Source organism: Mycobacterium shinjukuense, from assembly GCF_010730055.1.
Lineage (GTDB): Bacteria > Actinomycetota > Actinomycetes > Mycobacteriales > Mycobacteriaceae > Mycobacterium > Mycobacterium shinjukuense.
In genome coordinates this window covers 4140402-4197239 of sequence record NZ_AP022575.1, presented here as the reverse complement: position 1 = coordinate 4197239, position 56838 = coordinate 4140402, and the positions used below count along the sequence as shown (strand labels likewise).

Here is a 56838-nt window from a genome sequence, read left to right as displayed (position 1 = left end):
CGGCCAGAACCTCGTCCAGGATGGTCTCGGCCTTGGCGTCGTCGGTGCTCTCGGCCAGCGCCAGCTCACCGACCAGAATCTGGCGAGCCTTGGCCAGCATGCGCTTCTCACCGGCGGACAGGCCGCGCTCCTGGTCGCGACGCCACAGATCGCGCACCACCTCGGCGACCTTGTTCACATCCCCGGAAGCGAGCTTCTCGAGGTTGGCCTTGTAGCGGCGCGACCAGTTGGTCGGCTCCTCGGTGTGCGGCGCCCGCAGCACCTGGAATACCTTGTCTAGGCCTTCCTGGCCGACGACATCGCGGACTCCGACGTATTCGGCGTTCTCGGCGGGCACTCGAACGGTGAGGTCGCCCTGCGCCACTTTCAAGACGAGATACTCTTTTTGCTCCCCTTTGATGGTCCGGGTTTCGATCGCCTCGACGAGCGCTGCACCGTGGTGTGGGTAGACAACGGTGTCACCGACCTTGAAAATCATCTGATTCGAGCCCCTTTCGTTGCTTCATGCTAACACGGGGCCTCCCCGGCATGCGAACAACGGTGCAGGTCAGGGGCACAGCCGGGGAACATTGGGGGTTGACATCCGGGCCAAGACGTGCATCGGGTCGGCCGCGACCACGGCACCCTGGGCCGCCGCCGCCGCTCGGCCGGATCGCACGCGTCCTGCCGCTACCGTCGACTCGCCGTTGCTACTACTGTGCATAGTTGACTGTGCACGGTTGAACCCGCTGTGATCGTGTCGTCGCGATTTCCCGTGTCGAGGCCCAGCAGGAGGCTTTGAGTGAACCGCTTCAAGACCCGCCTTCGCGCGCGGGCCAGTCACGCCGCGGTCGGCGCACTGGCCGCCGCCACCGCCACCGTGCTCGCCGGTTGCGGCACCGGCCAAATCTCACAGACCGCCAATCAGGAACCGGCCGTCAACGGCAACAAGCTCACGATCAACAACGTGGCGCTGCGCGACATCCGCATCCAGGCCACCCAGACCGGTGATTTCCTGCGGCCCGGCAAGGCGGTGGACCTGGTGCTGGTCGCCGTCAACCAATCGTCGGATGTGACCGACCGATTGACCGGCATCAGCACCGACATCGGCACCGTGACGGTGACCGGTGATGCTCGGCTGCCCGCGGGCGGGATGCTGTTCGTCGGCACACCGGACGGCCAGGTCGTCGCGCCGGGTCCGCTGCCGGCCAACGAAGCGGCCCGGGCCAGCGTCCTGCTGACCAAGCCCATCACCAACGGCCTGCTGTACAACTTCACGTTCACCTTCGACAAGGCCGGGCAGGGCAGCGTCATGGTGCCGATCTCGGCCGGGCTGGCCCAACCGCGGGAAGCATCGCCGGCCAAGCACTAAAGCCTCGCGACCGGGTCCGCCCGTCGGTTGTCGCACCCCCGCGATACGGTCGCGGCGTGGCCAACACCCGTGTGCAGTACCGTTGCTCGGAATGTCGACATCTGACCGCGAAGTGGGTGGGACGCTGCCTGGAGTGCGATAGCTGGGGCACCGTCGAAGAGGTGCCCGTGCTCAGCGCGGTCGGGGGCCGCGGCCGTCGCGCCACGGCCGCGGCTCGGCAACCGGCGGCGCGGGCCGTTCCGATCAGCTCCGTGCAGCCCAACCTCAGCCGGCACCGCCCGACCGGCATGGCCGAACTGGACCGGGTGCTCGGTGGCGGCGTGGTCCCCGGTTCGGTGACGCTGCTGGCCGGCGATCCCGGGGTGGGCAAATCGACGTTGCTGCTCGAGGTCGCCCACCGCTGGGCGCGGTCGGGCCAACGCGCGCTGTATGTCTCCGGCGAGGAATCCGCCGGGCAGATCCGGCTGCGCGCCGATCGGATCGGCTGTGGCACCGGAGAGTTTTACCTGGCCGCCGAATCCGATCTGCGGGCGGTGCTGGGCCACATCGAGATGCTGCGGCCAGCGTTGGTGATCGTGGACTCGGTGCAGACGATGTCCACCGGCGAGGCCGACGGCGTGGCCGGCGGGGTGACGCAGGTGCGCGCGGTGACGGCCGCGCTGACCGCCGCCGCCAAGGCCAATGGGATCGCGCTGCTCTTGGTCGGCCACGTCACCAAGGACGGGGCGATTGCCGGACCCCGCTCGCTGGAACACCTCGTCGACGTGGTGCTGCACTTCGAAGGCGACCGCAACGGCATGCTGCGGATGGTCCGCGGCGTTAAGAACAGGTTCGGCGCGGCCGACGAGGTCGGGTGTTTCCTCCTGCACGACAACGGGATTGACGGCGTCGCTGACCCGTCGCAGCTGTTCTTGGAGCAGCGGCCGGTACCGGTGGCCGGCACCGCGATCACCGTGACATTGGATGGCCGCCGGCCGCTGATCGGTGAGGTGCAGGCATTGCTGGCGGCGCCGCCGGGCGGCTCACCACGACGGGCGGTCAGCGGGATCGACCATGCCCGGGCCGCCATGATCACCGCCGTGCTGGAAAAGCACGCCCGGCTGACCATCGCCGTCAACGACATCTACCTGTCCACCGTGGGCGGCATGCGGTTGACCGACCCGTCATCGGATCTGGCCGTCGCGATCGCGCTGGCGTCCGCGTATGCGAATCTGCCGCTGCCCACCACCGCGGTAATGATCGGCGAGGTGGGGCTGGCCGGTGACCTCCGGCAAGTCAACGGCATGCAGCGGCGGCTGGCCGAAGCGGCCCGGCAGGGGTGCACCATCGCGCTGATCCCGCCCGGTTGCGACGCCACGCCGCCGGGTCTGCGCGCGCTGCCCGCCCCCACCATCGTCGCCGCGCTGGAGCACATGATCGACATCGCCGATCACCGCGGCGGCGCTCCCGCGCCACCCCATCGGCTGGATGCTTCCCACTGACCGTCCCGCACATAGCAGAATGCACGCTGTGACACGTCCGACCCTGCGGGAGGCCATCGCCCGCCTGGCACCCGGCACCGGGCTGCGGGACGGCCTGGAGCGGATCCTGCGCGGCCGCACCGGCGCCCTGATCGTGCTCGGCCACGACGAGAACGTCGAGGCCATCTGCGACGGCGGCTTCGCCCTCGATGTCCGCTATGCGCCGACCCGGCTGCGCGAGCTGTGCAAGATGGATGGCGCCGTGGTGTTGTCCACCGACGGCAGCCGCATCGTGCGAGCCAACGTGCAACTGGTCCCGGATCCGTCGATACCCACCGACGAATCGGGGACCCGGCACCGCTCCGCCGAGCGGGCCGCGATCCAGACCGGCTACCCGGTGATCTCGGTGAGCCACTCGATGAACATCGTGACGGTCTACGTTGGCGGGGAGCGACACGTGCTGGCCGACTCCGCGACCATCCTGTCGCGGGCAAACCAGGCCATCGCCACCCTGGAGCGGTACAAAACCAGGCTCGACGAGGTCACCCGGCAACTGTCCAGGGCCGAAATCGAGGACTTCGTGACGCTGCGCGACGTGATGACGGTGATGCAACGACTCGAGTTGGTGCGCCGCATCGGGCTGGTGATCGACTACGACGTCGTCGAGCTCGGCACCGACGGGCGTCAGCTGCGGCTGCAGCTCGACGAGCTGCTGCGGGGCAACGACACCGCACGGGAATTGATCGTGCGTGATTACCACGCCAGCCCCGAACCCCCCTCAGGAGCGCAAATCGCCGCCACCCTGGACGAGCTGGACTCGCTGTCGGACACCGACCTGCTGGAGCTGACCGCGCTGGCCAAGGTGTTCGGCTATCCGACGACGGCAGAGGCCCAGGACTCGGCGCTGAGCCCGCGTGGCTACCGTGCGATGGCCGGCATCCCCCGGCTGCAGTTCGCCCACGTCGACCTGCTGGTCCGGTCGTTCGGAACATTGCAGGGCCTGCTGGCGGCCAGCGCCCACGACCTGCAATCCGTGGACGGTATCGGCGCCATGTGGGCGCGCCACGTGCGTGAGGGGCTATCGCAGCTGGCGGAGTCGACCATTGCCGATCACTGAGGCGCCGGTCGGCTCGTCGGGCATATGGCTGGCCGGTTTCGCCGAAGCTGTAGTTAGCGTGGGAAAGTGCGAGAGGCTAGACCGCTAACTACAGGCTCGGTGCTGATCCGGGCCAAAAGGGGAACTTCGGAGTAGCTATCCGCCGGCCGCGGGCGACTCCGGCGGCGGCGCGACCGCCGGGCCCGGGGCGGGTACCGGCCCGGGCGGCGGGGGCGGGGGATTCAGAATGAACGGGACCGGAAGCGATCTCAGATTGCCCAGCTGGACGACCAGGTTGTAGGTTCCCGGCCCGATAGCCGGACGCGGCAACGGGCAATGCGGCGCCGATCCCATCCCGGTCCAGGTCACCGCGGTGGTCACCTGCTCGCCCGGGGTAAACGTCTTGACCAGCGTCTCGTTGGACGGAGCGCAGTCCAGGTTGGACCACAACCGCTTGTTGTCCAGCGAGTAAACGTAGGCCGCGAGCACGGCGGCACCCACGTCGCGCTTGCAGGACACCAGCCCGATGTTGGTCACGACCATGGTGAATTTCGGCTGGTCACCGAGGTAGTACTGGGGCGCGTTGGTCAAACCCTTGACGGCCAGCGTGGAATCGGGACAGTCGTCGCCGTCCTTGAGGACCGGCGGCGGCTGCACCGCGGCGGTGGGTGTGGGCGTCTCCGGGTTTTGCCCCTGGGGCGGCGCCCCCGGGGTGTTTCCTTGGCTTTGCGCCGCCGGCTGCGGCGCCTGCGGCGGCTGCGGCGCCGGTGATTGCCCCTGAGCGGTGCTCGGCTTTTCGGCGTTGGCGGGTTTGGCCCCGGCGTTGCCGCCAACGAAGGCGATGATCGTGGCGACCGCGATACCGATCACGACCACCGCGATGCCCAGGGCTAGCCCCCTGCGCCGCCAGTAGATCTCGCTAGGTAGCGGGCCACGCGGTTCCAGATCCAGCACATTCACACCGTAGGCCCAGGTCACGCGGACTTGTTTGACCCGCCTCGGCGTGTCGCCGGGTTAACCGGCCGGCCGCCGTGTTAGTGGCGCCCGATGGGCGCCGGACATCAGACTTCCTCACCGATGTCGCCGATGTGATCGAGCAGCACCGCGCGCCCGTCGGCCAGCTGGTAGGACAGGCCCACGATCGCCAGGGTGCCCACCGCCACCCGGTCCGCGATCGCCCTCGACCGCGACATGAGGTTCGCCATCGTCTCGTGGACATGTCGGTCCTCGAACTCGTCGACGCGCTGCAAGCCGTCGCGCCGGCCCAGCAGGATGGACGGCGCCACCCGCTCCACCACGTCCCGCACGTAACCGCCCGGCAGGCTGCCGTCGTTGATCGCGGCCAACGCGGCGTTTACGGCGCCACAGCTATCATGGCCGAGCACGACGATCAGCGGCACGTTGAGCACCGTCACCGCGTACTCGATGGAGCCCAGCACCGCCGAGTCGATCACATGCCCGGCCGTGCGGACCACGAACATGTCGCCCAGGCCTTGGTCGAAGATGATCTCGGCGGCCACCCGGCTGTCGGCGCAGCCGAAGATCACCGCCGTCGGCTTCTGCCCGGCGGCCAGGCTGGCTCGATGGTCGACGCTTTGACTGGGATGCTCGGGCTTACCGGCGACGAATCGCTCGTTACCCTCTTTGAGTGCTTTCCAGGCGGCTACCGGATTGGTGGTGGGCATGTCAGGCATTCTGCCGGAGGCGCCGGTGACCGGCCCGGTACGCATACCAGACACCAATCTTCTGGATTGGTATGAACGATCGCGCCGCGATCTGCCGTGGCGCGCGCCCGGTGTCAGCCCATGGCAGATCCTGGTCAGCGAATTCATGCTGCAGCAGACCCCGGTGAGCCGGGTGCTTTCGATCTGGCCGGCCTGGGTGCGGCGGTGGCCCACCCCGTCGGCCACCGCGGCGGCCAGCGCCGCCGACGTGCTGCGCGCCTGGGGAAAGCTGGGCTATCCGCGACGGGCGCTGCGCTTGCACGAATGCGCCGCCGTGATCGCCCGTGACCACGGCGATGCGGTGCCCGACGATGTCGACACGCTGCTGAGGTTGCCCGGCGTCGGGGGCTACACCGCGCGGGCGGTCGCATGCTTCGCCTTCGGCCAGCGGGTGCCGGTGGTAGACACCAATGTGCGCCGGGTGATGGCCCGCGCCGTGCACGGCCGCGCCGACGGCGGTGCACCGTCGGCCGCTCGCGACCACGCCGACGTTTTGGCGTTGCTGCCGAATAGCCAAGCGGCGCAGGTGTTTTCGGTTGCGCTGATGGAGCTGGGTGCGACGGTGTGCACCGCGCGGGCGCCGCGGTGCGGGTTGTGCCCGGTTGACCGGTGCGCCTGGCGGGACGCCGGTTATCCCCCGTCGGACGGTCCGCCGCGCCGGGTGCAGAGCTACGCCGGAACCGACCGCCAAGTCCGCGGACGGTTGCTGGATGTGTTGCGCGCCGCGGAGTTTCCCGTCACCCGGGCCGAGTTGGACGTGGCGTGGCTGACCGATACCGCACAACGTGACCGGGCGCTGGAGTCGCTGCTGGCCGACGGGCTGGTGACCCGGACGGTCGGCGGCCGGTTCGCGTTGGCCGGCGAAGGGTTTTAGCCGGGTAGGCCGTCCGCACCGGCGGCGCCGAAACCGCCGGGATCACCGGGGTTGCCCGCGACGACTGTCCCAGCTCCCGCGGCGCCACCCGCGCCGCCAGCGCCGCCGGCACCTCCCTGGCCCCCGGTACCGCCCGCACCGTGGACACCTGGCTGGCTGAACATTCCGGCACCTCCGCCGGCACCTCCGGCACCGCCCTTGCCGCCGTTGCCGCCGGCGCCGCCGGCACCACCGTTGCCGCCGTCACCGCCGACCAGGCCAGAGCCGCCCTTGCCTCCGGCGCCGCCCGAGGCACCCGTGCCGCCGATGCCGCCGGCACCGCCGGCGCCCCCGTTACCGCCGTCGCCGAACAGCAGCCCGCCCTGACCGCCCGCACCCCCGACACCGCCGACACCCCCGGTGCCGGCGGTGTTGGCGCCAGCCCCGCCGGGGCCGCCGTCGCCTCCGCTACCAAAAAAGGTCAGCGTGCCGGTGGCGCCGCCGCCAATGCCACCATTGCCGCCCGCAGCCCCGGTGCCGCCCCGGCCCCCGGCGCCACCGTTGCCGCCGATCCCGTTGCCACCGTTTAGCGCTAGGCCGTTGCCCCCGTTGCCCCCGTCGCCGCCCCGGGCGCCGGCGCCACCGTCACCGCCATTGCCCCCGTTTCCCCCGTAGGCCCAGCCAGTACCGGTATTGACACCGATGCCGCCGGGTGCGCCGTTGCCGCCGGGCGCGCCGGGACCGCCGTCGCCGCCATTGCCTCCGTTGCCCCCCGTCACAGGGCCTTCACTCGTATCGCTGCCGCTGCCGCCTAAACCGCCAGCGCCGCCAGCCCGCCCTGGTACGGCACCCGGGTTGCCGGGCAGCCCTGCGCCGCCGCTACCGGCGCCGTTGTTGGCGCCGGGGCTTCCGTTTGCCGCCTGGCTGGTCTGGTTCGGCGGCGGGTTCATCCCGTTGGTTCCGGGGGCACCCACCCCGCCGACGCCGCCGTCGCCGCCGGCGCCGATCAGCCCCGCGTTGCCGCCGGCACCCCCATTGCCGGGCAACCGCCGATGACCGCGGCCCCGCCCGCCCCGCCCACACCGCCATTGCCGAACGCGCCGGCGGCGCCGCCGGCTCCTCCGTTGCCACTGACGGTCGTTCCCACCCCGCCGAACCCGCCGGCACCGCCGTTGCCGACCAGCCAGCCCGCCCCACCGGCTCCGCCCACACCGCCGGCGCCGGCGGCGTTGCTCCCGCCGGCCCCGCCATTGCCGCCGTGCCCGAACAGCCCGGCGGCGCCGCCGCTACCACCGGGCCCGCCCACACCGGCCACACCCGACCCGCCGTTGCCGCCATTACCCCACAGCAGCCCGCCGGGCCCGCCCGGCTGCCCGGTTCCCGGCGCCCCGTCGGCACCGTTGCCGATCAACGGGCGCCCCAGTAGCGTCTGCGCGGGCCCGTTGATCAAGCCGAGCACCTGCTGCTCCACGGCTTGCAGCGGCGACGCGTTGGCGGCCTCGGCGCTGGCATAGGAGTTCACTCCCGCGTTTAACGCCTGCACGAACTGGGCATGAAACCCCGCCGCCTGGGCGCTGAGCCTCTGGTACTCCTGGGCGTGCGCGCCGAACAGCGCCGCCATCGCCGCCGACACCTCGTCCGCGGCGGCCGCTAGCACACCCGTGGTCCGGGCGGCCGCGGCGGCGTTGGCGGCATTGAGCGCCGAACCGATACCGGCCACCTCTGAAGCCACCGACATCAGCGCTTCCGGCGCCACGATCACAAACGACATCTGACACCCCTTTCCGCGGCGCGGCCTGACGGCCCGATCGTAGCGCGATCACGGGCCGACAAAACCCGTTATGGCCAGGCTTTTCGCCACATTGCCCGCGCCGCGTGGGCTCACGGGGTAAGCCCCGCCAGGAACGACTCCACCGCCCGCCGGTAAACCTGCGGAGCTTCGTCATGAGCCAGATGACCGGCATCGGGCACACGCAAATACGCTGTCGGATAATCTCTTTCAGCCATCGCGCGCATCTGGCCCGGGGGAGTTACCCCATCGCCGGCCTCGATGAGCAGCGCCGGCGACCGTACGGCCCGCCACTGCGCCCAGTAGTCACGGGTGCCCCACTCGGCGGCGATCTCGATCCACCGTGCGGTCTGGCCATGCAACCGCCAGCCGGTGGCCGTGCGGTCGAAGGCGTCCAGGAAGTAGCGGCCCGCCGTCGGCCCGAACTCGGCGAATACTTGGTCGGCAGAATCGAATTCGACCGGAAGCGCATGCAACCACGGCTCCCACGGACCGGTGGTCCGGCCAACGAAATCCGGCGCCATGTCCTCGACCACCAGCGCCGAAACCAGCTCCGGCCGCTCCGCGGCCAGACACCACGAGTGCAACGCCCCCATCGAATGTCCGACCAGCCTGGCCGGAGCCCGCAGCCCGGAAACCGCGTCACCCAGGTCGGCCACGAAGCGTTCGGTGCTGATCGGGTAGGGATCCTCGACGTCACGGCCCCGGTGCCAGGGCGCGTCGTAGGTGTACACGGTGCCCAACCGGGTCAGCCACGGCAGCTGACGGCCCCAGGTGGTGCCCCGGCCCATCAGCCCGTGTACCAGAACCAACGGTTGGCCCTGTCCGCCCCGACGGGTCAGCAGATCGGTGGGCATGGCGCGCACGGTAGCCTAGCGACATGCCAGTGGTGAAGATCAACGCGATAGAGGTGCCACCCGGCGCCGGCCCCGAACTGGAGAAGCGGTTCGCCCACCGGGCGCACGCGGTCGAAAACTCTCCCGGTTTTCTCGGCTTTCAGCTGCTGCGTCCCGTCAAGGGTGAGGACCGCTATTTCGTGGTGACACACTGGGAGTCCGACGAAGCATTCCAGGCCTGGGCGAGCGGGCCCGCCATCGCAGCCCATGCCGGACACCAGGCCAACCCCGTGGCCACCGGAGCTTCGCTGCTGGAATTCGAGGTCGTGCTCGACGTTGCCGGGACCGCCGAGTCTGGGTAACCGGCGCGTGCGCGCACGCCGTGGGCTGGCGCTCGGTGCCGCGGCCGCATTGATAGTCACCCTGGCACCGGGTTGCGCGTCCTCCCCGACGTCGTCGGCGAACGCGGAAAATCCGGGGCACCGGATCGACACCAGAACGCCGCCGGGTTTGCGGGCCCAGCAGACCATGGACATGCTCAACTCGGACTGGCCGATCGGCGCGGTCGGAGTGCGCACACTGGCCACGCCGGAGAAGGTCGACTCGGTGACGACGACCATGGGGGCATTGTGGTGGGATCGGCCATTCACGCTCGACGGTGTGGATATTGGCGCCAGTGTGGCCACGCTGCACCTGGTTTCGTCCTTCGGCGCGCGACAAGACATCCGGATTCACACCGACGACGACGGCTGGGTTGACCGGTTCGACCTGGAAACTCAGGCGCCGTCGATCACGTCGTGGCGCGACGTAGACGCCGTGCTGAGCAAGACCGGCGCCCGCTACTCGTATCAGGTCGCCAAGGTGGACCATGGTCACTGCGACCCGGTGGCGGGCACCAACACCGGCGAATCCCTGCCGCTGGCATCGATTTTCAAGTTGTACGTGCTGCATGCGCTGGCCGGTGCGGTCAAGGACGACACGGTGTCCTGGGACGAACTGCTGACCGTCACCGCCAAAAGCAAGGCCGTGGGCTCTTCCGGCCTGGAACTGCCTGTGGGGGCACGTGTTTCGGTTCGCACGGCCGCCGAGAAGATGATCGCCACCAGTGACAACATGGCCACCGACTTGCTGATCGACAGGTTGGGCACACACGCGATCGAACAGGCGCTGGTCAGCGCCGGCCATCACGATCCGGCCAGCATGACACCGTTTCCGACGATGTACGAGCTGTTTTCCGTTGGCTGGGGCGTTCCGGATCTGCGTGACCAATGGCGGCACGCGTCGCAGGAAGACCGGGCCCGGTTGCTACAGCAGGCGAATTCCACTCCTTACCAGCCTGATCCAAGCCGCGCCCACACGCCGGCCTCCAGTTACGGAGCGGAGTGGTATGGCAGCGCCGAGGACATCTGCCGCGTCCACGCGGTGTTGCAGGCCGATGCCGTCGGCCGGGCCGGACCCGTCAAACAGATCCTGTCCGCGGTGGCGGGTATCCAGCTGGACCGCGACGAATGGCCATACATCGGCGCCAAGGCCGGCGGTCTGCCGGGGGACCTGACGTTCAGCTGGTACGCCGTCGACAAGACCGGCCAACCATGGGTGGTGAGCTTTCAGCTGAACTGGCCGCGTGATCACGGGCCGACGGTGACGGGTTGGATGCTGCAGGTGGCCAGGCAGGTCTTTGCGCTGATTGCGCCGCGATAGATCAGCGCAGCCGCAGCGTCCAGCACCGTCGGCGGTAATGCAATGCGGTGCGGCTGAGCGGTCTCGCTCTTTGAGTTCGTCGAGGGTTGGAACCCGGGTGACCCCGCGTGCGCGGCTCCCGGCTATCCGGTGCGCAAGGTGCACGTTCCCACTTGTCTCACCCGCCTCACTCGTTCCGGCACGGTAGGGATATGCGATGTGCCTGCCTACGAGCGACATCGGTGGCTGTCGCTCGTAGGCGGGCACTTTGCATGTCGGCAGTACCGGGTACACGTGGGGCAGATGAGCAAGGTGCGACGCCTGGAGCAGCCGGTCAGAACGGGGCCGCAAAGTTGGCGAAAGGCACCGGCCGCCGACAGCCCAGCAGTCCAACTGCCCAGCCGGGATACCAGCCTGCTGGCCGGCCATAGCGCGGCAATCGCCGCCACCACCGACACCAGGTAGCCCAGGGTTCGCGACTCGATCGTGTCCGCCTGGCCGATGGCCCGCGGATTGGCCGGACATTTCCCGAACGGCACCAGATACACCGCTGCGAAGGCTACGGCTGCAAGACTCATTGAAAGCGCTTGTGGTCCAATGCGTTCCGCACCGCCATAAGTGACGCAGAACAGGACGGCAACAGCGCACCCATCGCGATGCCGAAGATCAGCACACCAAAACCCAACCCGGCATTCGCCTGCACGGCAAGGGTGAACAGGTCGGCGCCGTGCTCGTGCACGCCCAGGGCATGCAAAACCCCGATGTGGCCGTCCTCAAAGGCGATCGCGCGGCCTATCACGGGCTCGGCGAACACGCGGGCGATCACTTGATCAATCACTGACTCCCACTGGACGCACACGGCGCATGCGATAGCACCACCGGCCATGAACCGCCAGGCCCACCGGGCCGAATGATCGCGTGCGCACGCCGGCTGGGCACCCCCTTCGACTTCGATTAGCGGCGCGGCGGTATCGCATGTGACATCGCTTTTCGGCAGCATGTCATGACCGGCCGCCGGTGCAGATGTGACGGCTGGGACGCCGCGTGACCGGCAGGACGAGGTCGCGATTGGATCCGCCTAATCCGGGGCGGTGTCAGCCGGAGTTGCCGTTCGTGCCGGGGGTGCCGTTGGCCCCGGGGCTACCCGGAGTACCGGGCAACCCCGTGCTTCCGGGGGCGGTAAACCCTACTCCGCCCGCGCCAGGGGCGCCGCCGGTGCCACCGGCTCCGCCCGGCCCGCCGGGTGCGCCGGCGCCACCAGACCCGCCCGCACCGCCGAGACCGCCGTCTCCGCCGTCGCCCACCAGCAGCCCGCCGCGACCGCCGATGCCACCGTTGCCGCCGGCGGTGCCGTTGCCGCCGGGCGCGCCGGAGCCGCCGTTACCGCCATTGCCTCCGCTACCAGCAATGCCGTTCGCGATGGGGTTGTCAGCGCCGATTCCGCCGGGGCCACCGGCCTGTCCTACCTGAGGAACCGTGGAATTAAAGCCGTTGCCGCCAGTGGGGTTGCCGCCTGGGGGAACCGCGCCAGGGAGGCCGGCGAGCGCGGGGCTGGTCCCGGGGTTGACGCCATTGGCGCCGGCCACGCCGGCCCCCCGGCCCCGCCGAACCCGCCGTTGCCCCACAGCCAGGCGCTGCCGCCGTTGCCGCCGTTCACGCCCGGTCCCCCGGCACCGCCATTGCCCCCGTTACCGAACAGCCCGGCGTTGCCGCCGTGACCGCCGGCCTGGCCGACGGCGATGCCGGGCGCGCCGTTACCGCCGTTGCCCCACAGGATCCCGCCGTCAGCGCCGTTACCGCCGGGCGTGGTCGCATTGGCGCCGTTGCCGATCAGCGGGCGGCCCAACAGCGATTGGGCGGGCGCATTGATCAAACCCAGCAGGTCCGGCAACCCGGAGGCGTTGGCGGCCTCGGCGCTGGCGTACGAACTCACACCGGCGTTCAAGGCCTGCACAAACTGGTTATGAAACGCCGCCGCCCGAGCGCTGGCCGCCTGGTATTCCTGGGCGTGCGCGCTGAACAACGCCGCGACCGCCGCCGACACTTCATCAGCGGCCGCCGCGGCCACACCCGTCGTCGTCGCCGCCGCAGCAGCGTTGGCTGAGCCGATCGTCGAACCAATGCCGGCCAGCTCCGTTGCCGCGGCCGCCACCAAGTCCTGCGCCACCATCACAAACGACATGGGTTCCAGCCGAAATCGCGGCCACGGCGCAAGTAGCAGAAGTGCTACCATTGGGCGGTGGAAACCATTCCGCAGAAGCAGCTGCGCAACCAGGTGAGCGACGTGCTGCGTCGCGTTGAAGCGGGCGAGACATTCACCGTGACCGTCGCCGGCCGTCCGGTGGCCGAACTGCGCCCGGCGCACCGCCGCCGCTGGGTCAGCGGTGCTGCGCTCGCCGGCATCTGGCATGGTTCGCCACCACGGGGCCTCGACGACGACCTCGCTCGGCTGGGCACCGCGTTGGTCGACCCGTTCCGTCGATGAGGGCGGTGCTCGACACCTCCGTGCTCATCGCCGCGGAGCCTCCGGGCGACATCGACGCGGCGATCAGCGTCGCATCGATCACCGAACTGCACTTCGGGGTCCTCGTCGCCAGCGACGACGACGAGCGAGCCCGCCGGATAAGCCGCCTGGCCGCGATCGAGGCGGCCTTCGACCCGCTGCCGATCACCGTTGAGGTGGCGCGGGTGTGGGGCCGGCTTGCGGCTGGAGTCCATCAACGGGGCGGCAAACCACGGCGTCGGCAGATCGACCTGGCGATCGCAGCCACCGCAATCGTCGAGCGGGTACCGCTGCTTACACACAACCTCGCCGACTTCGAGATCATCAAGGACCTGGTCGACGCTCGGCAAGCCTGAGCGGCCGCTAGTCCGTCCCGGCGGCGCGGTGGGCTCCCGCCGCCCCGGCCTTGGCCAGGTCCGGCTCGGCTGGAGGCTTGCGGGTCCCGGTGAAGGTGAACACCGCGTCCTCGCCGGAGCCTTCGCCGTCCCAGTTGTCCACGTCGACGGTGACGAGCTGCCCCGGACCGACCTCCTCGAAGAGGATCTTCTCCGAGAGCTGGTCCTCGATTTCGCGTTGGATGGTGCGCCGCAGTGGCCGGGCACCCAGCACCGGATCGAAGCCACGCTTGGCCAGCAGGGACTTGGCCTGGTCGGTGAGTTCCAGCGCCATGTCCTTGCTCTTGAGCTGACCGGCGACCCGGCTGATCATCAGGTCCACCATGCGAATGATCTCCTCGCGGGTCAGCTGGTGGAAGACGATGATGTCGTCGATGCGGTTGAGGAACTCCGGGCGGAAGTGCTTCTTGAGCTCGTCGTTGACCTTCTGCTTCATCCGCTCGTAGTCGTTGGCGCCGCCGCCCTTGGTGAAGCCCAGCCCGACCGGCTTGGAGATGTCGGAGGTGCCCAGGTTGGACGTGAAGATCAGCACCGTGTTCTTGAAGTCCACCGTGCGGCCCTGCCCGTCGGTGAGCCGGCCATCCTCGAGCACCTGCAGCAGGCTGTTGTAGATCTCCTGGTGCGCCTTCTCGATCTCGTCGAACAGCACCACCGAAAACGGCTTGCGCCGCACCTTCTCGGTGAGCTGGCCACCCTCCTCGTAGCCGACATACCCGGGCGGGGCGCCGAACAGCCGCGACGCGGTGAACCGGTCGTGGAACTCGCCCATATCGATCTGGATGAGCGCGTCGTCGTCGCCGAACAGGAAGTTGGCCAGCGCCTTGGACAGCTCGGTCTTACCGACACCGGACGGGCCGGCGAAGATGAACGAACCCGACGGGCGCTTGGGGTCTTTCAGCCCGGCCCGGGTGCGGCGGATCGCCTTGGACACCGCCTTGACGGCGTCCTCCTGCCCGATGATCCGTTTGTGCAGCTCCTCTTCCATCCGCAGCAGCCGGGTGGTCTCGGCCTCGGTGAGCTTAAACACCGGGATGCCGGTCCAGTTGCCCAACACCTCGGCGATCTGCTCGTCGTCGACCTCGGCGACCACGTCGAGATCCCCTGAGCGCCACTGCTTTTCGCGCTCCGCGCGCTGGGCCACCAGTTGCTTTTCGCGGTCGCGCAGGCTGGCGGCCTTCTCGAAGTCCTGGGCGTCGATCGCCGATTCCTTCTCCCGGCGCGCCTCGGCGATCTTTTCGTCGTACTCGCGCAGGTCCGGCGGCGCGGTCATCCGCCGGATCCGCATGCGCGCACCCGCCTCGTCGATCAGGTCGATGGCCTTGTCCGGCAGGAACCGGTCGTTGATGTAGCGGTCGGCCAGGGTGGCCGCGGCCACAATGGCGGAGTCGCTGATCGACACCCGGTGGTGGGCCTCGTAGCGGTCGCGCAGACCCTTGAGGATCTCGATGGTGTGCTCCACCGTCGGCTCGCCGACCTGCACCGGCTGGAAGCGGCGCTCCAACGCGGCGTCCTTCTCGATGTACTTGCGGTATTCGTCGAGCGTGGTGGCACCGATCGTTTGCAGCTCACCGCGGGCAAGCTTGGGTTTCAGGATCGACGCGGCGTCGATCGCGCCCTCCGCGGCGCCGGCACCCACCAGGGTGTGCAGCTCGTCGATGAACAAGATGATGTCGCCGCGGGTGTTGATCTCCTTGAGCACCTTCTTCAGGCGTTCCTCGAAGTCACCGCGGTAGCGCGAACCGGCGACCAGCGATCCCAGGTCCAACGTGTAGAGCTGCTTGTCCTTCAGCGTCTCGGGCACCTCGCCGTGCACGATGGCCTGCGCCAACCCCTCCACCACGGCCGTCTTGCCGACGCCGGGCTCGCCGATCAGCACCGGGTTGTTCTTGGTGCGCCGGGAGAGCACCTGCATCACCCGCTCGATTTCCTTCTCGCGGCCGATGACCGGGTCCAGCTTGCCCTCGATCGCGGCAGCGGTCAGGTTGCGGCCGAACTGATCGAGCACCAACGACGTGGACGGGCTGCCGGACTCGCCGCCGCGACCACCGGTGCCGGCCTCGGCGGCCTCCTTGCCCTGGTAGCCGGACAGCAGTTGGATCACCTGCTGGCGCACCCGGGTTAGCTCGGCGCCCAGCTTGACCAGCACCTGGGCGGCCACGCCCTCACCCTCACGGATCAGGCCCAGCAGAATGTGCTCGGTGCCGATGTAGTTGTGGCCGAGTTGTAGCGCCTCGCGCAGGCTCAGCTCAAGGACCTTCTTGGCGCGCGGGGTAAACGGGATGTGCCCGGACGGCGCCTGCTGGCCCTGGCCGATGATCTCCTCGACCTGGCTGCGCACGCCTTCCAGCGAGATCCCCAGCGACTCCAGCGACTTGGCCGCCACACCTTCGCCCTCGTGGATCAGACCCAACAGGATGTGCTCGGTGCCGATGTAGTTGTGGTTGAGCATCCTGGCCTCTTCTTGAGCCAGGACGACCACCCTGCGGGCACGGTCGGTAAATCGTTCGAACATCGGCGGTTACCTGCTCTCCCTCAATCGGTACAGCGCACGGGATCGCGTACCTGCCGTCCACTGTAATGGTCGGCCTGCCAGGGTTCATAACCTTCGGTCCCGTGCAGCGCCGCAACTGATCAACGCGGAAAACCGCCAAAGCGTTTCCCGTGCTGACCGGCGGTCAGTTCGCCGCGAGCGAAAGCGCCACAGCACCGGCGCCCAGGCTCCAGGCCTGGGCGCCGGCAAACCACCGCTAGGTCGCGGCGTGGAATGCGTCGATGATGTCGGCGGGGATACGCCCACGAGACGACACGTTGTGCCCGTTGCGGCGGGCCCATTCCCGAATAGCGGCGCTTTGTTCGCGGTCAATCGCCCCGCGGCCACGGCCGGAGCCCGAACGCCCGCGTCGCCGTCCGCCGACGCGCCGCCCGGCTGCCACCCATTGCTTCAGGTCGCCGCGCAGTTTTGCCGCATTCTTGCTCGAAAGGTCGATCTCATAGGTCACTCCGTCAAGCCCGAATTCGACCGTTTCATCAGCCGCGCCGGCACCGTCGAAATCATCGACCAAGGTGACGGTCACTTTCTTCGCCATTGGCTTACCCTCGCGTTTCTTCCTGTGCAGTTAGCAGTTTGGATAGACTCCCCGCACACCAATCTGCCATAAGAACGCGCAATATTCAATCCAGACACAACACGTGCAGTTCAGTTGGAGTGTGGCCGAACAATCGGGAACAAAACTGTCTCCCTAATTGACAGCCCGGTCAACGACATCAACAACCGATCGATACCCATTCCCGTTCCGGTGCATGGCGGCATCCCATACTCGAGAGCGGCCAGAAAATCCTCGTCCAGTTGCATCGCCTCGTCATCACCGGCGGCCGCGGCACGCGCCTGATCAGCGAATCTCTCCCGCTGCACGACGGGATCGGTTAATTCCGAGTACCCGGTGGCCAGTTCCACTCCGTGCAGGTAGAGGTCCCACTTTTCGGTCACTCCCGGGATGCTGCGGTGCTGGCGGGTCAAAGGAGTTGTCTCTACCGGGAAATCCTTGACAAACGTGGGCGCGGTCAAGCTCTTGCCCACGGTGTGCTCCCAGAGCTCCTCGACGAGTTTGCCGTGCCCGACGGCATGGCTGTGACGAATCTCAACATCGAGCCGGTGCGCGATGTCACGTAAGCGATCGACCGACGTCTGCGGCGTGATCTCGTCACCAAGCGCCGCGGACAGCGACGGATACATTTGTATGCTCGCCCATTCTCCGTCGATGTCGTAGACACTGCCGTCGGGCATCGGCAGTTGTCTGGTGCCAATCGCCTCGTCGGCTACCTCCTGAATAAGCTCCCGGGTGACCGCCGCCGAATCGTCATAGGTGCCGTAGGTCTGGTAGGTCTCCAGCATGGAGAATTCCGGGGAATGCGTGGAATCGGCTCCTTCGTTTCGGAACACCCGATTAAGTTCGTAGACCCTGTCGAAACCACCGACCACGCAGCGCTTGAGGAACAGTTCCGGCGCGATCCGCAGGTAAAGATCGATGTCCAGCGCATTGGAATGCGTCGTGAACGGCCTGGCCGCGGCGCCGCCGGCCAGCGTCTGCAACATGGGCGTTTCGACTTCCAGGAACCCGCGGCGTTCCAACGCACTCCGCAGTGCGCGGACAACGGCGATCCGCAGACGGGCCACAGAGCGCGCCTGCGGGCGCACGACCAGGTCGACATACCGACGCCGAACGCGCGCTTCTTCGCTCATCTCCTTGTGCGCGACCGGCAGCGGCCGCAACGACTTGGCCGCCATCCGCCAGGAGTCGGCGAGAACGGACAACTCTCCCCGCCGGGAACTGATCACGGTGCCGTGCACATAGACGATGTCACCCAGGTCGACATCGGCCTTCCACGCGTCCAGGGCATCCCGCCCCACCTTGTCGAGGCTGATCATCGCCTGCAGCTGGGTGCCGTCGCCGTCCTGCAAGGTCGCAAAGCACAGTTTGCCGGTGTTGCGCGCGAACACCACCCGGCCGGCGACCCCGACCACGTCATCGGTCGCCGAGTCGAGCGGCAGGTCGGCGTAGGCCGCGCGGATCTCGGCCAGGGTGTGCGTGCGCTCCACCGCGACCGGGTAGGCCTGGTGTCCCCGCGCCAACAGGCGAGCGCGCTTGTCCCGACGAATCCGGAACTGCTCGGGGAGGTCGGCTGCGTCCTCCGACGGGTCGGCAGAGCTCACGACGTGCCAGCTTAAGTCAACCCGGGCACCGCCCGCGGTGGGCCCCGCGGGCATCAAGCGGTCGAGCGTGCATCGAGGGCGACGACACGCCGAGGCCGGCCGCCCTGGACTCACGTTCGACGCCGCAGGCAGACGAATTCAGCGCGCCGTCTTCAATCGGCGGGCGTCCCGGTTACGTTCGAAGACGAGCCGCAGGCCATGCAGGGTCAGATGCTGGTCGTAGTGCGCGACGGTGCGTAGCTCGGGCAGCAGCAGCGGCGCGGTGTGCCCGGTCGCCACGATCGCGACGTCATCGTGGTCGGAGAAACCGCCGACGTCCTCGCGGATCCGCCCGACCAGCCCGTCGACCAGCCCGGCAAAGCCGAACACCGCGCCGGACTGCATGCATTCGACGGTGTTCTTGCCGACCACCGAACGGGGGCGAGCCAATTCCACGCGGCGCAGCGCGGCCGAACGCGCCGCCGCGGCATCGGATGACACCTGCACGCCGGGCGCGATGGCGCCGCCGAGAAACTCGCCCTTGGCCGACACCACGTCGACACAGATCGACGATCCGAAGTCGACGACGATGGCGGCCTTGTGGAACCTGTGAAACGCCGCCAGGCAGTTCACGATCCGGTCGGCACCCACCTCCTTGGGGTTGTCGACCAGCAGCGGTATGCCGGTGCGCACGCCCGGTTCGATCAGCACGTGCGGCACCGACGGCCAGTACTGGTCGAGCATGATCCGCACCTCGTGCAGCACCGACGGGACCGTGGACAGCGCGGCCGTGCCGGTGAGCCGCTCGGAATCCTCGCCGATCAGGCCGTCGATGGTGAGCGCCAGCTCGTCGGCGGTGACCTCGGATTCGGTGCGTATCCGCCACTGTTGGACGACCTTTGCGTGGTCCTGGGCGCCCGACAGCAGGCCGACGACGGTGTGGGTGTTGCGGACGTCGATCGCCAGCAGCACGGCTATCGCACACCGATCCGGGGGTCGTGGGGGTACCACCCGCGTGCGGGGCACAGCGAGCCCGCGTCGGCCGGTACGAACGCCGGATCGTGGCCTAGGTCGATCTGCTTGTTGTCGGCGTCGACGAACACGATGCGCGGCCGGTAGCGGCGGGCCTCGGTGTCCTCCATGGTGGCGTACGCGAGCAGGATCACCAGGTCTCCGGGGTGAACGAGATGGGCCGCGGCGCCATTGATCCCGATCACGCCGCTGCCGCGTTCCCCGGTGATGGCGTAGGTGACCAGCCGGGCTCCGTTGTCGATGTCGACGATGGTCACCTGCTCGCCTTCGAGCAGGTCCGCGGCGTCCATCAGGTCGGCGTCGATGGTGACCGAGCCGACGTAGTGCAGGTCGGCCTGCGTGACGGTGGCCCGGTGGATCTTCGATTTCAGCATCGTCCGTAGCATCAATTCCTCCACTGTGATTCAACGGTAGCCCGGTGTTCGTCCGGCCCGTCGGTGCCGGCGAACGTTCCGATCTCGATAGCGATGTTGTCCAGCAGCCGGGTGGCACCGAGCCGGGCGGCCACCAGCAGCCGGCCAGACCCGCCGCCGTTCAACGGCCCCAAGTCGGCGTCGCGCAGTTGTAAGTAGTCGACGGCGAGGCCGGGCACCGCGTCGAGCACCGCGGCAGCCGCGTCCAGCGCGGCCCGCGCACCGGCCGGTGCGGCGCGCGCCGCGGCCGTCAGCGACGCCGAGAGCGCCGCGGCCGCTGCCCGCTGCGCCGGGTCGAGGTAGCGGTTGCGCGAGGACATCGCCAGCCCGTCGGCTTCCCGCACGGTCGGCACCCCAACCACCGCGACGTCGACGTTCAGGTCGGCCACCATCTGCCGGATCAGCACCAGCTGCTGGTAGTCCTTTTCGCCGAAGAACGCCGCGTCCGGCCGCACGATCTGCAACAGCTTCAGCACGACGGTCAGCACCCCGGCGAAATGGGTGGGCCGCGGGCCGCCTTCGAGCTCGGCCGCCAACGGGCCGGGCTGCACGGTGGTGCGCAGGCCGTTGGGATACATCGCCGCCGCGGTCGGGGTGAACACGATCTCGACACCTTCGCCGCGCAGTCGCGCCAGGTCGTCGTCCAGCGTGCGGGGGTAGGCGTCGAGATCCTCCCCTGCGCCGAATTGCAGCGGGTTGACGAAGATCGACACCACGACCACCGAGCCGGGCACCCGTTTGGCGGCGCCCACCAGCGCCAGGTGCCCGTCGTGCAGCGCGCCCATGGTGGGCACCAACATCACCCGACGGCCGGTGTGACGCAACGCCCGGCAGACGTCGGTCACGTCACCGGGCGCCGCATACACGTTGAGCTCGCCTGGATGGAACACCGGTGCGCGGGCGCTCATGACGTCAACACCTCGACGACGTCATCGGGAGCGTGCGCGCGCTGCGCGGTGCGCAACGCGTTCACCCGATAGGCCTGCCCAAGTTGCGGGTCCACCGCCGTCAGCGCGGCCAGATGCCCGGCGACCGCGGCCGCGTCGCCGCGGGCAACCGGCCCGGTGAGCGCCGCCTGACCGCGCCGCAGCGTGTTCTCCAGCGCCGCCCGGGCCAGCGGCCCCACGATCCGCTCGACGATCCCGCCCGGCTGGTCGTCGACGTGCTGTTGGCCGAGCAGTTCTTGCCCGCGCAGGGCGGCGCGCAACGCCTCGACGGCATCGGCCAGCACCGTCACCAGGTGGTTGCTGCCGTGCGCCAGCGCCGCGTGGTAGAGGAGGCGGGCCTCCTCGCGCACCGCGAACGGCTCGCCGCCCATCTCCAGCACCAACGACTGGGCGATGGCATGCCCGACGTCGTCGGCCGCGGTGATCCCGAAGCAGGTGTCCGCCAGCCGGCCGATGTCGTCGTCGGAGCCGGTGAACGTCATCGCCGGATGAATGGCCAGCGGAATGCAGCCTAGTTGGGTGAGCGGCGCGAGAATCCCGATCCCGTTGACGCCCGACGTGTGCGCCACGATCGTGCCGGGCGGCACCGCCGCGGTGGCGGCCAGGCCCGACACCAGGCCGGCGAGTTCGCCGTCGGTGACGGCCAGCAGCAGCAGCTCGGCGGCGGCGACGACGTCCGGCGGCGGCAGCACCGGGGTGTCGGGCAGCCGGCGCCGGGCCCGCCGTCGGGACGCATCGGAGATGGCGCTACACGCCACCACGACGTGGTCGGCGCGCTCCAGCGCAACACCCAACGCGGTGCCCACCCGGCCGGCGGAGATGATCCCCACCTTGAGCCTGGCCGGACGCAAACCGTCGAACCGCACCATCGCAGACGGCCTCACAGATTTCCCTCGTTCGTTCCAGTCCCATCGGGTACCGGACGGTCACCAAGACTGTAGTCGATTTGTGCGATCCGGCCCAGCTCAGCCGCCGCGGCGCCGGCGCCGGCCGCCTCCGGTCGGCTCCACCTGCAGTCGCGCCATCAGGTCGGCAACCGTTTGACCACCGCCTTGTCGGTCCAATCCGTGCGAGCCTTCCTCGGCGCTGCGATGCCGAGGCGCCGGCTCGGGCGGCGGCGGTGGGGCCAACCGGGGCGGCGGCGAGTGCTCACCCGGTGCGCCGCCCGCAGAGCCGCCGAGACTGTCGCGCAGGCCGGCCACGCCGTGGTCGAGGTACTCCGCGGAGTGGCGGGAGCGCGACCGGCGGCCGCCGTAGTGCGGCTCGACAGGGCCGAGCGGGCCGTCGTCCCGATCCTCCGGGCTGGCATGCCGGGCGCGCCGCCGCCGGCTCGACGGCTGGGCCGTCGGCTCGGAAGCCACATCATCGGATGCCCAGTGGCTGCCCGGTGTCCCCGGAGGCAACCACTTTCCGTCGGCGGCCTCCGGCGGCCAGCCCGACCGCTCGGGCTCGGGCGGCCGATGACGAGGGACACGCGCCGGCTCGGATGGCGGCGAGGCGTCGTAGCTCGACCGGCGCTGCTCCCCCGCGGGAGTGGGTTGCCGGGGCGACGCCAGCGGTCCCCCGCCGCCGGGTGGCACCCCCACCTCGGGCACATCGATGATCGACGTGTCATCGGCGCGACTGGCCGCTCGCCGGGGGACAACGGTAACCCGATCACTGGACACCCAGTCGGCGGGTGGGGTTTCCCTGCTTCGGGGCCTGCCCAGGGCGTCGGAATGGGCCACATCGTGGGCTCGATCCGCCAGAACCCGTGCGGCATCACGTTCTTTCTCCCACGGCTCCAATGCTGGACGGTGCTGCAGATCGGTGTCGAACAGGATCTCGAGGCTGGTTCGCAGTGCGGCCAGCTCGGCCCGCAGCGCGGCCACCTCGTCGGCGGCCGCCGCGCGCAGCTCCGAGGCCAGCTCGCGACGCAGCTGCGACTCCACGGTCAGCTCGTACTCCCGGCGGGCGGAGATTTCCCGATCCAACTGAAGGTCGTACACCAGCTTCAGATCCCGCGCCCGGGCCTGTTCCACCTCGGCTTGGCGACGGTAAAGCATCGACACGAACGCACCGGCGACCGCGGCCCACAGCGCCAGGATCACGGCCAGCCTAAGAAGCTCCACACGACTGGTGAAAACCAATCCGCAACTCGCCCCGATTGCCAGGACCAGCAACGTCGTCAGGAGCACCCAACCCGGCCTGCGGCCGCCGCGCCGGACCCGGGCGCCGCGGGACAGAACGGTCATGGGCTGACTGTACCTGGCCGAGGTCACTCAGCGTGTCGCGCCGGTCCGGCGATTCGCCGGCCAAGTTGGGTGCGGCCGGTTGATGGCCAGCTAACGTTGGCGCGCGACGCGACGGCCCCGGTTAGAGCGGGTTAGAGCTCGCAACGGCGCGCCGATCGATTCCCTTTAGGTCTCCACGCCCTCGCCGCGCTCGGTGGGATCCTGCGGCGACTTACAGCAGTGCTGCAGCCACAGCGCGGCGACCACCAACGCCAGCGCGCTGACCGCAGCCACCACCGCGCCGGTGACGTCCTCGGCCACGGCCCGCTGCCAGGACAGCCGCGGCAGGAAGTACACCAACACGCCGAGCCACCAACCCAACACCAGCGCACCCACCCAGGCCGACGCCTTGGCGACCATGACGCTGCGCGCCACGGCCAGCGGGTGCAGCCAGCCGGGCCCGTCTCCGATCTCGCCGTCGTTGATCTTTGCCCGGACGTAACGCGCCCACAGCGCCTCGGCGATCGCGACCGCCAGCAGCGACAGTCCGGTCCACACGGTGATCGGCGGAAACCACCGATACAGCCCGCCAACCAGCAGGTAGCCCACCACCGCGGCGGCGATCACCGCGGCCGTCAGGTCACGTTTGCGGGTGGGTCCCATCAGCCCGGTTCCGGATCCAGGGTCCGCGGGAACCTGCGCACGCAGTCCCGGTCGGCAGGTTCCAACTCGGCCAGCAGCTTGGCGACGGGCCACACCCGGTCGGCCACCGTGAGCTCGGCCCCCGGGTCGACGTCGAGCCACGGCACCAGCACGAAGGCCCGCCGGTGGGCCCGCGGGTGCGGCAGCGTCAGCGAGCTGCTGCGGCAGATAACTTCCGCCGGGCCGCCCGGACCGGTCCGGTGGCAGGTGATCAGGTCCACGTCGAGGGTGCGCGGGCCCCAACGGCGGTCGCGCACCCGACCCGCCGCCCGTTCCAGTGCCTGGGCGCGGCGCAGCCAGGCCGCAGCGTCACGGGCCGGGTCGTCGGCAATCAGCACAGCGTTCAGAAACGGTCCCTGGCGCACCCCGCCCCAGGGATCGGTCTCGTAGACCGGGGAGACCGCGCGGACCGTGCCGCCGAGTCCGACGACCACCGACCGCAGCGATGCCAGGCGGTCACCGAGGTTGGAGCCGATCGACAGCACGACGCTCGTCATCAGCGCCGCTCTCCCCCGCAAGCGGATGGGGGTACCTCCCACTTGTGGGGGCGTGCCCCCACCTCATCGGTTCGTCCCCCGCAAGCGGGTGGTGCTCCCACCGCATCGTCGCCGGCGCGGGTCATCACACCTCGCCCGCGGGCATCACCGAGCCCCGCCCGCCGCGCCGCGACCGCCGGGTCACCACCGCCACGTCGGTGAACGTCTGCCGGATGGGCGCCTGCGGCTTGTGGACCACCACCTCGACGGCATGCACCCGCTCGTCGGCCATCACGTGGTCGGCGATCTCGGCGCCCACAGTTTCGATTAGGTTCCGCGGTGGCCCGGCGACGATCTCGGCCGCCCGCGCGGCCAGACGGACGTAGTCAAACGTGTCGGCCAGATCGTCGCTTGCGGCGGCATCGGCCAGGTCGATCCACAGGGTGATATCGACGACGAAGCGCTGCCCGCCCACCCGCTCGTGGTCGTAGACCCCGTGGTAGCCGTGAACGGTCAAGCCGCGCAACTCGATCCGGTCAGCCATCGGGTCCCGTCCTTTCCGTCCGCTGCCACGCGTCGACGACCTTGAGGGCGTCGACCGAGGCCCGCACATCGTGCACGCGCACCCCCCAGGCCCCGTGCAGGGCCGCCATCGCGGTGATCACGGCCGTCGCGGTTTCCCGCCCGCCGGGTGGTCGCAGCACGCCGTCGGGCCCGGCCAGCAACGCGCCGAGGAAGCGTTTGCGTGAGGCGCCCAGCAGCACCGGGAACCCGGTGGCAACCAACTCCGGCAACGCGTGCAGCAGTGCCCAATTGTGTTGTCCCGTCTTCGCGAAGCCAAGCCCGGGATCGATCACGAGGTTGGCCGGGTCAACGCCGGCGGCCACCGCGTCGGCGACGCTGGCCAGCAGGTCGGCGCGCACCTCGGCCACCACGTCGCGGTAGTCCGGAACCTGGTGCGGCCTGCCAGCGGACACCGGGCGCCAGTGCATCAACACCCAGCGCACCCCCGCCTCGGCCACCAGCGGCGCCATCGCCGGGTCGCAGCGCCCACCGGACACGTCGTTGACGATCCGCGCTCCGTTCTCCAGCGCCCCCCGTGCGACGTCAGCGTGCATGGTATCGATGCTGACAGTTATGCCCTGTGCCGCAAGCTCTTTGACCACAGGTATGACACGAGCGGATTCGATTCGCGGGTCCACCCGCACGGCTCCGGGCCGCGTCGACTCCCCACCGACGTCGATGATGTCCGCGCCGTCGGCGGCCAACGCCAGGCCATGCTCGACGGCGTCGCCGGCGTCGAGGTAGCGCCCACCGTCCGAGAACGAGTCTTCGGTGACGTTCACAACCCCCATTACCCGCATGGGAGCCGGACTCACTTCCGCAGGATGAGGTCGAGCGCTTCGGCTCGAGAAGCGGCACTGGTTTTGAACTGGCCACGCACCGCCGACGTGGTGGTGATCGCTCCGGGCTTGCGAACCCCGCGCATCGCCATGCACAGGTGCTCGGCCTCGATGACGACGATCACCCCGCGCGGATCGAGCTTTTTCACCAGGGCATCGGCGATCTGGCTGGTCAGCCGCTCCTGCACTTGTGGTCGCTTGGCGTACAGGTCGACCAGTCGGGCGATCTTCGACAAGCCGGTCACCCTGCCGTCGTGGTTGGGGATGTAGCCGACATGGGCCACACCGTGAAACGACACCAGGTGATGTTCGCAGGTGGAATACAGCGGGATCGCCTTGACCAACACCAGCTCGTCGTGTTCTTCGTCGAACATGGTGTTCAGCACCGTGTCGGGGTCGGTGTAGAGGCCGGCGAAAATCTCGCGGTAGGCGCGCGCCACGCGCGCCGGGGTCTCCCGTAGCCCATCCCGATCGGGATCTTCGCCGACCGCGTACAGCAACTCGCGGACCGCGGCCTCGGCGCGCCGCTGGTCGAATACACGCACCCGCGCGTGCTCGATGCGGGAATCCAGCTGCGACATCGAAGCCTCCGTTCCTCAGCCGTGGGCCGGCGGATTGGACCGACTCACATCCTCACGCTGACCGGAGGAGTCGTCGTTGTCCGGTTGGTCAGGCGGTGGATAGGGCACGTAGGCCTGCCCCGAATAGCTGGGCCGATTGGACGGCTGTGGGGGCCATCCGGGCGCGTGCCAGTCGGCCGGGGCGCCGTAGTCGGGTTGGGTGGGCGCACGGCTGCCGGCGTGAGAACCGTTGGCGCCGTGGCTGGTTCGGCTGGCCTCGTCCTCGGCGGCCTGGGTTGCCCGCGCGATGGCCGCCTTGAACGCCGGCTCGGCGACCGGCTGGGGCCAGGGCTCGCCGCGCTCGATCGCCAGCTCGCCGGGCGTCTTGATCGGCGGCTTGTCCGACGGGATGCGGCCACCGAAGTCGTCGAACATGGTGAGTCGGGGCCGCTTTTCGACGTCGGCGAAGATCGCCTCCAGCTCGGGTCGGTGCAGGGTTTCCTTTTCCAGCAGCTCCCCGGCCAACGTGTCCAGCACATCCCGGTATTCGGTGAGGATCTCCCAGGCCTCGGTGTGCGCGGCTTCGATGAGCTTGCGGACCTCTTCGTCGATTTCGCGGGCGACCTCGTGGGAGTAGTCGGGCTGGGTGCCCATGGTCCGGCCGAGGAACGGGTCGCCGTGTTCGGTGCCGTACTTGACCGCGCCGAGCTTGGAGCTCATCCCGAACTCGGTGACCATCGAGCGCGCGATCTTGGTGGCCTGTTCGATATCGGACACCGCGCCGGTGGTGGGCTCACGAAACACCAACTCCTCGGCGGCCCGCCCACCCATCGCGAACACCAGCTGGGAGATCATCTCCGAGCGGGTGCGCAGCCCCTTGTCCTCCTCGGGCACGGCAACCGCATGCCCGCCCGTGCGTCCCCGGGCCAGGATGGTGACCTTGTACACCGGGTCGATGTCGGGCATCGCCCAGGCCGCCAGGGTGTGCCCGCCCTCGTGGTAGGCGGTGATCTTCTTCTCCTGCTCGCTGATCACCCGCCCCTTGCGGCGCGGCCCGCCGATCACCCGGTCGACCGCCTCTTCCAGGGCGGGGCCGGTGATCACGGTGCCGTTCTCCCGGGCGGTCAGCAGCGCCGCCTCGTTGATGACGTTGGCCAGGTCGGCCCCGGTCATGCCGACGGTCCGCTTGGCCAGCCCGTCGAGGTCGGCGTCCGGGGCCATCGGCTTGCCCTTGGCGTGCACCCGCAGCACCGCCCGGCGGCCCGCCAGGTCGGGATTGGACACCGGGATCTGCCGGTCGAAGCGGCCCGGGCGCAGCAGCGCCGGATCCAGGATGTCGGGCCGGTTGGTGGCCGCGATCAGGATGACGCCGCCGCGCGGGTCGAAGCCGTCCATCTCGACCAGCAGCTGGTTCAGCGTCTGCTCCCGCTCGTCGTGGCCGCCGCCCAGCCCGGCGCCGCGCTGGCGGCCGACCGCGTCGATCTCGTCGACGAAGATGATGCACGGGCTGTTCTGCTTGGCCTGTTCGAACAGGTCTCTTACGCGTGACGCGCCAACGCCTACGAACATCTCGACGAAGTCGGATCCGGAGATGGTGAAAAACGGCACCCCCGCTTCCCCGGCCACGGCGCGGGCCAGCAGCGTCTTGCCGGTTCCGGGCGGACCGTAGAGCAGCACGCCCTTGGGAATCTTGGCGCCCAGCGCCTGATAGCGGCCCGGGTTCTGCAGGAAGTCCTTGATCTCGTAGAGCTCCTCGACCGCCTCGTCGACGCCGGCGACGTCGGCGAAGGTGGTTTTGGGCATGTCCTTGGAGAGCTGCTTGGCCCGCGATTTCCCGAAGCCGAAGCCCATCCGGGCGCCGCCCTGCATGCGGGAGAACATCACGAACAGACCCACCAGCAACAGCAGCGGCAACACGTAGATCAGCAGTTCGCCCAGGATGCTGCCTTGGTTGACCACCGTGCTGACCTTCGCGTTCTTAGCGGTCAGCGCGTTGAACAGGTCGACGGCGTAGCCGGTGGGGTACTTGGTGATGACCTTGTCCGACCCGTCGGTGTCGTTGTTGCCCTTTTTCAGGGTCAACCGCAGCTGCTGCTCGCGGTCGTCGATCTGCGCGCTCTTGACGTTGTCGCTGTTGATCTGCGCCATCGCAACCGAGGTGTCCACCGGCTTGTAGCCGCGGGTGTCGTCGCTGAAGTAGAAGAACGACCAGCCGAGTAGCACCACCACGGCGATCGCCGTCACCGTGCGGATCACGTTTTTGCGGTTCATCAATCATCGGCCGTGCCGGCCAGGTCCTTCCCGATCAACGCAGCTGCAAAAGTCCAGGTTACCGCTCGTGGCGATCGCCAGCCCGGCAATCCCGGGCGCTGGGGGCACCTCCCGCTTGCGGGGGACGGGTCGCCACGATCGGCCCCGTGGCGATCGCCGGCCCGGCAACGCCGGGCGCTGGGGCCAGCGGGTCGCCACCGTCTGTTGAGACAACGAGTGGTAGCGCCGCCGCGATCCTGAATCCGGGCACGCCGACCGGGTGGCGAGCGTCACACCGGCATGACGGCCGCTTCGGGCGTGACGGTCGGGCGGCGCGGTGGCGAATTACTCGTAATAGCGGGCCTCCACGACATTGCCGTCCGGATCAACGAAGTAGAACCCCTGCGGCGCCCAGCCTCGGGCCCCATAGGTCTGGTTGAGCCGCGCGCTGGTGTCTACGCCTTCCGCCTGTAGCCGCCGATCCAGCGCGTCGTACTCGGCCTTCGACATTGCCAGGCAGACATGGTTGAGCGGATGGCCGGCGCCGCCCTGCACCCCGGTCGTCGCCTCGATGCCCGCCGCGGTTGCGGCTGGCATGAGGTCGATGATGGAGTCCGCGCACACCCGCACGCTCGGAAACGGCGCCTCTCCGGCCCGGAACTCGTCGAACCGCACCGGCGCAAGCCCGATCACCCTCGTGTAGAAATCCATGGCTGTCTGCGGATCCTTTGTCCACAGCACGACGTGGTCCAACCGCATCAGCCGATCATGCGCGGCCGCGGCCGCGATATCCACCCCGGCATCTCAATCGGGTCGCGCCCTTCTCAGCCCCGTGCCGTTGTGATTTGGTGAGACGATGGCTCTACCAACCGAACGGATCGTCGACACCAACGGTATCCGGCTGCGCGTGACCGAGGCCGGGGACCGCGGCGCACCCGTGGTGCTACTGGCTCACGGCTTTCCGGAACTGGCCTACTCGTGGCGACACCAGGTCCCGGCACTGGCCGAGGCCGGCTACCACGTGCTGGCTCCCGACCAGCGTGGCTATGGCGGCTCGTCCCGCCCGGACGCGATCGAGGCCTACAACATCCACGAGCTCACCGCCGACCTGGTCGGCCTGCTCGACGACGTGGGTGCCGAGAAAGCCGTCTGGGTGGGCCATGACTGGGGTGCCGTGGTGGCGTGGAGCGCGCCGCTGTTGCACCCCGACCGGGTCGCCGCGGTCGCCGCCATGAGTGTCCCGGCGCTGCCGCGCGCGCAGGTGCCACCCACGCAGGCGTTCCGCAAGACGTTCGGGGAGAACTTCTTCTACATCCTGTATTTCCAGCAGCCGGGTGTCGCCGACGCCGAGCTCAACGGCGACCCGGCCCGCACGATACGCCGGATGATCGGCGGCTTGCGGCCGCCCGCGGACCAGGGCGCGGCGCTGCGGATGCTGGCCCCCGGCCCCGAAGGCTTCATTGACCGGCTTCCCGAACCCGACGGGTTGCCGGCCTGGATCACCCGGGACGAACTCGACCATTACATAACCGAGTTCACCCGCACCGGGTTCACCGGCGGGCTGAACTGGTATCGCAATTTCGACCGTAACTGGGAGACCACAGCCGAACTTGCCGACGCCACGATCTCTGTGCCCTGCTTGTTCATCGCGGGAACAGCCGATCCGGTGTTGTCGTTCACTCGGCTAGACCGCGCGTCGGAGGTGATCTCCGGCCCGTACCGCGAGGTGCTGATCGACGGCGCCGGACACTGGGTGCAGCAGGAACGACCCGACGAGGTGAACGCGACGCTGCTGGAGTTCCTCGCCGGACTGGACCTGCGATGAGCGCCCCCATGCGTTTCGGCGTCTTTATCACCCCTTTTCATCCGACCGGCCAATCCCCAACGGTGGCCTTGGAATACGACATGGAGCGGGTTGTTGCGCTGGATCGCCTGGGCTTCGACGAGGCGTGGTTCGGCGAGCACCACTCCGGCGGCTACGAGCTGATCGCCTGCCCGGAAGTGTTCATCGCGGCCGCCGCCGAGCGCACCAAGCACATCCGCCTGGGCACCGGCGTGGTTTCGCTGCCCTACCACCATCCGCTGATGGTGGCCGACCGTTGGGTGCTGTTGGACCACCTGACCCGCGGCCGGGTCATGTTCGGTACCGGCCCCGGCGCGCTCCCGTCCGACGCCTACATGATGGGCATCGACCCGATCGACCAACGGCGGATGATGCAGGAGGCTCTGGAGGCGATTCTCGCTCTGTTCCGCGCCGCGCCAGATGAGCGCATCGACCGTCACTCCGACTGGTTCACCCTGCGCGAGGCACAGTTGCATATCCGCCCCTACACCTGGCCACATCCCGAAATCTCCACGGCGGCAATGATTTCACCCTCGGGTCCGCGACTGGCCGGTGCGCTGGGCACGTCGCTGCTGTCGTTGTCGATGTCGGTTCCCGGCGGCTATGCGGCGCTGGAAAACACCTGGCAGGTGGTGTGCGAGCAGGCAGCCAAAGCCGGCCGGGACGAGCCGGACCGCGCCAACTGGCGGGTGTTGAGCATCATGCACCTGTCGGACAGTCGCGACCAGGCCATCGACGATTGCACCTACGGGCTGAGCGATTTCGCCCAGTATTTCGGCGCGGCCGGGTTTGTCCCACTGGCCAACACCGTGGAAGGCGCCCAATCCCGGCGAGAGTTCGTCGAAGAGTATGCGGCCAAAGGAAATTGCTGCATCGGCACACCCGACGACGCGATCAGCCACATCGAAGACCTGCTGGACCGTTCGGGTGGTTTTGGGACGCTACTGTTGCTCGGCCATGACTGGGCCTCACCGCGGGCGACATTTCATTCCTATGATCTGTTCGCCCGCAAGGTGATTCCTTATTTCAAGGGACAGCTGGCGGCGCCGCGGGCCTCTCACGAATGGGCCAAAGGCAAGCGCGACCGACTCATTGGCCGCGCCGGGGAGGCCATCGCCCAAGCTATCACCGAGCACGTCACCGAGCACGAAGGCGCCGCCGGGAGTTGATGCACCCGGGGGGCACGCGACGGCCGCGTGGGCTATCGGGACGACGTCGCCGATCAGGTGCCCGGGCACGGGTTTAGGGCCCGGGCGAGTTGAACACGGCGCTCTGCGCGCTGGCCGATGACGACATCGTCGTCGCCCCCATGATCACCGGCGAGGCCCGCCTCGATGGGGTCGTCGCGGCCGTCGAGAACCTGGCCGTCCCCGAACGGCACTGCACGGTTGCGGTCACACCTTTAAGTTTTAGTGGTCTTATTTAAGTTCGTCGGGGTTGTCGGCGTTCTGACCGGCCGCTCCAGGCGTCGCAGCTTGCTCATCTGCCCCACGCGTACTCGCTACTGACCGATATTCAAAGTGCCCGCCTTCGAGCGACAGCCACGGTTGTCGCTGTTAGGCGGGCACATCGCATATCCCTACCGTGCCGGAACGCGTGAGGCGGGTGAGACACGAGGGAACGTGCACCTTGCGCACCGGGTCGCCAGCAGCCGCGACCGCGGGGTCACCCTGGTTCCAACGCCCCGACGAACTTTAAGAGCGAGACCACTTAAGACTTAATAGACGTTCGGCGGTTGGCGTGATACCCAACTGTGGCTGACGGCACCGTGGTTTGGACCTCGCCCACCGGGCGGACACACCGCACGTGGCCGGCCGGTGTAGACCTGTCCCCGCAGGCGCGCCGCCCCGCGTGTGCGCCGCGACCCCGAACCGGCGCAGCAGGGCGCAGCGACGAAGCGACCGAATCACCAAGGCCCGCAAGCGTAACCGGCCGATCAACGAGCACCGGCGCTGGCTGGAGCAGTCGCGAAAGGAAGAGATAGCAGCACGCCGTGCGTGACATGCTGTTTCTGTTCAAAGGCCCCCCAAGCACCAGCCCGTTCTGCAGATGGGTCAACGATCCCCGCGAGCCCGAAGAACTACCCGCGAACTGGAAGCCCGACAAGCCGGCGCCAGCACCCTTGCCCAACGACCCCCGTTCTGAGCTATTGCCGAAGCGGTAAGCGGCGGCGGCTAATCCACACCGCCGCCGCCGCCAATCCGCTGCTCGGGTCAGGCCCAGCTGGAGCCGACGGCGCTGTCGGTTTGCGCCATGTTGCTGCCGGCGGTCTGGATCTTTTGGCCGTGGGCGTTGGCCTGCTCGTAGATCACCTGGAAGTTGCGCCCCAACTGGGTGATGAACTCCTGGCAGGCCACCGACCCGGCGCCGCCCCAAAAGTCCCCGGCGGCCAGCACATCGCGCACGATGGCCTGGTGCTCGGCCTCCAGCGACGCCGCCTGCGCGCGAATGGTGGCGCCGTGGGCGTCCACATCGCCGAACTGGTAGTTGATGGTCATAGCTGATGTCCTCCTGAATCGAAGCCGACGGTCCGGTGCTAGCTGCTAAGGATCTGCTGCGAGGCCTGCTCTTGCTGCTCGTAGTTGTTGGCGTCGCGGATCAGCCCGTCGCGCACCCCGTGCAGCATGTTCACGATGTTGCGAAACGCCTGATTCATCTGGGTCATGGTGTCCAGCGAGGTCGCCTCGGCCAGACCGCTCCAGCCCGCACCGGAAATGTTTTGCGCCGACGCCCACATCCGCCGGGCCTCGTCCTCGACCGTCTGGGCGTGCACCTCAAACCGGCCCGCCATGTCCCGCATCGCGTGGGGATCCGTCATAAAACGCGTTGCCATCGAAATCTCCCTTGAATCGTCGTATCTGTTGGTTGATCACCGGTAAGTCAAAGCTGCCGCGGGTCATCACCCCCCGGAAGGTGGGAATGCGATCACGGTCGGCTTGAATCCGTATCGGGGAGCGGCAAAGTTCGCCACGCCGCGCCCGACTCCGGCGCCGGGCATCACCGGCACCCCGCCGAACGCGTGGGTGGCGCCTTCAGCGGCCGCCGCGGCACCGAGGCTGTTGGACGCCGCCATAACAGCCGGGGTGCTCGGTGCGGTACCGGCCCAGGACGCCGGCACCGCCAACCCCCCGACTTTGGCCGCCTGCCCGACGGCGCCCGCAATCCCGCCCAGGCCCGCCTTCGGAATGACACTCGGCAGATCCTTGGCGGCCTCCTTGGCGGCCGACGCCGCTTCCTTGACGCCCTCTTGAGCCCACTTCGGCAGGTCGTGCGCGAGGCCGAAGTAGTCCTTCATCTGGGTAACCATGAGCCGGGCGGGGGAAACCCATCGGTTGAACACGTCCATGGCCAGGCTGCCATCGACGGTTGCCGATCCGGTCAGGCCCTCCACCACATCGCCCAGCGCTCCTGCCACGACGATCCCGGACCCATCCGAGGTCCAGGTGTGGCCGGTGAGACCGAGCGCACCGGCAAGGTTGGTGAGCCACGGCGGCTCGTTCGTGATCCCAGCAAGCTGCGACAGCGTCCTGGGAATCTGCTGCAGTCCCAACGAGTTCGCGGCGCTGTTGAGCGCCTGGGTGATCGCATTGGCCTGGGCGGCCAGCCCCGCGGGGTTGATGGTCTCCGCCGCCGGGCTGAACGGTGTCAACTGGGTCGCCGCCGCCGAAGCACCGGCATAGCCGTACATCGCGGCCGCGTCCTGCGCCCACATCTCGGCGTATTGCGCCTCGGTGGCCGCGATGGCCGCGGTGTTCTGGCCCAGGAAGTTCGTCGCCAACAGGGCCATCAACAACGCCCGGTTGGCCGCGACCTCGGCCGGTGGCACCGTCGCGACGAACGCGGCCTCGTAGGCCGCCGCCGCCGCCACCGCCTGGCTGCCGGCCTGCTCGGCCTGCGCGGCGGTGCTGCGCAACCACGCCACCTGCGGCGTGGCGGCGGCCACCATGGACGCGGCGGACGGGCCCTGCCACGGCCCGTCGGTCAGGGCGGTGATCAGCGCCTCGTAGTTGGAGGCCGTGCTCTGCAGCTCAGCGGCCAAAGCCTCCCAGGCCGCCGCGGCCATCAGCATCGGCCCGGAGCCGGGTCCGGAATACATCAGCGTGGAGTTGATCTCCGGCGGCAACATCGCAAAGTCCACCATGACGTGCGCTCTCCTAGCTGATTGTCGTGGCGTTGGCGGCCTCGGTGGCCGCATACGAACCGGCGCTGATGCCCAGCGTGGTCGCCAGCTGCTCCTGGACCGCCGCGGCCTGGGCGCTGATCTGCTGGTACAGCTGCGCATGCGTGACAAACTGCGTGGCGGTCAGCAGCGACACCAAATCGGCCGCGGCGGGCACCACCCCGGTCGTCGGGATTGCCGCGGCGGCATTTCCGGCGCGCAGCGCAACGTTGATCGACTGCAGTTCCCCGGCCGTCGCGGCGAGCATTTCTGGCTCCGCGAGCATGATCGACATGGACTTTCCTCCCTTAAAATCACTTGGCATCAACAGCTTTCAGCGATCGCCGACATCACGTCGTGCGTCGCATAAGCGGATCAGACGACAGGCTAAGCCTGTTTGTAGGAACAACACAGGCTTCCCACAGCCTGTTCACTGCGGTGTCAATAACAATTCATTTGCTGTAGCAGTGCGCCCGTCGCCGGGAATTCGTGCATGGCGCATATCGCTCCCAAATATGATTTGAGTTTTGTATGAATTCCGACGTGTCGACGGTGGTGCGTTCTAGGATGCACACGCTCACGCGTGGCGGCGGTGGCCAGCTGGCGATCCCAAAGCCGATGGTCCTGCGCCGGTAGCGATTTGGTGAGGATCACCTGCGTCGCACCGGACGCAGTATTTGCTGGCCCGCATCAGACCCGTGCGTCGACGCGTGCCGGGGACGCCCATGGACGGGCCGACAACTTCTAATCCCGGGCGCTGACGGCGCCGTTGACCGATCGGGCATGCCCGAGACGTTAGGGTGCCAGGCATGTCGAACGTGAAGACCCCCGGGCCAGCCCGCACGGCAGCCGCTGCGGCCCTGGCGGGCTTGGCCGGCCTGACCGCCGCCACGCTATCGGGATGCGATTCCCATGGTTCGGCCTCGCCGGGGCCGAATCCGCGTCAGGTGACCGTGTTCGGAACGGGGCAGGTCCGGGGCGTGCCGGACACCTTGACCGCCGACCTCGGGATCGAGTTCACCGCGCCCGACGCCACCAGCGCAATGACCCAGACCAACGATCGCCAGCAAGCGGTCATCAACGCGTTGGTGGGCGCCGGGCTGGACCGCGCGGACATCCGCACCACCGAGGTCAGCCTGCAGCCGGAGTACCGCAGGGCCGAGCCGTCCGGACCCGCCACCATTACCGGATACCGCGCCGACAACGCCCTCGAGGTCAAGATCCACCCCACCGACGCCGCGTCACGGCTGCTCGATCTCATCGTTAGCACCGGCGGCGACGCCACCCGGATCGCGTCGGTGCACTACTCGATCGCCGACGACTCCCAGCTGGTGAAGGACGCGCGTGCGCGCGCCTTCGAGGACGCCAAAACCCGTGCTCAGCAGTACGCCCAGCTGTCGGGACTCAAGCTGGGCAAGGTCCTGTCCATCTCGGAGGCGGCCGGCTACCCGCCGCCGGAGGGCGGGCCGGCGGGGCCACCGCGCGCCGCCGCCGTGCCGCTGGAACCCGGCCAGCAGACGGTGAGCTTCTCGGTCACGGTGATCTGGCAGCTCGACTGACCGCGCTACTGGTAGACCCGGGGATCCAGGGTGCCGATGTAGGGGAGGTCGCGGTACCGCTCGTCGTAGTCCAGGCCGTAGCCGACGACGAAGTCGTTGGGGATGTCGAAGCCCACGTAGGCGATGTCGACGTTGGCGCCCAGCGCGTCGGGCTTGCGCAGCAGCGTGCACACCCGCAGCGAACGCGGATGCCGGCTGCTCAGATTCCGCAGCAGCCACGACAGCGTCAGGCCGGAGTCGACGACGTCCTCGACGATCAGCACGTCACGATCGTGGATGTCGCGGTCGAGGTCCTTGAGGATCCGCACCACACCCGACGAGGACGACGAGGTCCCGTAGGAGCTCACCGCCATGAATTCGAACTGGGTGGGCAGCGGAATGGCGCGCGCCAGGTCGGTGACGAACAGCACCGCGCCCTTGAGCACGGTGATCAACAGCAGATCCTGGCCGCCGGCGGCGACCACGTCGCGGTAATCGTTGCCGATTTGCTCACCCAGCTCGGCGATGCGGACCTGAATCTGCTCCTTGGTCAACAGCACCGACTTGATGTCCCCGGGGTACAGCTCCGCCGCCTCACCCGGGGTGGTCGCCGCTGAGCTCTGAGCCACGACCACAGCGTAGCCACGTCACCAGACCACCAACCAACGCAGCCGTCAAACCGGTTCCTGCCGCAGGCTCAGCACGCCGTCGCGGCGCCCGGCGACCAAACGCCGACCGCGCAGCGTGGAGCCGACCGCCACCCCGCCCTGGCCGCGCCACCCGGTGACCAGCGCGTCCACCCCGCGGATCTGCTTGTCGGTTAACCCGACGGCCCCGCCGGCCAGCAGCCAGCCGCGGATCACCCGACGACGCACCGGGCCCGGCAGCTCGGCCAAAACCCCGGTGTGCAAACCGGATTCGGCCCCCGATCCGGTCGCAGCGTGGGGCAGTGCCCGGGCGGCGATCTCGTCGATCAGCTCGTTGTCCTCGCGGATCGCCGTCGCGGTGCGGGCCAGCGCCTCGGCGACGCCACCCCCCAGCACGTCTTCCAGCAGCGGCAGCACCTCGGTGCGCAACCGGGTTCGGGTGAACCGGCGGTCGGCGTTGTGCGGGTCCTGCCACGCGGTCAAGCCCAGCTCCCGGCAGGCGGCATGGGTCACCCCGCGTCGCACACCCAGCAGCGGCCGGCACCACGGCGGATCGTAGGGGCGCATGCCGGCGATCGACCGTGCACCCGAGCCGCGACCCAGCCCCAGCAGCACCGTCTCGGCTTGGTCGTCGAGGGTGTGGGCCAACAGCACCGGGCCGTGACGGTGCGCGTCCAGCGCGGCGTAGCGGGCGGTGCGCGCCGCGGCCTCCGGGCCGCCGCCGGGGCCCGACGGGCGCTCGGCTGAGCCACCCAGCTGGACGCACAGCACCCGTGCGTCAACACATCCCAACGACATGGCCTGCGCCCGAGCGGTGTCGGCGACCGCGGCCGACCCGGGCTGCAGGCCATGGTCGACGATCAGCGCGGTGGTGGGCCGCAGCCGGGCCGCCACCGCGGTCAGGGCCAACGAGTCCGGGCCGCCGGAGAGCCCGACACACCAACGCTGGCAGCCGTCCAGGTAGGCCTTCGCAAAGCTCTCGGCAGCCGCGCGCAGCTGCGCTACAGCACCCGGTCGATCCATCGCTGCGGGTGGTCGATCTCGGCGGGCAAGGGCAGCGTCTCGGGGCCAGACCAGATCGTGTTGAAACGCCGCATCCCGACCCGGTCCACCACGTGGTCGACGAATGCCTTGCCCCGGGTGTACTGGCTGAGCTTGGCGTCGAAACCCAACAACGCGCGCAGCAGCCGCTGCAGCGGCGGCTGCCTGCGTTGGCGTCGTTCGTCGAAGCGGCGCCGGATGGTGGCCAGCGACGGAACCACCGCCGGCCCGACCGCGTCCATCACGTGCTCGGCGTGGCCCTCTAACAGCGTGCCGAGCACCATGAGCCGATCCAGCGCCTGGCGCTGCGGCTCGGATTGCATGGCGCGCACCAGGCCCAAAATCCCGGTGGCGTGGCCGCCGGAATCGTCGGCCGCCTCGCCGCGGGTGCGCACAAAGTCCGCCAGCCGGCCCACAATCTCGCCGAGGTCGTCGCTGGGCTCGCGGGTCAGCAGCGCCAACGCCTGCGACATGTAGCCGGCGATCCAGGGGTTGGCGGTGAACTGTACCCGGTGGGTGACCTCGTGCAGGCACACCCATAACCGAAAATCGGACGGCTCAACGTTGAGTTGCCGCTCGACGGCGATGACGTTGGGATACACCAGCAACAGGCAGCCGCCCGCGGCCCCGAACGGGTCGTACTGGCCGAGGATGCCCGACGCCACGAACGCCAGCACCGCACCGGTCTGCGCGCCGGTGATGCGGCCGGTGAGAAGCCGTCGCGGCTTGTCGCCGGCGTTGGTGAGCGCCCGCATCGATTCGGCGGCCGCGCGGATCCACTCCGGCCGGTCCACGACCCGGGCCGGCGGCACCGCGGCCTCACAGACCAGGCCGGTGACGTCGCGCACCGCCGGTTCGGCCTTCTCCGCCGCCACCAGCAACTCGTCGATCACCTGCCGGCGGGTGTATTCGGTGGCCGGCGGCGCGGGCCGGGCCAGCCACTCCCCCACGGCGGCCGCAAATCGCCAATCGACCGCGTTGCCCAGGGTCGTCCCGGCTGACGCGGTCACGTCGCGCACCCGCAGAACCACAGTTTGGTCGCCAGCGCATCGATGGCGTTGCGACCGTTGGGCCCTGCCTCGTTGGAGATGAAGGCGAAGGTGAGCACCCGCCCACTTCGGTCGGTCAGCACGCCGACCAGGGAGTTGATCGCGGTCAGCGAGCCGGTCTTGGCCCGCAACCAGCCGGCCGGGCCCAGGTCGGTGGCCGCGTCGAGGAAGCGTTCGCCTAGCGTGCCGCTGCCGCCGGCGATCGGCAGCAGATCCAGTAGCGGACGCAGCGCCGGCTGGTCCGGTCCCGCCGCGGCCTGCATCGCACCGTCGAGCGTTCGGGCCGTCAGCCGGTTGTCGACCGACAGCCCGCTGGCATCCACCAGCGCGGCGCCGGCGGTGTCGACGTGCGCGGTTCGCAACCGGCTGGTGATCGCGTCCACCGCACCGGAAAAGCTCTGCGGCCGGTTGATGGCGGCCGCCACCTCACGGCCGATGCACTCGGCCAACACGTTGTCGGAGGCGTTCATCATCTGCGATAACCGTTGGATCAACGGCGCCGACTGCACCACGGCCAGCTGCCGTGCGCCGGGCGGGGCCGACCCGATCGTCACCGCCGCCGGATCCAGGCCAAGGGCTTTGGCCAGCTCACGCCCGGCGTCCAACGCCGGGGTGCGCGACCTCCGCGAGTTGACCGTCGTCGGCTGGATACGCCCGGCGTCGATCATGGCCGCCTCGATCGGGGCGATGTCACCGTTGTCGACGTCGGCCGGATCCCAGCCCGGCGCCATCGTCGGACCGGTGAACGCCGAGATGTCCACCTGCACCGCCGTCGGCGTCACACCGCTGCGCCGGATCTGTTCGACAAGGTCGCTGATCCGGGCCGCACCCCGATACCAGGTGTCCACGCCCGGCACCGCGGCCGACAGCGTCGGATCGCCGGCACCGACCAGCACCACCGGTCCCTGAGTGGTCGGGCCGCCGGCCACCACCCGCGTGCTGATCCGCGCCTGCCGGTCCAGGGTCAGCAGCGCCGCCGTCGCGGTCAAAATCTTGTTGGTCGAGGCCGGCACCAGCGGCAGGTCGTCAAGCTGACGCCACAGTTCACGCCCGGTCAGCGCGTCGGTGACCCGGCCGCCCAGCCGGCCCAGGTTGGGATCGGCCGCGGCCGGCGCCAAGGCCGCCGCGACGCCGTCGGGGCCGGGTAGCTCGGCGGTGTCGGCGACCGGGACCACGCCCGGCTTGAGGGTGGGCGGCCGCGGCGCCGGCACGGGCAGCCGCGCGCCGCTGGTCCCGTGACCGCCGGTGGTGAACGCCACCGCGGCGGCCACCACGGCGGCGACGGACGCCAGCAGCGCCGCCCCGACAACCACGTGGGTGGATTTCCGCCACCGTTTGGGACCCATGACCCTCCTGCCTTTCTGGCCCCCATTCTGCCGAACCGGCCTCGCGGCGGTGCCACCGTACACCCTGGATTAGGGTGTGCTGCGACGCATGCCTCTACACAAGGAGCAGACCCCCGTGCAATTCGACGTGACCATCGAAATTCCCAAGGGCCAGCGCAACAAATACGAGATCGACCACGAGACGGGGCGGGTGCGTCTGGATCGCTACCTCTACACCCCGATGGCCTACCCGACAGACTATGGCTTCATCGAGGACACCCTCGGCGAAGACGGCGACCCGCTGGACGCGCTGGTGCTGCTGCCCCAGCCGCTGTTGCCGGGGGTGCTGGTGACGGCGCGACCGGTGGGCATGTTCCGGATGGTCGACGAGAAGGGCGGCGACGACAAGGTGCTGTGCGTCCCGGCCGGCGACCACCGCTGGGACCACATCCAAGACATCGGGGACGTTCCGGCCTTCGAGCTGGACGCGATCAAACACTTCTTCGTGCACTACAAGGACCTGGAACCGGGCAAGTTCGTCCAGGCGGCCAACTGGGTTGGCCGCGACGAGGCCGAGGCGGAGGTGCAGCGCTCGTTGGAGCGGTTCAAGACCAGCGGGCACTGACCCCGAGAGCCGTCAACCCACGGAACGGTCGCTCGCGGCAACCACCGCCTCCGGCGGTGCCGGCTCGGCCGCGGACCTGGCGGTCCGGCGGTTGCGGGCCACGCTCCAACCGAGCGCCGCCCCGATGAACAGCACACCGACCAACGCGGTGACCCACTCAGGGATCTGGAATCGGTGGTCGATGGAGAACAACATGATCACGGCCAACGCGCCGATCGCCCAGTGCGCGCCGTGTTCCAGGTACACATAGCGGTCCAGTGTTTCCTGCTGGACCAGGTAGATGGTGATCGACCGGACGAACACCGCGCCCACCAGCCCCAGGCCCAGCGCAATGACGATCGGATCCGACGTGATCGCAAAGGCTCCGGTCACCCCGTCGAAGGAGAACGCGGCGTCGAGCACCTCCAGGTACACGAACAGCGTGAAGCCGGCCTTGCCCACCGCCACCGGTCGTGCGGTCACCGCGTCGACGCTGGATGGCCGAAACGCCCGGCTCAGCCCCTCGACGATCAGAAACGTCACCAGGCCCAGCAGGCCAGCCGTCAGCACCGTGGCGCGCCCGTGGCTGGAGTGCGTCAGCTGGGTACCGGCCAGCGCCAACGCAACGCCGGCCACCACCACCGGCAGCTGACCGAGCCGTCCGATGCGGGCGAAGGGGACCTCGATCCACTTGAGCCACTTGATGTCTCGGTCGTAGAAGACGAACTCGAGGAACAGCATCAGCAAAAAGACCCCGCCGAACGCGGCGATCTGCGGGTGCGCCGCGGTGATCAGCTTTTCATAGCTGGGCGAGCCGTCGGGGAATTCCAGCGCGCCGTGCGGCGGCGGATGACGCGCCAGTTCCATCGCCTCTAGCGGGTGCAGGCCCGCGGTGGCCCAGACGATGAGCAGCGGAAAGACCAGCCGCATGCCGAAGACCGCGATGAAGATCCCGATCGTCAGGAACATCTGCTGCCAGAACGGGCTCATTCGCTTGAGCACCGCGGCGTTGATGATCGCGTTGTCGAACGACAGCGACACCTCCAGAACGGCCAGCACCACCAGCAAAAACAGCGCGGTCGGCCCGCCGTGCAGATAACCGGCCACCAGGGCCACGACGGTTATTGCCAGCGAGAAGGCGAAGACGCGGAGCGCTTTCATGAATCCTTCCGACAGCCACCCACAATAGCGACGACAGGTGTCGCCTGCGCGACCGCGCCGCCCACACCTTCTGGTCAGCGCCGTATACCAGCGCCGACCCACCGGGAACACTAGGCCGAGCAGCCGAGACGACGCGCCTAGTATCTTCAACCGTGGCTTCAGAGGTGGTGGGGCACCGGGGCGGTCGGCCGTTGGTGCCGCCACGGTGACCGAAGTCGGCGGTACCACCGGCGCCCCCGCCGGTCCGATCGCCCGCGGCAGCGTGGCCCGCGTGGGCACCGCCACCGCGGTGACCGCGCTGTGCGGCTACGCGGTGATCTATCTCGCCGCCCGTAACCTGGCACCGGGCGGCTTCTCGGTATTCGGGGTGTTCTGGGGGGCGTTCGGCCTGGTCACCGGCGCGGCCAACGGCCTGCTGCAAGAAGCCACCCGGGAGGTCCGCTCGATGGGCCGACTGTCCGCGACGCCCGGCGGGCCCGGCGACCCGACAACCCATCCGCTGCGGGTCGCCGGGCTGGTCGGGCTGGTCGCCGCCGTCGTCATCGCGGGCAGCTCACCGCTGTGGAGCGGACGGGTGTTCGTCGAGGCGCGCTGGTTGTCGGTGGGGTTGCTGAGCGTCGGGCTGGCCGGGTTTTGCCTGCACGCCGCCCTGCTGGGCATGCTGGCCGGCACCGACCGGTGGACCCAGTACGGCGCGCTGATGGTGACCGACGCGGTCATTCGGGTGGGGGTGGCCGCGGGGACGTTCGTGATCGGATGGGGCCTGGTCGGGTTCCTGTGGGCCACCGTGGCGGGCTCGACGGCCTGGCTGATCATGCTGGTGACATCGCCCGCCGCGCGCGCGGCGGCGCTACTGCTCACGGCCGGCAGCACCACGACGTTTTTGCGGGGGGCCGCCCATTCGATCACCGCGGCCGGTGCCAGCGCGATTCTGGTGATGGGGTTTCCGGTGCTGCTCAAGCTGACCTCCGACCAGCTGGGGGCCCAGGGCGGTGTGGTCATCCTGGCGGTGACCTTGACCCGGGCGCCGCTGCTGGTGCCGCTGACCGCCCTGCAGGGCAACCTCATCGCCCATTTCGTCGACGAACGCGACCACCGGCTGCGGGCGCTGGTCGCACCGGCGGCGCTGATCGGCGGCATCGGCGCGGTCGGGGTGCTGACGGCCGGCGTGGTGGGCCCGTGGTTGCTGCGGATCGGATTCGGGTCCGACTACCGGGCCAGCGGCGCGCTGCTGGCCTGGCTCACCGCGGCCGCGGTGGCGATCGCGCTGCTGACGCTCACCGGTGCCGCCGCGGTGGCGGCGGCGTTGCATCGGGCGTACTCGCTGGGGTGGGTCGGCGCAACGGTGGCGTCGGGGTCATTGCTGCTGTTGCCGCTTGCGCTGCAGACCCGCACCGTGGTCGGCCTTCTGTGCGGTCCGCTGGTGGGCATCGGCGTGCACCTGGCGGCGCTCGCCCGCGCCGCACGCCGCGGCGCCTGAGCCGGCTGGGCGGGCTCGACGCGCAGCACGGCAGTCGGCTCTTCGTGATGCGCACACTCAACCGGCCGCGGGTTGAAAACGCGCACACGGCACACGAGGACCCACCGTAAGGCCATTTGCCGACGCCATCGCCTTCGTGATCCCCACGACGGTGCCGGCGCTGCGGCCTCGACGCGCGAATTTCACGATCACCGAACACTTGCCGAACCTCCGCGCAACATCGTTGATCGCGTCAACTCGGCAGTCGAGTCGCTCGTCCGACACAAGTCGGAACCGACAAACCGTCCCGCGCCGTCGCCGGCCCGCCATTCGGGACCATGGCCTCTTTGTCATGGCGCTGTCACACGTTGCTATCCGGAGGTCTCAGATGTCCTACCTGATTGCCGCGCCCGAGATCCTCGAGGCGGCGGCGTCCGATCTCGCCGGCATCGGGTCGGCCCTCAACGGTGCCAACACCACCGCGGCGGCCTCCACGACGACGGTCGCGGCCGCAGCCGCAGACGAGGTCTCGGTCGCGACCGCGGCGCTTTTCAGCACCTACGCTCGGCAATATCAAGCCCTCAACGCCCGGGCCGCGGCGCTTCACGAAGAATTTGTGCGCGCCGTGAACGCTGGCGCGTCGTCCTACGCGAGCACCGAAACCGCCAACGCCGCAGCGCAGCACCTCCGCCACGGCGTGCACGCGACCGAGCAGAACCTGCTCAACGCGGTGAACGCTCCCGTCCAAACGCTGTTGGGTAGGCCGCTGATCGGCGACGGCATCGATGCCACGATGCCGGGCCAGCCCGGTGGGGACGGCGGGCTTCTCTACGGCAACGGCGGCACCGGCTACACCGGCACCGCGGCCGGAGTGCCGGGCACTCGCGGCGGCAACGCGGGGCTCATCGGCAACGGCGGGCGAGGTGGTGGCGGGGGGCCCGGCGCCCCCGGCGGCAATGGCGGCAACGGCGGCTGGCTTATCGGCGACGGAGGCCAAGGCGGCTATGGCGGTGCCGCTGCCTCCGGGGGTGCCGGCGGGGCCGGCGGGCTGTTGTACGGCAATGGCGGAGACGGCGGGAACGGCGGCGACGCCATGGCGGCTGGCAGTGCCGGTGGTAGCGGTGGCGCCGGCGGAAATGCGGGGCTTTTCGGCAAAGGCGGTGACGGCGGCGACGGCGGGACCGGAACGGCCGGCGCTACCGGCGTCAACCCGGCAAGCAGCCCCGCGGCGGATGGCAGCGACGGCGCCGACGGCAGCACCGGCCGCAATGGGTCGCGAGGAGGTGCTGGCAGCGACGGCACCGTTGCCGGGCAGGACGGCGGTGATGGCGGTGACGGCGGTGACGGCGGAACCCGTTCGAAAGGAAACCTCAACCCCCGCGGCGGGGTGGGCGGTGCCGGTGGCAATGGCGCTCCCGGGACACCCGGCGGCAACGGTGGCAGCGGCGGCCCCGGGGGCGCCGGTGGGCGAGGCGGCCTGCTGGTCGGCGACGGGGGCGACGGGGGCAACGGCGGCGTCGGTGGCGTCGGCGGCGCCGGCGCGCCCGGCGGTAGCGGCGGCGACGGCGGTCAAGGCGGTCACGGCGGTGGCAAGACGGGCCCCGGTGGTGGCGGGGGTGCGGGCGGCGACGGTGGGCGCGGCGGAACCGGGGGCGACGGGGGCGACGGCGGCGCCCCAGGTGTCGGCGGAAAAGGCGGCCTGTTCGGCAAAGACGGCGTCCGCGGCGAAGGTGGTCAGGGTGGCGCCGGTGGTACCGGCGGACCGGGTGGGGAGGCCGGTGCGGGCGGAAAGGGTGGACGAGGGACGCGAACCCACGGTCAGGCCGGCATCACCGGAACCCCCGGTAGCAGCGGTGATAGCGGCCACCGCGGGGCCAATGGCTAGCTTCGGCCCGCGCGGTTAAGGCGCCCACGGCAAGCCTGACTCGCCGGATGGGTAACCGGGGAGTCACGACAGTCAGCCCGCTGTGCAGATCGCCGCCGCAGCGAGGCCCATGACCGCGTCGACGCGCGCCTGGTAACGGCGCGTTCGAACCCCAAGGTGTTTGTGGTGGTGTAGTTGCCCGTCGACCGCATCCGCAAAGTGGTTGGGGCTTGGTGGGCTTGTCGGCCAGCGGTTCGAGACATACCGGTCAACACGCCCAACACGTTCATCGGACAAACCGTCGCCGGCCATCGCCATGCCGCGGCCCGGACCCCTGGCCCCTTGATCGTGTGGCTATCGGGGGCATCCGATGTCGTGTGAAATTACGGCCCCGATGATCCTTGCGGCGGCATCGAATCTGGCCGGCATCGGTTCGGCGGCCGCGGCCATACCACGGTGGTGGCGCAGCCGCCGATGGGTCTGGGTGGTATCGCGACGTTGGTTGGCAAGCGCGCCCCGGAATACCAAGCCCTCAGCGCCTCGGCGGCGCTTTACATGGCCAGCTCGTGCGCGCCGTGAACCCCAGCGCACGGGTGCCAACGTCACGCAGCACCTCCGCAACGCGGCCCATAGCGCCACCAGGCACTCACCCAACGCCGAACAAGATTTCCTTATCGCGCTTCGCGTGGCCGAACAGAATCTACTCGCCGTGCTGCACGGCCTCCCAGGCCCTGACCGACCCCGCGGAATCGTCGGCCCGGGTGATCCGACGACGGAGTCGACGTCGGGCCGGTGGCCTTGGCGCGCGGGACACCTTGGTGCCCGACCAGCGTGTACCTTGTGGGGCATCGAAACGCAATACCGCGACGTCTGGATCGTCATCCCAGCCTTCAACGAAGCGACCGTGATCGGCGAGGTCATCTCCGATGTGCGGTCGGTCTTCGACAACGTCGTCTGCGTGGACGACGGCAGCACCGACGGCACCGGTGAGATCGCCAGGCGGGCCGGGGCGCATCTGGTGCGCCACCCGATCAATCTGGGCCAGGGCGCGGCCATTCAGACCGGCGTGGAGTACGCCCGCAAGCAGCCCGGTGCCCAGATCTTCGCCACGTTCGACGCGGACGGCCAGCATCGTGTCAAAGACGTGGCGGCCATGGTCGACCGGCTCTGCGCGGGTGACGTCGACGTCGTGATCGGTACTCGGTTCGGCCGGCCTGCCGGCAGCCGGCCGCCGCTGCTGAAGCGGATCGTGCTGCGGACCGCGGCGCGGCTGAGCCGGCGCGGTCGCCGGCTTGGCCTGACCGACACCAACAATGGCTTGCGGGTGTTCAACAAGAAGGTGGCCGACGGGCTGAACATCACCATGAGCGGGATGAGCCACGCCACCGAGATCATCATGTTGATCGCCGAAAACAACTGGCGCGTGGTCGAAGAGCCCGTCGAGGTGCTCTACACCGACTACTCGAAGTCGAAGGGACAGCCGCTGCTCAACGGCGTCAACATCATTTTCGACGGGTTTTTACGAGGGAGGATGCGACGGTGAACTGGATCCAGGTGCTGTTGATCGGCTCGATCATCGCGCTGTTGTTCTACCTGCTGCGGTCCCGGCGCAGCGCGCGGTCCAAAGCCTGGGTCAAGGTGGGCTACGTCGTGTTCGTGCTGGCCGGTATCTATGCCGTGCTGCGGCCGGACGACACCACCGTCGTCGCGCACTGGTTCGGGGTGAACCGGGGCACCGACCTGATGCTCTACGCGCTGGTGATGGCGTTCAGTTTCACCACGCTGAGCACCTACATGCGGTTCAAGGATCTGGAGTTGCGCTACGCCCGACTCGCACGCGCCATCGCGCTCGGAAGCGCCCAGGTGCCCGAACGGCTCTAGCGTGCGCGCCGAGCGTGAAGCCACGGCGAACTTTTCGCGGATCCTTCGCCCTGAGAGCACGCTCGGCGATTTGCCCACCAGCCTCAGCATGCTTTTGTCCGAAAGTACTCCACGGTACGACGCAGGCCGTCGTCCAGCTCAACCTGTGGACGCCACCGCAAAACCCGTTCGGCCAGGCCGATATCCAGGCAGGAGCGCTTCAGGTCACCCAGCCGCGGCGGAGCGAACTCCGGGTCGTCGGGTCCCCCGACGACCGCGGCGACCGCCGAATGCAGTTGCCGGTCCGAGGTTTCCACTCCGGTCCCGATGTTGAAGCGCAGCCCCCCGCCCGCGTCGCCGGACGCCTTGACGAAGGCGTCCACCACGTCGTCGACGAACACGTAGTCGCGGGTGTTGGTGCCGTCGCCGAACACCTTGGTGGGCTTACCCGCCAACAGTGCCTGGGCGAAGATGGCCACCACACCGGCCTCACCGTGCGGGTCCTGGCGGGGGCCGTAGACGTTGGCGGGGGCGATGTGCGAGCAGTCCAGTCCGTAAAGATGCCGGAAGGTGTTCAGGTAGATCTCGCCAGCCACCTTGCCCGCCGCGTACGGCGATGCCGGGTCGGTGGGCGCTGTTTCGGGGGTGGGGTACTGCGGTGGGACGCCGTAGATGGATCCGCCCGACGAGGTGTGCACCACCTTGCGGACACCGGTGCGTCGCGCCGCTTCGGCCAGCCGTACCGTGCCGATGACGTTGACCGAAGCGTCGAATTGCGGGTCGGCCACCGAACGCCGGACGTCGATCTGGGCCGCCAGGTGAAACACCACCTCGGGCCGATGCTCGTCGAGAATGGCATGCAAATCCGCGGTCACGATGTCCGCCTCGACGAAAACGTGTGCCGGGTTGCCGGCCAGGTGCTCGATGTTGGTCGCACGGCCGGTCGCGAAGTTGTCCAGTCCCACCACCGTGTGACCGTCGGCCAGCAGACGGTCCACTAGCGTCGACCCGATGAAACCGGCTGCCCCGGTGACCAGTGCGCGCACCGGCCCACCATACCGGCGGGTCGTTCTGGTCGCCGCCGCCCTCGTGGCCGTGCAGCTGGTGATTCGCGCGGCGTTGGCGTTCGGCGGCTATTTCTACTGGGACGACCTGATTCTGGTGGGGCGGGCCGGCACCCAGGCCGTGCTGTCGCCGTCGTACCTGTTCGACGACCACGACGGCCACCTGATGCCGGGGGCATTCCTGGTCGCCGGGGCGATCATCCGGCTGGCTCCGCTGGTGTGGACCGGGCCGGCGGTCAGCCTGGTGGTGTTGCAGCTGCTGGCGTCGCTGGCCCTGCTGCGCGCGCTGCACGCGATCCTCGGCTGGCGCCCGGCGCTGCTGATCCCGCTGGCGTTTGCGCTGTTCACGCCGCTGGGGGTGCCGGGGTTCGCGTGGTGGTCGGCGGCGCTGAACTCGCTGCCGATGCTGGCGGCGTTGGCGTGGGTGTGCGCCGACGCGATCCTGCTGATCCGCACCGGCAATCGCCGGTACGCGGCGACCGGCCTGCTGGCCTACCTGGCCGGGCTGCTGTTCTTCGAGAAGGCCGCGGTGATCCCGTTCGTCGCCTTCACGGTGGCCGCACTGACCTGCCATGTGGGCGGTGACGCGAGCCCGCTGCGGACGGTGTGGCGGGGCGGCGGTCGGCTGTGGATCCCGTCACTGGGGCTGACCGCCGCCTGGGCGGTGCTGTATCTGGCGGTGGTGGATCAGCGGCGGTGGAGTTGGGATCTGTCGATGACGTGGGATCTGCTGTCCCGGTCGATCACCCACGGCATCGTGCCGGGGCTGGCCGGCGGGCCGTGGGCCTGGCAACGCTGGGCACCGTCATCGCCGTGGGCCACTCCGCCGCCGGCGGTGATGGCGCTCGGCTGGCTGGCACTGGTTGCGGCGCTGGGCGTGTCGCTGATCCGCAAGCGGCGCATCGGCCCGGTGTGGCTGACCGCGGCCGGCTATGCCGTCGCCTGCCAGGTGCCGATCTATCTGATGCGTTCGTCACGGTTCACCGCGCTCGAATTGGCCCAGACGCTGCGGTATTTCCCGGATCTGGTGGTGGTGCTGGCGATGCTGGCCGCCGTGGCGTTGGGCGCGGCCAACCGGCCGTCCGGCGCGCGTTGGTTGGATGGCGCACGGGCCCGCACCGCGGTGACAACCGTTGCGGCGGTGTTGTTCGTGGCCAGCAGCCTGTACTCGACGGCAACGTTTCTGACCAGCTGGCGCGACAACCCCGCCGAGCCCTACCTGAAAAACGCACGAGCCGCCCTGGCCGCGGCCCCCTCCGATACACCGCTGCTCGACCAGGAAGTCGATCCACTGGTGCTGCAGCGGGTGGCCTGGCCGGAGAACCTGGCCAGCCACATGTTCGCGCTGCTGCGCGACCGGCCCGAATTTGCCTCGGCGACAACACGATTGAGGATGTTCACCAGCGAGGGCCGGCTGGTTGACGGGAAAGTGACGTGGGTCCGCTGGATCGTTCCCGGGCCGCTGCCACGGTGCGGCTACTTCGCGCAGCCGGACCGGCCGGCCCGGCTGGTCCTCGACGGGCCGCTGCTGCCCGCCGACTGGACCGTCGAACTCAACTATCTGGCCAACAGCGACGGCTCGATGACGCTGTCGCTGTCCGACGGACCAGCGACCAGGGTTCCGGTGCACCCGGGCCTGAACCGGGTCTACACTCGGCTGCCCGGCGCCGGAGATGCCATCACCGTGCAAGCCAACACGGCTGCGCTGGCGGTGTGCCTCGCGTCGGGGCCGGTGGGATTCCTGGCGCCGGCCTGACAGGACGCCCGCTGCGCCGAACCAGCGGCCACGCCTCACAAGCCGAAGAAACCCGCCTGCCCAATGCCCTCGTTGAAACCGCCCGAACTCATGCTGCCCGGGTTTGCCCGAGTTGCCGAAGCCGACGTTACCGCTGCCCGAGTTCAGCGCGGGGTTGATGCCAATCTGGTTGTTGCCGGTGAGCCCGATGCCGATATTGTTGCTGCCGTTGTTGCCGAGGCCGAAGGTGTTGCTGCCGAGGTTTCCGAAGCCGAGGTTGGAGTTGCCGAGGTTCCCCAAGCCGATGTTGCCGTTGCCGAAATTGCCGCTACCGATGTTGCTGTTGCCGAAGTTGCCGCTGCCCGCGTTGTAGCTGCCGGTGTTGCCGCTGCCGAGGTTGGTGTTACCGGTGTTGCCGCCGCCCACGTTGAAGTTGCCGGTGTTTCCGATGCCCAGGTTCAAGCCCACCTGGACCGGCAGCGCCTGCAGCGACTGCTGCCAGGATGTTCAACTGCGCGGCCGCCGAAGCCCCGCCGTGATAACCCACCATCGCGGCCACATCCTCGGCCCACATCGCCTCATATTCGGCCTCGGTGGCCGCGATCGCCGGGGCGTTGAGCTCCAACAGGTTCGAGCTCACCAGCGACACCAGCCGCGTGCGGTTTGCCGCGACCATCACCGGATGCCCGATGGCCGCCCGCGCCGCTTCATAGACGGCGGCCGCCGCCTTGGCCTGCGCCGCCGCGCCCGCGGCTCGGGACGCTGCAGCGTCCAGCCACCCCGCATACGGGGCGGCGACGGCCGCCATCGCCGCCCACGCCGGGCCCTGCTACGTCGCCCCGACCAGCCCCGCGGTCACCGTCGAAAACGAGGCCGCCGCCGGACTCGGCTCGCCGGCTAGCCCATCCCAGGCCGCCGCGGCGGCCAGCATCGGCCCCGACCCCGCACCGGCACGAATCCGCGCCGAATTGATCTGCGGCAACACCGAGAAATTCATTCCAGCCTCTGCCTTCCTCACCGACCTTGCGCAGCCCGGTCACAACCGCGCAGGCCGCCCCGTGAATAGGTAAGGGACGATACGACGAGTGCGGGGAGTAGGTGGCCACTTTGCCTGGGTTGCCCAGGGAATGGTCCTGCGTGGGTTTCGTGCCCAACGCCCCGCGGACCCTCGGTGGCCTAGACGATGGGCCTGCGCCGGGTGACACTCGGCGCGAAGAAGTTGGAGCCGCCTAGGAGAATCGAACTCCTGACCTATTCATTACGAGTGAATCGCTCTACCGACTGAGCTAAGGCGGCCGGGCGCCACGAGTCTACGGCAGGCGGGCATGCGCGCCTAACCCGCTAACGCAGTTCCTGCCCGATGGTCGCGACCATGGCGTCGACGGCGAACTTGGGTTTGACGTTGATTGCCAGCGCTTCCCGGCACTCCAGCACGGCCTCGATGCAGCGCAGCAGCCGCTCGGGGGCAGCGTGCGCGGCCAGGGCAGCCACCCGGTCGGCCATATCCGGGTGGTTGGCCCGTACTCCCCCCGCCTTCGCCGACACCACCAGCGCGTCCCGGAAATAGGTGGCCAAGTCGATTAGCGCCCGGTCCAGCGCATCGCGCGCCGCCCGGGTCTGACGGGATTTCTGCCGCCGCTCCAGATCCCTCAGCGCGGCCGTCGCGCCGCGGGTCGCGCCGGCGGTGCCCTTGCCGGTGCCACCGGCGCCCAGAGCCGTGCGCAGCTCTTCGGTCTCGGCCTCGGCACGGTCGGTGGTCAGCACCACCGCCTCGGCTTCGGCGGCGGCGACGAGCTCCTCGGCGGCGGCGTATGCCCGCGACGGGGTGACCGCGTCGCGCACCACGCCCAACGCCCGCTCGCGGCGCCGGCGGGCCTCCGGATCGGTGGCCAGCCGGCGCGCCCGGCCCACATGGCCACCACTGACCGAGGCCGCCCAGTTCGCCGTCTCGGCGTCCAGCCCGTCACCCTCGATCAGCACCCGCGCGATCGCGGCGGTCGACGGGGTCAGCAGCGCCACATGACGGCACCGGGATCGCAGCGTGACCGCGATGTCCTCGGGGTCCACCGACGGCGCGCACAGCACAAATACCGTCGACGCCGGCGGCTCCTCGACGACCTTGAGCAGGGCGTTCGCGGCTCCCTCGGTCAACCGATCGGCGTCTTCGATCAGCACGATCTGGCGGCGCCCGGTGGTCGGCCGGCGTGAGGCGACCTGCACGATGGCGCGCATCTCGTCCACCCCGATGGACAGGCCTTCGGGAATCACCCGCCGCACGTCGGCGTGCGTGCCGGCCATCGTCGTCGTGCATGCCCGGCAACGCCCGCACCCGGGCTCGGTCTCCGAAGTGCACTGCAGCGCCGCCGCGAAGCACAAGGCCGCCACCGAGCGCCCCGAACCCGGGGGGCCGGTGATCAACCAGGCATGTGTCATAGACCCGCCGCCGGTGCAGCTGTGATCCGTATCACCGCGGGCGGATCGGGCCGCCGCCAGCAGCTCGGCTTCCACCGCCTGTTGGCCTACCAGCCGCGTAAACACCCCGGACATCATCGGCAACGGTAGCCACCGTCGCCGACAGATACCGATCGGGATCCGTTTCGCAACAATTCCGTGATCTTGCGGCGTGTTTCGTCTTCCCGGGGCGACGTGCCGGGGCACGCGTAGGTTTCCGACGAGTCCCCGCTGCCCGATACGGTGGGCTAGTGACTACCGCGGCGGCACTTCCCGGACGGATCACGGCATTCGTTCGGTGGGTGGTGCGCACCCCCTGGCCGCTGTTCTCGCTCAGCATGTTGCAGGCCGACATCATCGGGTGCCTTTTCGTGCTCGGGTTCCTGCGCTACGGCCTGCCGCCGCAGGACCGGGTAGAGCTGCAGGATCTGCCACCGCTGAACCTGACGATCTTCCTCACCTCGGTGATCGTGTTGTTCCTCGCGGGTTTCGCCTGGAGCCTCAAGCTGCTGATGCCGGTGTTCCGGTGGCAGCGGCGGGACAATCTGCTCGCCGCGGCGGATCCGGCGACCACCGAGCTGGCCCGCACTCGCGCGCTGCGCATGCCGTTCTACCGGACGTTGATCAGCGTGGTGTCCTGGTGCATCGGCAGCGTGATCTTCATCGTTGCCAGCTGGTCGGTGGCCCGCTACGCGGTTCCCGTCGTCGCGGTCGCCACCGCGCTGGGCGCCACCGCCACCGCGATCATCGGCTACCTGCAGTCCGAGCGGGTGTTGCGGCCCGTTGCCGTCGCCGCACTGCGCAGCGGGGTGCCAGAGAACGTCAAGGCACCCGGCGTCATTTTGCGGCTGATGCTGACCTGGATCCTGTCCACCGCGGTGCCGCTGCTGGCGATCGTGTTGGCCGTGGTGTCCGACAAGATCTCCTTGCTGCATGCCGCGCCGGAGAAGCTGTTCAACCCCATCCTCTTGCTGGCGTTGGCGGCGCTGGGCATCGGGTCGATCAGCACGCTGTTGGTGTCGATGTCGATCGCCGACCCGCTGCGCCAGCTGCGCTGGGCGCTCAGCGAGGTGCAACGCGGCAACTACAACGCCCACATGCAGATCTACGACGCCAGTGAGCTGGGTCTTTTGCAATCCGGTTTCAACGACATGGTGCGCGACCTGTCCGAGCGGCAGCGGCTGCGCGACCTGTTCGGTCGCTATGTCGGCGAGGACGTGGCGCGCCGGGCCCTCGAGCGTGGCACCGAGTTGGGCGGGCAGGAACGCGACGTCGCGGTGCTGTTCGTGGATCTGGTCGGATCCACCCAGCTGGCCGCGACGCGGCCGCCCGCCGAGGTCGTCAGCTTGCTCAACGAGTTCTTCCGGGTGGTGGTCGACACGGTCGGCCGGCACGGCGGATTCGTCAACAAGTTCCAAGGCGATGCCGCCCTGGCGATCTTCGGTGCCCCGATCGAACACCCGGACGCCTCCGGTGGTGCCCTGGCGGCCGCACGCGAGCTGCACGACGAGCTCCTCCCGGTGCTCGGTTCGGCGGAGTTCGGTATCGGCGTGTCGGCCGGGCGGGCCATCGCCGGCCACATCGGCGCCCAGGCCCGCTTCGAGTACACCGTCATCGGTGACCCGGTCAACGAGGCCGCACGGCTGACCGAGCTGGCCAAACTCGAGGAGGGCCACGTGCTGGCGTCGGCGATCGCGGTCAGCGGCGCCCTGGACGCCGAGGCGTTGTGCTGGGATGTCGGTGAGGTCGTCGAGCTGCGCGGGCGCACCGCACCCACCCAGCTGGCTCGACCGCTGACTTTGGCCGCCGCCGACGAGGGTTCCAGCCAACCCGACGAGGGTTTCGGCGAGCCCGAAGAGGTCTCCAGCGAGCTGCGCGGCTAGCTGCTAGCTGCGCTTGGCCGCCCCTTTCGCCGCAGCCTTGCGCGGGCTCTTCTTGGCGGCCCGCTGCGCCGGCCCCCGGGCGCGGCGGTCGGCCAACAGTTCGGCGGCGCGCTCGTCGGTGATCGACAGCACGTCGTCGCCCTTGCGCAGGCTGGCGTTGGTCTCACCGTCGGTGACGTACGGCCCGAACCGCCCGTCCTTGATGACCATCGGTCTGCCCGACGCCGGGTCGATCCCCAGTTCACGCAGCGGCGGAGCCGAAGCGCGTTGCCGGCCGGAACGTTTCGGTTCGGCGTAGATCTTCAGCGCTTCCTCGAGCGTGATGGTGAACATCTGCTCTTCGGTGGTCAACGAGCGAGAATCGGTGCCGCGCTTCAGGTACGGGCCGTAACGCCCGTTCTGGGCGGTGATCTGCTCACCCGACGCGGGGTCCACCCCGACCACGCGGGGCAGTGACAGCAGTTTCAGCGCATCCTCGAGCGTGACCGTCTGCAAGTCCATGCTGCGAAGCAGCGAACCGCTTCTGGGTTTGCGGCCGGCGGCCTTCTTACCCTTGTTGGCCAACTCATCGCCCGCCTCGACCGCGGACTCCGGCAGGATCTCGGTCACGTAGGGCCCGTACCGGCCGTCCCTGGCGACGATCTGGTGGCCGGTTTCCGGATCCACGCCCAGCACGCGTCCCTCTTGCGGCGTGGCGAAAAGCTCCTCGACCACGTCCAGCGTCAGCTCGTCGGGGGTCAGCGAGTCGCTGAGGTTGGCCCGCTGCGGTGTCGGCTCGCCGTCCTCACCGAGGATCGTGCGCTCCAGGTAGGGCCCGTTCTTGCCCACCCGAACATAGATCGGCCGGCCATCACGGTCATCAAAAAGCTTGATGGAGTTGACTTCTCGCGCGTCGATGCCTTCCAGATTGACACCCACCAGTTTCTTCAGGCCCCCGGAGCGGGCGACCGAGTCGGGCACCCCGTGGTCGCCGCCGAAGTAGAAGTTGTTGAGCCAGTTGGTGCGTCGCTCGTTGCCCGCGGCGATCTCGTCGAGCTCGTCTTCCATCGCCGCGGTGAAGTCGTAGTCCACGAGTCGACCGAAATGCTGTTCCAGCAAACCGATTACGGCGAACGCAACCCAGGACGGCACCAGGGCGCTGCCCTTTTTGTAGACGTAGCCGCGGTCCTGGATGGTCTTGATGATCGACGAGTAGGTCGACGGGCGGCCAATCCCCAGCTCCTCGAGGGCCTTGACCAGCGACGCCTCGGTGTAGCGGGGCGGCGGGTTGGTGACGTGCCCGTCCGGCGTGAGTTCGACGGCATCGAGCCGTTGGCCCGGGGTCAGATGGGGCAGCCTGCGCTCGGCGTCGTCGGCCTCACCGCCGACCAGTTCGTCCACGGTCTCCACGTAGGCCTTCAAGAAGCCGGGGAAGGTCAGGGTGCGCCCGGTCGCGGCGAACACCACCTGTTGATCCCCGGCTCTGCCCTCGATGCGCAGGCTCACTGTGGTGCCCCGGGCGTCGGCCATCTGCGAGGCCACGGTGCGCTGCCAGATCAGCTCATAGAGCCGGAATTCGTCGCCGTCGAGTTCGCGGCGCACCGCGTCGGGGGTCGCGAACGTCTCCCCGGCGGGCCGGATGGCCTCGTGCGCCTCCTGGGCGTTTTTCACCTTGCGGGTGTACTGGCGGGGCGACGGGGCGACAAACTCCTCCCCGTAGAGCTGACGGGCCTGGGTGCGCGCGGCGTTGATCGCCGACTCCGACAGCGTCGTCGAGTCGGTGCGCATGTAGGTGATGTAGCCGTTCTCATACAGCCGCTGCGCGATGCTCATGGTGCGCTCGGCGGAGAACCGCAGCTTGCGCCCGGCCTCCTGCTGCAGGGTCGACGTCATGAACGGTGGATACGGACGCCGGGTGTAGGGCTTTTCCTCCGCCGAGGCCACGCTCAACTGCGATCCGCGCAGCCCGGCGGCCAACGCGGTCGCGCTCGCTTCGTCCAGCACGACAACTTGGTCGGACTTGCGCAACACGCCCAACGAGTCGAAGTCGCGGCCGGTGGCCACCCGCCGCCCGGCCACGCTGGTCAGCCGGGCGGAAAACGTCGGCGGCTGCGCCTTGGGGTCGGACACGCTGGCGTCCAGCGTGGCCAGCACATCCCAGTAGGACGCGCTGCGGAACGCCATCCGCTCGCGTTCGCGCTGCACGATTATGCGGGTGGCCACCGACTGCACCCGCCCGGCCGACAGCTTCGGCGCGACCTTCTTCCACAGCACCGGGCTGACCTCGTAACCGTACAGCCGGTCCAGGATGCGGCGGGTCTCCTGCGCATCGACCAGGTCGGTGTCCAGGTCACGGGGGTTTTCGGCGGCCTCGAGGATGGCCGGCTCGGTGATCTCGTGGAACACCATCCGCTTGACCGGGATGCGCGGTTTCAGGGTTTCCAGCAGATGCCAGGCGATGGCTTCGCCCTCCCGGTCACCGTCGGTGGCCAGGTAGAGCTCGTCGACGTTTTTGAGCAGGCCCTTCAGCTCGCTGACGGTGCTCCTCTTCTCGGGGCTGATGATGTAGAGCGGCTCGAAGTCGGCGTCAACGTTGACCCCCAGCCGGGCCCACGGCTCGGACTTGAATTTCGCCGGGACGTCGGCCGCGGCCCGGGGCAGGTCCCGGATGTGGCCCCGCGAGGACTCGACGATATAGCCCGAGCCCAGGTAGCCGGCCAATTTCCGCGCCTTGGTGGGCGACTCGACAATCACGAGTCGCCGGGCGCTGCCGTTTCTGCCGCCACCCCGCGCGCTTGTTTTC

At 69.1% G+C, this 56838-nt stretch carries 50 protein-coding genes, 1 tRNA gene and 5 pseudogenes (2 of these 56 running past the window's edge); 20 read left to right on the top strand and 36 right to left on the bottom strand.

Annotated features, from left to right (window positions below):
• A protein-coding gene (gene carD / locus G6N20_RS18990) for an RNA polymerase-binding transcription factor CarD (RefSeq protein WP_003419482.1) crosses the window boundary here: on the bottom strand, positions 1-478 show its 5' portion. 11 nt of this gene lie to the left of the window's left edge; only the first 478 of its 489 coding nucleotides appear in the window; the start codon lies at positions 476-478; its stop codon lies beyond the left edge, outside the window.
• A 303-nt stretch (positions 479-781) separates the two neighbouring features.
• Between carD and G6N20_RS18985 the strand changes: the two genes are divergently transcribed.
• Genes G6N20_RS18985 through disA form a run of 3 tightly spaced genes read left to right on the top strand, consistent with a single transcriptional unit; the run spans position 782 to position 3928 of the window.
• The gene (locus G6N20_RS18985) at positions 782-1351 is read left to right on the top strand and encodes a hypothetical protein (RefSeq protein ID WP_083050509.1); all 570 of its coding nucleotides are present in this window, start codon (positions 782-784) and stop codon (positions 1349-1351) included.
• 56 nt (positions 1352-1407) lie between these two features.
• A complete protein-coding gene (gene radA, locus G6N20_RS18980; RefSeq protein WP_083050512.1) occupies positions 1408-2832 on the top strand; it encodes a DNA repair protein RadA in 1425 nt (474 codons plus the stop codon).
• Positions 2833-2851: 19 nt separating this feature from the next.
• A complete protein-coding gene (gene disA, locus G6N20_RS18975; protein ID WP_142272133.1) occupies positions 2852-3928 on the top strand; it encodes a DNA integrity scanning diadenylate cyclase DisA in 1077 nt (358 codons plus the stop codon).
• 135 nt (positions 3929-4063) lie between these two features.
• Here disA and G6N20_RS18970 read toward each other — a convergent pair whose 3' ends face one another.
• A complete protein-coding gene (locus G6N20_RS18970) occupies positions 4064-4861 on the bottom strand; it encodes a hypothetical protein (protein WP_142272138.1) in 798 nt (265 codons plus the stop codon).
• 107 nt (positions 4862-4968) lie between these two features.
• On the bottom strand, positions 4969-5592 hold the full coding sequence (locus G6N20_RS18965; RefSeq protein WP_083050520.1) for a carbonic anhydrase: 624 nt from the start codon (positions 5590-5592) through the stop codon (positions 4969-4971).
• On the opposite strand from G6N20_RS18965, the gene G6N20_RS18960 reads away from it, so the two are divergent.
• On the top strand, positions 5591-6505 hold the full coding sequence (locus tag G6N20_RS18960) for an HhH-GPD family protein (protein ID WP_083050523.1): 915 nt from the start codon (positions 5591-5593) through the stop codon (positions 6503-6505). The genes G6N20_RS18965 and G6N20_RS18960 overlap by 2 nt on opposite strands.
• On the opposite strand, the pseudogene G6N20_RS18955 reads toward G6N20_RS18960, so the two are convergent.
• Together G6N20_RS18955 and G6N20_RS18950 are read right to left on the bottom strand one after the other, a co-directional pair.
• A pseudogene (locus G6N20_RS18955) lies at positions 6502-8255 on the bottom strand (PE family protein). The gene G6N20_RS18960 and the pseudogene G6N20_RS18955 sit on opposite strands and share 4 nt — an antisense overlap.
• Before the next feature lie 110 nt (positions 8256-8365).
• A complete protein-coding gene (locus tag G6N20_RS18950; RefSeq protein WP_083050589.1) occupies positions 8366-9130 on the bottom strand; it encodes an alpha/beta fold hydrolase in 765 nt (254 codons plus the stop codon).
• A 23-nt stretch (positions 9131-9153) separates the two neighbouring features.
• On the opposite strand from G6N20_RS18950, the gene mhuD reads away from it, so the two are divergent.
• On the top strand, positions 9154-9471 hold the full coding sequence (gene mhuD, locus G6N20_RS18945) for a mycobilin-forming heme oxygenase MhuD (protein ID WP_083050529.1): 318 nt from the start codon (positions 9154-9156) through the stop codon (positions 9469-9471).
• Positions 9377-10810, top strand: coding sequence for a serine hydrolase (locus G6N20_RS18940; protein WP_083050532.1), 1434 nt, complete (start codon positions 9377-9379; stop codon positions 10808-10810). The genes mhuD and G6N20_RS18940 overlap by 95 nt, the downstream gene beginning before the upstream one ends.
• Positions 10811-11016: 206 nt before the next feature.
• Here G6N20_RS18940 and G6N20_RS18935 read toward each other — a convergent pair.
• Both G6N20_RS18935 and G6N20_RS18930 read right to left on the bottom strand, forming a co-directional pair.
• Positions 11017-11675: pseudogene (locus G6N20_RS18935) on the bottom strand (CbtA family protein).
• A gap of 229 nt (positions 11676-11904) precedes the next feature.
• A pseudogene (locus G6N20_RS18930) lies at positions 11905-12971 on the bottom strand (PE family protein); the annotation flags it as partial.
• Positions 12972-13028: 57 nt separating this feature from the next.
• Here G6N20_RS18930 and G6N20_RS18925 point away from each other — a divergent pair.
• Positions 13029-13274, top strand: a complete 246-nt coding sequence (locus G6N20_RS18925) for a type II toxin-antitoxin system Phd/YefM family antitoxin (protein WP_083050535.1) — start codon at positions 13029-13031, stop codon at positions 13272-13274.
• On the top strand, positions 13271-13648 hold the full coding sequence (locus tag G6N20_RS18920; protein WP_083050537.1) for a PIN domain-containing protein: 378 nt from the start codon (positions 13271-13273) through the stop codon (positions 13646-13648). Before G6N20_RS18925 ends, G6N20_RS18920 begins: the two co-directional genes overlap by 4 nt.
• 7 nt (positions 13649-13655) lie before the next feature.
• Here G6N20_RS18920 and clpC1 read toward each other — a convergent pair whose 3' ends face one another.
• The 15 genes from clpC1 to G6N20_RS18845 all read right to left on the bottom strand — a co-directional run bounded on the left by clpC1 (position 13656) and on the right by G6N20_RS18845 (position 29132).
• Positions 13656-16199 (bottom strand): ATP-dependent protease ATP-binding subunit ClpC, encoded by a 2544-nt coding sequence (gene clpC1, locus G6N20_RS18915; protein ID WP_083050540.1) that lies wholly within the window; start codon positions 16197-16199, stop codon positions 13656-13658.
• Positions 16200-16434: 235 nt separating this feature from the next.
• Positions 16435-16773, bottom strand: coding sequence for a histone-like nucleoid-structuring protein Lsr2 (gene lsr2 / locus G6N20_RS18910; RefSeq protein WP_083050543.1), 339 nt, complete (start codon positions 16771-16773; stop codon positions 16435-16437).
• 110 nt (positions 16774-16883) lie between these two features.
• The gene (gene lysS / locus G6N20_RS18905; RefSeq protein ID WP_142272136.1) at positions 16884-18398 is read right to left on the bottom strand and encodes a lysine--tRNA ligase; all 1515 of its coding nucleotides are present in this window, start codon (positions 18396-18398) and stop codon (positions 16884-16886) included.
• A 138-nt stretch (positions 18399-18536) separates the two neighbouring features.
• Positions 18537-19349 carry a type III pantothenate kinase gene (locus tag G6N20_RS18900; protein WP_083050548.1) on the bottom strand — a complete coding sequence of 271 codons (813 nt, stop codon included), beginning with the start codon at positions 19347-19349 and terminating at the stop codon, positions 18537-18539.
• Positions 19350-19351: 2 nt separating this feature from the next.
• Positions 19352-19795, bottom strand: a complete 444-nt coding sequence (gene panD, locus G6N20_RS18895; protein ID WP_083050551.1) for an aspartate 1-decarboxylase — start codon at positions 19793-19795, stop codon at positions 19352-19354.
• Positions 19795-20730 (bottom strand): pantoate--beta-alanine ligase, encoded by a 936-nt coding sequence (gene panC / locus G6N20_RS18890; RefSeq protein ID WP_083050554.1) that lies wholly within the window; start codon positions 20728-20730, stop codon positions 19795-19797. The genes panD and panC overlap by 1 nt, the downstream gene beginning before the upstream one ends.
• Positions 20727-21638 (bottom strand): Rossmann-like and DUF2520 domain-containing protein, encoded by a 912-nt coding sequence (locus G6N20_RS18885; protein WP_083050557.1) that lies wholly within the window; start codon positions 21636-21638, stop codon positions 20727-20729. Before G6N20_RS18885 ends, panC begins: the two co-directional genes overlap by 4 nt.
• 96 nt (positions 21639-21734) lie before the next feature.
• Positions 21735-23003 carry a DUF6779 domain-containing protein gene (locus G6N20_RS18880; RefSeq protein WP_083050560.1) on the bottom strand — a complete coding sequence of 423 codons (1269 nt, stop codon included), beginning with the start codon at positions 23001-23003 and terminating at the stop codon, positions 21735-21737.
• Positions 23004-23168: 165 nt separating this feature from the next.
• Positions 23169-23645 carry a DUF3180 domain-containing protein gene (locus tag G6N20_RS18875; protein ID WP_083050562.1) on the bottom strand — a complete coding sequence of 159 codons (477 nt, stop codon included), beginning with the start codon at positions 23643-23645 and terminating at the stop codon, positions 23169-23171.
• On the bottom strand, positions 23645-24181 hold the full coding sequence (folK, locus tag G6N20_RS18870; protein ID WP_083050565.1) for a 2-amino-4-hydroxy-6-hydroxymethyldihydropteridine diphosphokinase: 537 nt from the start codon (positions 24179-24181) through the stop codon (positions 23645-23647). The genes G6N20_RS18875 and folK overlap by 1 nt, the downstream gene beginning before the upstream one ends.
• A gap of 124 nt (positions 24182-24305) precedes the next feature.
• Positions 24306-24704, bottom strand: coding sequence for a dihydroneopterin aldolase (folB, locus tag G6N20_RS18865; protein ID WP_083050568.1), 399 nt, complete (start codon positions 24702-24704; stop codon positions 24306-24308).
• Positions 24697-25539: a dihydropteroate synthase gene (gene folP / locus G6N20_RS18860; RefSeq protein ID WP_142272137.1), complete on the bottom strand. Its 843-nt coding sequence runs from the start codon at positions 25537-25539 to the stop codon at positions 24697-24699. Before folP ends, folB begins: the two co-directional genes overlap by 8 nt.
• Positions 25536-26144, bottom strand: coding sequence for a GTP cyclohydrolase I FolE (gene folE / locus G6N20_RS18855; RefSeq protein WP_083050574.1), 609 nt, complete (start codon positions 26142-26144; stop codon positions 25536-25538). Before folE ends, folP begins: the two co-directional genes overlap by 4 nt.
• Positions 26145-26159: 15 nt before the next feature.
• Positions 26160-28394 carry an ATP-dependent zinc metalloprotease FtsH gene (gene ftsH, locus G6N20_RS18850; RefSeq protein ID WP_083050577.1) on the bottom strand — a complete coding sequence of 745 codons (2235 nt, stop codon included), beginning with the start codon at positions 28392-28394 and terminating at the stop codon, positions 26160-26162.
• Between the two features lie 324 nt (positions 28395-28718).
• The gene (locus G6N20_RS18845) at positions 28719-29132 is read right to left on the bottom strand and encodes a VOC family protein (RefSeq protein ID WP_083050591.1); all 414 of its coding nucleotides are present in this window, start codon (positions 29130-29132) and stop codon (positions 28719-28721) included.
• A gap of 97 nt (positions 29133-29229) precedes the next feature.
• On the opposite strand from G6N20_RS18845, the gene G6N20_RS18840 reads away from it, so the two are divergent.
• The 4 genes and pseudogenes from G6N20_RS18840 to G6N20_RS22025 all read left to right on the top strand — a co-directional run.
• Positions 29230-30198 carry an alpha/beta fold hydrolase gene (locus G6N20_RS18840; protein ID WP_083050580.1) on the top strand — a complete coding sequence of 323 codons (969 nt, stop codon included), beginning with the start codon at positions 29230-29232 and terminating at the stop codon, positions 30196-30198.
• Entirely contained in the window at positions 30195-31385 is a 1191-nt protein-coding gene (locus tag G6N20_RS18835; protein ID WP_083050583.1) for an LLM class flavin-dependent oxidoreductase, read from the top strand. Before G6N20_RS18840 ends, G6N20_RS18835 begins: the two co-directional genes overlap by 4 nt.
• A gap of 89 nt (positions 31386-31474) precedes the next feature.
• Positions 31475-31642, top strand: coding sequence for a hypothetical protein (locus G6N20_RS18830; RefSeq protein WP_158084784.1), 168 nt, complete (start codon positions 31475-31477; stop codon positions 31640-31642).
• Between the two features lie 298 nt (positions 31643-31940).
• Positions 31941-32380: pseudogene (locus G6N20_RS22025) on the top strand (HNH endonuclease signature motif containing protein); the annotation flags it as partial.
• A 49-nt stretch (positions 32381-32429) separates the two neighbouring features.
• Here the strand turns inward: G6N20_RS22025 and G6N20_RS18825 are convergent.
• The 4 genes from G6N20_RS18825 to G6N20_RS18810 form a co-directional block, all read right to left on the bottom strand.
• Entirely contained in the window at positions 32430-32714 is a 285-nt protein-coding gene (locus tag G6N20_RS18825) for a WXG100 family type VII secretion target (RefSeq protein ID WP_083052703.1), read from the bottom strand.
• Positions 32715-32752: 38 nt separating this feature from the next.
• On the bottom strand, positions 32753-33049 hold the full coding sequence (gene esxJ / locus G6N20_RS18820) for a type VII secretion system ESX-5 protein EsxJ (protein ID WP_163662691.1): 297 nt from the start codon (positions 33047-33049) through the stop codon (positions 32753-32755).
• A gap of 66 nt (positions 33050-33115) precedes the next feature.
• Entirely contained in the window at positions 33116-34357 is a 1242-nt protein-coding gene (locus G6N20_RS18815; protein ID WP_083051253.1) for a PPE family protein, read from the bottom strand.
• 13 nt (positions 34358-34370) lie between these two features.
• A complete protein-coding gene (locus G6N20_RS18810; RefSeq protein WP_083051255.1) occupies positions 34371-34670 on the bottom strand; it encodes a PE family protein in 300 nt (99 codons plus the stop codon).
• Positions 34671-35184: 514 nt separating this feature from the next.
• On the opposite strand from G6N20_RS18810, the gene G6N20_RS18805 reads away from it, so the two are divergent.
• Complete coding sequence (locus G6N20_RS18805; RefSeq protein ID WP_083051258.1) at positions 35185-35934, top strand: SIMPL domain-containing protein; 750 nt, start codon at positions 35185-35187, stop codon at positions 35932-35934.
• A gap of 5 nt (positions 35935-35939) precedes the next feature.
• Here the strand turns inward: G6N20_RS18805 and hpt are convergent, their stop codons facing one another.
• Genes hpt through dacB form a run of 4 tightly spaced genes read right to left on the bottom strand, consistent with a single transcriptional unit; the run spans position 35940 to position 39996 of the window.
• Positions 35940-36548, bottom strand: coding sequence for a hypoxanthine phosphoribosyltransferase (hpt, locus tag G6N20_RS18800; protein WP_083051260.1), 609 nt, complete (start codon positions 36546-36548; stop codon positions 35940-35942).
• Between the two features lie 39 nt (positions 36549-36587).
• On the bottom strand, positions 36588-37583 hold the full coding sequence (gene tilS, locus G6N20_RS18795; protein WP_083051263.1) for a tRNA lysidine(34) synthetase TilS: 996 nt from the start codon (positions 37581-37583) through the stop codon (positions 36588-36590).
• The gene (locus G6N20_RS18790; protein WP_083051294.1) at positions 37562-38611 is read right to left on the bottom strand and encodes a zinc-dependent metalloprotease; all 1050 of its coding nucleotides are present in this window, start codon (positions 38609-38611) and stop codon (positions 37562-37564) included. Before G6N20_RS18790 ends, tilS begins: the two co-directional genes overlap by 22 nt.
• Positions 38608-39996 (bottom strand): D-alanyl-D-alanine carboxypeptidase/D-alanyl-D-alanine endopeptidase, encoded by a 1389-nt coding sequence (gene dacB / locus G6N20_RS18785; protein ID WP_142272171.1) that lies wholly within the window; start codon positions 39994-39996, stop codon positions 38608-38610. Before dacB ends, G6N20_RS18790 begins: the two co-directional genes overlap by 4 nt.
• A gap of 115 nt (positions 39997-40111) precedes the next feature.
• On the opposite strand from dacB, the gene G6N20_RS18780 reads away from it, so the two are divergent.
• Entirely contained in the window at positions 40112-40600 is a 489-nt protein-coding gene (locus tag G6N20_RS18780; protein ID WP_083051265.1) for an inorganic diphosphatase, read from the top strand.
• A gap of 12 nt (positions 40601-40612) precedes the next feature.
• On the opposite strand, the gene G6N20_RS18775 is transcribed toward G6N20_RS18780, so the two are convergent.
• On the bottom strand, positions 40613-41740 hold the full coding sequence (locus tag G6N20_RS18775; RefSeq protein ID WP_083051267.1) for a DUF475 domain-containing protein: 1128 nt from the start codon (positions 41738-41740) through the stop codon (positions 40613-40615).
• Positions 41741-41945: 205 nt separating this feature from the next.
• Between G6N20_RS18775 and G6N20_RS18770 the strand changes: the two genes are divergently transcribed.
• The 4 genes from G6N20_RS18770 (at position 41946) to G6N20_RS18755 (ending at position 46944) form a co-directional block, all read left to right on the top strand.
• Positions 41946-43220: a hypothetical protein gene (locus tag G6N20_RS18770; protein ID WP_083051268.1), complete on the top strand. Its 1275-nt coding sequence runs from the start codon at positions 41946-41948 to the stop codon at positions 43218-43220.
• Positions 43221-43587: 367 nt separating this feature from the next.
• Positions 43588-45084, top strand: a complete 1497-nt coding sequence (locus tag G6N20_RS21830) for a PE family protein (RefSeq protein WP_083051272.1) — start codon at positions 43588-43590, stop codon at positions 45082-45084.
• An 817-nt stretch (positions 45085-45901) separates the two neighbouring features.
• Complete coding sequence (locus G6N20_RS18760) at positions 45902-46606, top strand: glycosyltransferase family 2 protein (protein ID WP_083051274.1); 705 nt, start codon at positions 45902-45904, stop codon at positions 46604-46606.
• Positions 46603-46944 (top strand): DUF2304 domain-containing protein, encoded by a 342-nt coding sequence (locus G6N20_RS18755; RefSeq protein ID WP_083051277.1) that lies wholly within the window; start codon positions 46603-46605, stop codon positions 46942-46944. Before G6N20_RS18760 ends, G6N20_RS18755 begins: the two co-directional genes overlap by 4 nt.
• Positions 46945-47027: 83 nt before the next feature.
• On the opposite strand, the gene G6N20_RS18750 is transcribed toward G6N20_RS18755, so the two are convergent.
• Positions 47028-47969 carry an NAD-dependent epimerase/dehydratase family protein gene (locus tag G6N20_RS18750; protein WP_083051280.1) on the bottom strand — a complete coding sequence of 314 codons (942 nt, stop codon included), beginning with the start codon at positions 47967-47969 and terminating at the stop codon, positions 47028-47030.
• Between G6N20_RS18750 and G6N20_RS21535 the strand changes: the two genes are divergently transcribed.
• Positions 47935-49743, top strand: a complete 1809-nt coding sequence (locus tag G6N20_RS21535) for a hypothetical protein (protein WP_179961490.1) — start codon at positions 47935-47937, stop codon at positions 49741-49743. The genes G6N20_RS18750 and G6N20_RS21535 overlap by 35 nt on opposite strands.
• 6 nt (positions 49744-49749) lie before the next feature.
• Here the strand turns inward: G6N20_RS21535 and G6N20_RS21530 are convergent.
• The 3 genes and pseudogenes from G6N20_RS21530 to G6N20_RS18735 form a co-directional block, all read right to left on the bottom strand.
• A pseudogene (locus G6N20_RS21530) lies at positions 49750-50719 on the bottom strand (PPE family protein); the annotation flags it as partial.
• A 223-nt stretch (positions 50720-50942) separates the two neighbouring features.
• Positions 50943-51018, bottom strand: a tRNA-Thr gene (locus tag G6N20_RS18740).
• A gap of 45 nt (positions 51019-51063) precedes the next feature.
• The gene (locus tag G6N20_RS18735; protein ID WP_142272172.1) at positions 51064-52269 is read right to left on the bottom strand and encodes a DNA polymerase III subunit delta'; all 1206 of its coding nucleotides are present in this window, start codon (positions 52267-52269) and stop codon (positions 51064-51066) included.
• 155 nt (positions 52270-52424) lie between these two features.
• Here G6N20_RS18735 and G6N20_RS18730 point away from each other — a divergent pair, with 155 nt between their 5' ends.
• Positions 52425-54056, top strand: a complete 1632-nt coding sequence (locus G6N20_RS18730) for an adenylate/guanylate cyclase domain-containing protein (RefSeq protein WP_142272173.1) — start codon at positions 52425-52427, stop codon at positions 54054-54056.
• Between the two features lie 3 nt (positions 54057-54059).
• Here G6N20_RS18730 and topA read toward each other — a convergent pair whose 3' ends face one another.
• On the bottom strand, positions 54060-56838 hold the 3' portion of the coding sequence (gene topA, locus G6N20_RS18725) for a type I DNA topoisomerase (protein WP_083051286.1). 11 nt of this gene lie beyond the right edge of the window; the window shows 2779 of its 2790 coding nt (coding positions 12-2790); its start codon lies off the right edge, out of view — the gene reads right to left on this strand; its stop codon occupies positions 54060-54062.

Coding starts and splice junctions, on each gene's coding strand:
- disA (WP_142272133.1), top strand. CDS start 2,852: ATGCACGCTGTGACACGTCCGACCCTGCGGGAGGCCATCGCCCGCCTG.
- folK (WP_083050565.1), bottom strand. CDS start 24,181: ATGACGAGCGTCGTGCTGTCGATCGGCTCCAACCTCGGTGACCGCCTG.
- clpC1 (WP_083050540.1), bottom strand. CDS start 16,199: ATGTTCGAACGATTTACCGACCGTGCCCGCAGGGTGGTCGTCCTGGCT.
- G6N20_RS18960 (WP_083050523.1), top strand. CDS start 5,591: ATGTCAGGCATTCTGCCGGAGGCGCCGGTGACCGGCCCGGTACGCATA.
- G6N20_RS18735 (WP_142272172.1), bottom strand. CDS start 52,269: ATGTCCGGGGTGTTTACGCGGCTGGTAGGCCAACAGGCGGTGGAAGCC.
- G6N20_RS18825 (WP_083052703.1), bottom strand. CDS start 32,714: ATGACCATCAACTACCAGTTCGGCGATGTGGACGCCCACGGCGCCACC.
- ftsH (WP_083050577.1), bottom strand. CDS start 28,394: ATGAACCGCAAAAACGTGATCCGCACGGTGACGGCGATCGCCGTGGTG.
- G6N20_RS18940 (WP_083050532.1), top strand. CDS start 9,377: ATGCCGGACACCAGGCCAACCCCGTGGCCACCGGAGCTTCGCTGCTGG.
- G6N20_RS18775 (WP_083051267.1), bottom strand. CDS start 41,740: ATGAAAGCGCTCCGCGTCTTCGCCTTCTCGCTGGCAATAACCGTCGTG.
- G6N20_RS18845 (WP_083050591.1), bottom strand. CDS start 29,132: ATGCGGTTGGACCACGTCGTGCTGTGGACAAAGGATCCGCAGACAGCC.
- G6N20_RS18950 (WP_083050589.1), bottom strand. CDS start 9,130: ATGCCCACCGATCTGCTGACCCGTCGGGGCGGACAGGGCCAACCGTTG.
- esxJ (WP_163662691.1), bottom strand. CDS start 33,049: ATGGCAACGCGTTTTATGACGGATCCCCACGCGATGCGGGACATGGCG.
- dacB (WP_142272171.1), bottom strand. CDS start 39,996: ATGGGTCCCAAACGGTGGCGGAAATCCACCCACGTGGTTGTCGGGGCG.
- folB (WP_083050568.1), bottom strand. CDS start 24,704: ATGGCTGACCGGATCGAGTTGCGCGGCTTGACCGTTCACGGCTACCAC.
- G6N20_RS18875 (WP_083050562.1), bottom strand. CDS start 23,645: ATGGGACCCACCCGCAAACGTGACCTGACGGCCGCGGTGATCGCCGCC.
- G6N20_RS18880 (WP_083050560.1), bottom strand. CDS start 23,003: ATGACCGTTCTGTCCCGCGGCGCCCGGGTCCGGCGCGGCGGCCGCAGG.
- mhuD (WP_083050529.1), top strand. CDS start 9,154: ATGCCAGTGGTGAAGATCAACGCGATAGAGGTGCCACCCGGCGCCGGC.
- G6N20_RS18835 (WP_083050583.1), top strand. CDS start 30,195: ATGAGCGCCCCCATGCGTTTCGGCGTCTTTATCACCCCTTTTCATCCG.
- lsr2 (WP_083050543.1), bottom strand. CDS start 16,773: ATGGCGAAGAAAGTGACCGTCACCTTGGTCGATGATTTCGACGGTGCC.
- G6N20_RS18805 (WP_083051258.1), top strand. CDS start 35,185: ATGTCGAACGTGAAGACCCCCGGGCCAGCCCGCACGGCAGCCGCTGCG.
- folE (WP_083050574.1), bottom strand. CDS start 26,144: ATGTCGCAGCTGGATTCCCGCATCGAGCACGCGCGGGTGCGTGTATTC.
- G6N20_RS18810 (WP_083051255.1), bottom strand. CDS start 34,670: ATGTCGATCATGCTCGCGGAGCCAGAAATGCTCGCCGCGACGGCCGGG.
- G6N20_RS21830 (WP_083051272.1), top strand. CDS start 43,588: ATGTCCTACCTGATTGCCGCGCCCGAGATCCTCGAGGCGGCGGCGTCC.
- tilS (WP_083051263.1), bottom strand. CDS start 37,583: ATGGATCGACCGGGTGCTGTAGCGCAGCTGCGCGCGGCTGCCGAGAGC.
- G6N20_RS18815 (WP_083051253.1), bottom strand. CDS start 34,357: ATGGTGGACTTTGCGATGTTGCCGCCGGAGATCAACTCCACGCTGATG.
- panC (WP_083050554.1), bottom strand. CDS start 20,730: ATGAGCGCCCGCGCACCGGTGTTCCATCCAGGCGAGCTCAACGTGTAT.
- panD (WP_083050551.1), bottom strand. CDS start 19,795: ATGCTACGGACGATGCTGAAATCGAAGATCCACCGGGCCACCGTCACG.
- G6N20_RS18840 (WP_083050580.1), top strand. CDS start 29,230: ATGGCTCTACCAACCGAACGGATCGTCGACACCAACGGTATCCGGCTG.
- G6N20_RS18920 (WP_083050537.1), top strand. CDS start 13,271: ATGAGGGCGGTGCTCGACACCTCCGTGCTCATCGCCGCGGAGCCTCCG.
- G6N20_RS18965 (WP_083050520.1), bottom strand. CDS start 5,592: ATGCCCACCACCAATCCGGTAGCCGCCTGGAAAGCACTCAAAGAGGGT.
- G6N20_RS18885 (WP_083050557.1), bottom strand. CDS start 21,638: ATGGTGCGGTTCGACGGTTTGCGTCCGGCCAGGCTCAAGGTGGGGATC.
- G6N20_RS21535 (WP_179961490.1), top strand. CDS start 47,935: ATGAAACCGGCTGCCCCGGTGACCAGTGCGCGCACCGGCCCACCATAC.